The 56,820-nt window shown below is 44.6% G+C and carries 59 protein-coding genes, 1 tRNA gene and 1 pseudogene (2 of these 61 only partly in view); 31 read left to right on the forward strand and 30 right to left on the reverse strand.

The genetic code is table 11. The annotated features are described in order from the left end of the window. From ACFGVR_RS15560 to ACFGVR_RS15635, 16 genes are all read left to right on the forward strand, one after another. On the forward strand, positions 1–315 hold the final stretch of the coding sequence (locus ACFGVR_RS15560) for a glycosyltransferase (RefSeq protein ID WP_448698236.1). Its footprint begins 486 nt before the window's first position; 315 of the gene's 801 nt are visible here — the last part of the coding sequence; its start codon lies off the left edge, out of view; its stop codon occupies positions 313–315. A 1,472-nt stretch (positions 316–1,787) separates the two neighbouring features. Then, positions 1,788–2,273 (forward strand): hypothetical protein, encoded by a 486-nt coding sequence (locus ACFGVR_RS15565; protein WP_448698237.1) that lies wholly within the window; start codon positions 1,788–1,790, stop codon positions 2,271–2,273. Then, entirely contained in the window at positions 2,270–2,563 is a 294-nt protein-coding gene (locus ACFGVR_RS15570; RefSeq protein ID WP_448698238.1) for a DUF4134 domain-containing protein, read from the forward strand. Before ACFGVR_RS15565 ends, ACFGVR_RS15570 begins: the two co-directional genes overlap by 4 nt. Positions 2,564–2,662: 99 nt before the next feature. Beyond that, positions 2,663–3,043 carry a hypothetical protein gene (locus ACFGVR_RS15575; protein WP_448698239.1) on the forward strand — a complete coding sequence of 127 codons (381 nt, stop codon included), beginning with the start codon at positions 2,663–2,665 and terminating at the stop codon, positions 3,041–3,043. A gap of 53 nt (positions 3,044–3,096) precedes the next feature. After that, the gene (locus tag ACFGVR_RS15580; protein WP_448698240.1) at positions 3,097–3,336 is read left to right on the forward strand and encodes a hypothetical protein; all 240 of its coding nucleotides are present in this window, start codon (positions 3,097–3,099) and stop codon (positions 3,334–3,336) included. After that, on the forward strand, positions 3,336–3,992 hold the full coding sequence (locus ACFGVR_RS15585) for a zeta toxin family protein (RefSeq protein ID WP_448698241.1): 657 nt from the start codon (positions 3,336–3,338) through the stop codon (positions 3,990–3,992). The genes ACFGVR_RS15580 and ACFGVR_RS15585 overlap by 1 nt, the downstream gene beginning before the upstream one ends. Before the next feature lie 165 nt (positions 3,993–4,157). Then, positions 4,158–4,469, forward strand: a complete 312-nt coding sequence (locus ACFGVR_RS15590) for a DUF4133 domain-containing protein (protein ID WP_448698242.1) — start codon at positions 4,158–4,160, stop codon at positions 4,467–4,469. Continuing rightward, on the forward strand, positions 4,456–6,903 hold the full coding sequence (locus ACFGVR_RS15595) for a TraG family conjugative transposon ATPase (RefSeq protein WP_448698243.1): 2,448 nt from the start codon (positions 4,456–4,458) through the stop codon (positions 6,901–6,903). Before ACFGVR_RS15590 ends, ACFGVR_RS15595 begins: the two co-directional genes overlap by 14 nt. Further along, a complete protein-coding gene (locus tag ACFGVR_RS15600) occupies positions 6,900–7,175 on the forward strand; it encodes a hypothetical protein (RefSeq protein WP_448698244.1) in 276 nt (91 codons plus the stop codon). Before ACFGVR_RS15595 ends, ACFGVR_RS15600 begins: the two co-directional genes overlap by 4 nt. Then, positions 7,162–7,824, forward strand: a complete 663-nt coding sequence (locus ACFGVR_RS15605; protein ID WP_448698245.1) for a conjugal transfer protein TraI — start codon at positions 7,162–7,164, stop codon at positions 7,822–7,824. The genes ACFGVR_RS15600 and ACFGVR_RS15605 overlap by 14 nt, the downstream gene beginning before the upstream one ends. Next, positions 7,811–8,419: a hypothetical protein gene (locus ACFGVR_RS15610; RefSeq protein ID WP_448698246.1), complete on the forward strand. Its 609-nt coding sequence runs from the start codon at positions 7,811–7,813 to the stop codon at positions 8,417–8,419. Before ACFGVR_RS15605 ends, ACFGVR_RS15610 begins: the two co-directional genes overlap by 14 nt. Then, on the forward strand, positions 8,406–9,029 hold the full coding sequence (locus ACFGVR_RS15615) for a TerB family tellurite resistance protein (RefSeq protein WP_448698247.1): 624 nt from the start codon (positions 8,406–8,408) through the stop codon (positions 9,027–9,029). Before ACFGVR_RS15610 ends, ACFGVR_RS15615 begins: the two co-directional genes overlap by 14 nt. Beyond that, entirely contained in the window at positions 9,026–10,138 is a 1,113-nt protein-coding gene (gene traJ, locus ACFGVR_RS15620) for a conjugative transposon protein TraJ (protein ID WP_448698248.1), read from the forward strand. The genes ACFGVR_RS15615 and traJ overlap by 4 nt, the downstream gene beginning before the upstream one ends. A gap of 3 nt (positions 10,139–10,141) precedes the next feature. Beyond that, positions 10,142–10,756, forward strand: coding sequence for a conjugative transposon protein TraK (gene traK, locus ACFGVR_RS15625; protein ID WP_448698249.1), 615 nt, complete (start codon positions 10,142–10,144; stop codon positions 10,754–10,756). Between the two features lie 132 nt (positions 10,757–10,888). Beyond that, a complete protein-coding gene (gene traM, locus ACFGVR_RS15630; RefSeq protein WP_448698250.1) occupies positions 10,889–11,914 on the forward strand; it encodes a conjugative transposon protein TraM in 1,026 nt (341 codons plus the stop codon). Continuing rightward, the gene (locus tag ACFGVR_RS15635) at positions 11,911–13,011 is read left to right on the forward strand and encodes a hypothetical protein (RefSeq protein WP_448698251.1); all 1,101 of its coding nucleotides are present in this window, start codon (positions 11,911–11,913) and stop codon (positions 13,009–13,011) included. The genes traM and ACFGVR_RS15635 overlap by 4 nt, the downstream gene beginning before the upstream one ends. Positions 13,012–13,020: 9 nt before the next feature. Here the strand turns inward: ACFGVR_RS15635 and ACFGVR_RS15640 are convergent, their stop codons facing one another. Continuing rightward, entirely contained in the window at positions 13,021–14,931 is a 1,911-nt protein-coding gene (locus ACFGVR_RS15640; protein ID WP_448698252.1) for a hypothetical protein, read from the reverse strand. A gap of 44 nt (positions 14,932–14,975) precedes the next feature. Between ACFGVR_RS15640 and ACFGVR_RS15645 the strand changes: the two genes are divergently transcribed. Further along, entirely contained in the window at positions 14,976–16,082 is a 1,107-nt protein-coding gene (locus ACFGVR_RS15645; RefSeq protein WP_448698253.1) for a S1/P1 nuclease, read from the forward strand. On the opposite strand, the gene pepE is transcribed toward ACFGVR_RS15645, so the two are convergent. The 3 genes from pepE to ACFGVR_RS15660 are packed head-to-tail and all read right to left on the reverse strand — an operon-like array spanning position 16,079 to position 17,780. Then, complete coding sequence (gene pepE / locus ACFGVR_RS15650) at positions 16,079–16,774, reverse strand: dipeptidase PepE (protein ID WP_448698254.1); 696 nt, start codon at positions 16,772–16,774, stop codon at positions 16,079–16,081. The genes ACFGVR_RS15645 and pepE overlap by 4 nt on opposite strands. A gap of 10 nt (positions 16,775–16,784) precedes the next feature. After that, complete coding sequence (locus tag ACFGVR_RS15655; RefSeq protein ID WP_448698255.1) at positions 16,785–17,009, reverse strand: hypothetical protein; 225 nt, start codon at positions 17,007–17,009, stop codon at positions 16,785–16,787. A gap of 45 nt (positions 17,010–17,054) precedes the next feature. Continuing rightward, positions 17,055–17,780: an SDR family NAD(P)-dependent oxidoreductase gene (locus tag ACFGVR_RS15660; protein ID WP_448698256.1), complete on the reverse strand. Its 726-nt coding sequence runs from the start codon at positions 17,778–17,780 to the stop codon at positions 17,055–17,057. 58 nt (positions 17,781–17,838) lie between these two features. Between ACFGVR_RS15660 and ACFGVR_RS15665 the strand changes: the two genes are divergently transcribed. Both ACFGVR_RS15665 and ACFGVR_RS15670 read left to right on the forward strand, forming a co-directional pair. Then, on the forward strand, positions 17,839–18,075 hold the full coding sequence (locus ACFGVR_RS15665; RefSeq protein WP_448698257.1) for a hypothetical protein: 237 nt from the start codon (positions 17,839–17,841) through the stop codon (positions 18,073–18,075). Positions 18,076–18,314: 239 nt separating this feature from the next. Next, a complete protein-coding gene (locus ACFGVR_RS15670; protein ID WP_448698258.1) occupies positions 18,315–18,593 on the forward strand; it encodes a hypothetical protein in 279 nt (92 codons plus the stop codon). On the opposite strand, the gene ACFGVR_RS15675 is transcribed toward ACFGVR_RS15670, so the two are convergent. From ACFGVR_RS15675 to ACFGVR_RS15690, 4 genes and pseudogenes are all read right to left on the reverse strand, one after another. Next, entirely contained in the window at positions 18,594–20,000 is a 1,407-nt protein-coding gene (locus tag ACFGVR_RS15675; RefSeq protein ID WP_448698259.1) for an MFS transporter, read from the reverse strand. Position 20,001: 1 nt separating this feature from the next. Further along, on the reverse strand, positions 20,002–20,565 hold the full coding sequence (locus ACFGVR_RS15680) for a TetR/AcrR family transcriptional regulator (protein ID WP_448698260.1): 564 nt from the start codon (positions 20,563–20,565) through the stop codon (positions 20,002–20,004). 59 nt (positions 20,566–20,624) lie between these two features. Beyond that, positions 20,625–22,423 (reverse strand): annotated as a pseudogene (topB, locus tag ACFGVR_RS15685) (DNA topoisomerase III). A gap of 55 nt (positions 22,424–22,478) precedes the next feature. Further along, positions 22,479–23,588, reverse strand: a complete 1,110-nt coding sequence (locus ACFGVR_RS15690; RefSeq protein WP_448698261.1) for a site-specific integrase — start codon at positions 23,586–23,588, stop codon at positions 22,479–22,481. 125 nt (positions 23,589–23,713) lie between these two features. Between ACFGVR_RS15690 and ACFGVR_RS15695 the strand changes: the two genes are divergently transcribed. Both ACFGVR_RS15695 and ACFGVR_RS15700 read left to right on the forward strand, forming a co-directional pair. Further along, positions 23,714–24,271: a metallophosphoesterase gene (locus tag ACFGVR_RS15695; RefSeq protein ID WP_448698262.1), complete on the forward strand. Its 558-nt coding sequence runs from the start codon at positions 23,714–23,716 to the stop codon at positions 24,269–24,271. Beyond that, positions 24,265–24,399, forward strand: a complete 135-nt coding sequence (locus ACFGVR_RS15700; RefSeq protein ID WP_448698263.1) for a hypothetical protein — start codon at positions 24,265–24,267, stop codon at positions 24,397–24,399. Before ACFGVR_RS15695 ends, ACFGVR_RS15700 begins: the two co-directional genes overlap by 7 nt. Here ACFGVR_RS15700 and mobC read toward each other — a convergent pair. The 12 genes from mobC to ACFGVR_RS15760 form a co-directional block, all read right to left on the reverse strand. After that, on the reverse strand, positions 24,396–26,294 hold the full coding sequence (gene mobC, locus ACFGVR_RS15705) for a conjugal transfer protein MobC (protein ID WP_448703040.1): 1,899 nt from the start codon (positions 26,292–26,294) through the stop codon (positions 24,396–24,398). The two genes, ACFGVR_RS15700 and mobC, sit on opposite strands and share 4 nt — an antisense overlap. Before the next feature lie 2 nt (positions 26,295–26,296). After that, positions 26,297–27,550 carry a relaxase/mobilization nuclease domain-containing protein gene (locus tag ACFGVR_RS15710; protein ID WP_448698264.1) on the reverse strand — a complete coding sequence of 418 codons (1,254 nt, stop codon included), beginning with the start codon at positions 27,548–27,550 and terminating at the stop codon, positions 26,297–26,299. Next, positions 27,517–27,927, reverse strand: coding sequence for a plasmid mobilization protein (locus tag ACFGVR_RS15715; protein ID WP_448698265.1), 411 nt, complete (start codon positions 27,925–27,927; stop codon positions 27,517–27,519). The genes ACFGVR_RS15710 and ACFGVR_RS15715 overlap by 34 nt, the downstream gene beginning before the upstream one ends. 155 nt (positions 27,928–28,082) lie before the next feature. After that, positions 28,083–28,349 (reverse strand): hypothetical protein, encoded by a 267-nt coding sequence (locus ACFGVR_RS15720; RefSeq protein WP_448698266.1) that lies wholly within the window; start codon positions 28,347–28,349, stop codon positions 28,083–28,085. A 158-nt stretch (positions 28,350–28,507) separates the two neighbouring features. Then, on the reverse strand, positions 28,508–29,113 hold the full coding sequence (locus tag ACFGVR_RS15725; RefSeq protein ID WP_448698267.1) for an AAA family ATPase: 606 nt from the start codon (positions 29,111–29,113) through the stop codon (positions 28,508–28,510). A gap of 65 nt (positions 29,114–29,178) precedes the next feature. Further along, positions 29,179–29,499: a hypothetical protein gene (locus tag ACFGVR_RS15730; RefSeq protein WP_448698268.1), complete on the reverse strand. Its 321-nt coding sequence runs from the start codon at positions 29,497–29,499 to the stop codon at positions 29,179–29,181. A 3-nt stretch (positions 29,500–29,502) separates the two neighbouring features. Next, on the reverse strand, positions 29,503–29,820 hold the full coding sequence (locus ACFGVR_RS15735; RefSeq protein WP_448698269.1) for a helix-turn-helix domain-containing protein: 318 nt from the start codon (positions 29,818–29,820) through the stop codon (positions 29,503–29,505). A gap of 278 nt (positions 29,821–30,098) precedes the next feature. Continuing rightward, a complete protein-coding gene (locus ACFGVR_RS15740; protein ID WP_448698270.1) occupies positions 30,099–30,263 on the reverse strand; it encodes a hypothetical protein in 165 nt (54 codons plus the stop codon). 11 nt (positions 30,264–30,274) lie between these two features. Continuing rightward, entirely contained in the window at positions 30,275–30,736 is a 462-nt protein-coding gene (locus tag ACFGVR_RS15745) for a DUF6934 family protein (RefSeq protein ID WP_448698271.1), read from the reverse strand. Further along, positions 30,717–31,106 carry an ORF6N domain-containing protein gene (locus ACFGVR_RS15750; RefSeq protein ID WP_448698272.1) on the reverse strand — a complete coding sequence of 130 codons (390 nt, stop codon included), beginning with the start codon at positions 31,104–31,106 and terminating at the stop codon, positions 30,717–30,719. The genes ACFGVR_RS15745 and ACFGVR_RS15750 overlap by 20 nt, the downstream gene beginning before the upstream one ends. Before the next feature lie 3 nt (positions 31,107–31,109). Then, complete coding sequence (locus tag ACFGVR_RS15755; protein ID WP_448698273.1) at positions 31,110–32,390, reverse strand: site-specific integrase; 1,281 nt, start codon at positions 32,388–32,390, stop codon at positions 31,110–31,112. 300 nt (positions 32,391–32,690) lie between these two features. Beyond that, positions 32,691–32,764 (reverse strand) — tRNA-Pro (locus ACFGVR_RS15760). A gap of 552 nt (positions 32,765–33,316) precedes the next feature. Between ACFGVR_RS15760 and ACFGVR_RS15765 the strand changes: the two genes are divergently transcribed. From ACFGVR_RS15765 to ACFGVR_RS15780, 4 genes are read left to right on the forward strand one after another with little or no spacing between them, the layout of a single operon-like run. Next, positions 33,317–35,374, forward strand: coding sequence for a BatA domain-containing protein (locus ACFGVR_RS15765; protein ID WP_448698274.1), 2,058 nt, complete (start codon positions 33,317–33,319; stop codon positions 35,372–35,374). Between the two features lie 34 nt (positions 35,375–35,408). After that, positions 35,409–36,662, forward strand: a complete 1,254-nt coding sequence (locus tag ACFGVR_RS15770) for a dihydroorotase (protein ID WP_448698275.1) — start codon at positions 35,409–35,411, stop codon at positions 36,660–36,662. Between the two features lie 4 nt (positions 36,663–36,666). Continuing rightward, positions 36,667–37,341, forward strand: coding sequence for a hypothetical protein (locus tag ACFGVR_RS15775; RefSeq protein WP_448698276.1), 675 nt, complete (start codon positions 36,667–36,669; stop codon positions 37,339–37,341). Positions 37,342–37,349: 8 nt separating this feature from the next. Continuing rightward, positions 37,350–37,904, forward strand: a complete 555-nt coding sequence (locus ACFGVR_RS15780) for a DUF4199 domain-containing protein (RefSeq protein ID WP_448698277.1) — start codon at positions 37,350–37,352, stop codon at positions 37,902–37,904. Positions 37,905–37,972: 68 nt separating this feature from the next. Here ACFGVR_RS15780 and murA read toward each other — a convergent pair whose 3' ends face one another. Together murA and ACFGVR_RS15790 are read right to left on the reverse strand one after the other, a co-directional pair. Then, positions 37,973–39,280: a UDP-N-acetylglucosamine 1-carboxyvinyltransferase gene (murA, locus tag ACFGVR_RS15785; RefSeq protein WP_448698278.1), complete on the reverse strand. Its 1,308-nt coding sequence runs from the start codon at positions 39,278–39,280 to the stop codon at positions 37,973–37,975. Between the two features lie 125 nt (positions 39,281–39,405). After that, positions 39,406–40,125 (reverse strand): DUF4290 domain-containing protein, encoded by a 720-nt coding sequence (locus tag ACFGVR_RS15790; protein ID WP_448698279.1) that lies wholly within the window; start codon positions 40,123–40,125, stop codon positions 39,406–39,408. Between the two features lie 225 nt (positions 40,126–40,350). On the opposite strand from ACFGVR_RS15790, the gene ACFGVR_RS15795 reads away from it, so the two are divergent. Further along, positions 40,351–41,925, forward strand: a complete 1,575-nt coding sequence (locus ACFGVR_RS15795) for a M1 family metallopeptidase (RefSeq protein ID WP_448698280.1) — start codon at positions 40,351–40,353, stop codon at positions 41,923–41,925. A gap of 34 nt (positions 41,926–41,959) precedes the next feature. Next, positions 41,960–42,616 carry a 3-oxoacid CoA-transferase subunit B gene (locus ACFGVR_RS15800; protein ID WP_448698281.1) on the forward strand — a complete coding sequence of 219 codons (657 nt, stop codon included), beginning with the start codon at positions 41,960–41,962 and terminating at the stop codon, positions 42,614–42,616. Between the two features lie 80 nt (positions 42,617–42,696). On the opposite strand, the gene ACFGVR_RS15805 is transcribed toward ACFGVR_RS15800, so the two are convergent. The 5 genes from ACFGVR_RS15805 to ACFGVR_RS15825 all read right to left on the reverse strand — a co-directional run bounded on the left by ACFGVR_RS15805 (position 42,697) and on the right by ACFGVR_RS15825 (position 47,772). Beyond that, positions 42,697–43,329 (reverse strand): uridine kinase family protein, encoded by a 633-nt coding sequence (locus tag ACFGVR_RS15805; RefSeq protein ID WP_448698282.1) that lies wholly within the window; start codon positions 43,327–43,329, stop codon positions 42,697–42,699. Next, entirely contained in the window at positions 43,322–44,401 is a 1,080-nt protein-coding gene (locus ACFGVR_RS15810) for a LysM peptidoglycan-binding domain-containing protein (RefSeq protein WP_448698283.1), read from the reverse strand. The genes ACFGVR_RS15805 and ACFGVR_RS15810 overlap by 8 nt, the downstream gene beginning before the upstream one ends. A 16-nt stretch (positions 44,402–44,417) precedes the next feature. Continuing rightward, on the reverse strand, positions 44,418–45,179 hold the full coding sequence (locus tag ACFGVR_RS15815) for a DUF4905 domain-containing protein (protein ID WP_448698284.1): 762 nt from the start codon (positions 45,177–45,179) through the stop codon (positions 44,418–44,420). 75 nt (positions 45,180–45,254) lie between these two features. Continuing rightward, positions 45,255–46,745 carry an OmpP1/FadL family transporter gene (locus ACFGVR_RS15820; RefSeq protein ID WP_448698285.1) on the reverse strand — a complete coding sequence of 497 codons (1,491 nt, stop codon included), beginning with the start codon at positions 46,743–46,745 and terminating at the stop codon, positions 45,255–45,257. 163 nt (positions 46,746–46,908) lie between these two features. Further along, positions 46,909–47,772 (reverse strand): hypothetical protein, encoded by an 864-nt coding sequence (locus ACFGVR_RS15825; RefSeq protein WP_448698286.1) that lies wholly within the window; start codon positions 47,770–47,772, stop codon positions 46,909–46,911. 102 nt (positions 47,773–47,874) lie between these two features. Between ACFGVR_RS15825 and proS the strand changes: the two genes are divergently transcribed. The 4 genes from proS (at position 47,875) to ACFGVR_RS15845 (ending at position 52,146) form a co-directional block, all read left to right on the forward strand. After that, the gene (proS, locus tag ACFGVR_RS15830; RefSeq protein WP_448698287.1) at positions 47,875–49,347 is read left to right on the forward strand and encodes a proline--tRNA ligase; all 1,473 of its coding nucleotides are present in this window, start codon (positions 47,875–47,877) and stop codon (positions 49,345–49,347) included. Between the two features lie 100 nt (positions 49,348–49,447). Continuing rightward, the gene (locus ACFGVR_RS15835) at positions 49,448–50,590 is read left to right on the forward strand and encodes a cystathionine gamma-synthase (RefSeq protein WP_448703041.1); all 1,143 of its coding nucleotides are present in this window, start codon (positions 49,448–49,450) and stop codon (positions 50,588–50,590) included. 79 nt (positions 50,591–50,669) lie between these two features. Then, positions 50,670–51,446: a TIGR02757 family protein gene (locus tag ACFGVR_RS15840; RefSeq protein ID WP_448698288.1), complete on the forward strand. Its 777-nt coding sequence runs from the start codon at positions 50,670–50,672 to the stop codon at positions 51,444–51,446. A 301-nt stretch (positions 51,447–51,747) separates the two neighbouring features. Beyond that, on the forward strand, positions 51,748–52,146 hold the full coding sequence (locus ACFGVR_RS15845; RefSeq protein WP_448698289.1) for a hypothetical protein: 399 nt from the start codon (positions 51,748–51,750) through the stop codon (positions 52,144–52,146). Positions 52,147–52,244: 98 nt separating this feature from the next. Here ACFGVR_RS15845 and ACFGVR_RS15850 read toward each other — a convergent pair whose 3' ends face one another. The 3 genes from ACFGVR_RS15850 to ACFGVR_RS15860 form a co-directional block, all read right to left on the reverse strand. Continuing rightward, positions 52,245–52,724, reverse strand: coding sequence for a hypothetical protein (locus ACFGVR_RS15850; protein WP_448698290.1), 480 nt, complete (start codon positions 52,722–52,724; stop codon positions 52,245–52,247). Between the two features lie 204 nt (positions 52,725–52,928). After that, a complete protein-coding gene (locus ACFGVR_RS15855; RefSeq protein WP_448698291.1) occupies positions 52,929–53,804 on the reverse strand; it encodes a PorP/SprF family type IX secretion system membrane protein in 876 nt (291 codons plus the stop codon). Between the two features lie 17 nt (positions 53,805–53,821). Next, positions 53,822–56,820, reverse strand: partial view of a lamin tail domain-containing protein gene (locus ACFGVR_RS15860; RefSeq protein ID WP_448698292.1) — the 3' portion only. 181 nt of this gene lie beyond the right edge of the window; only the last 2,999 of its 3,180 coding nucleotides appear in the window; the start codon falls outside the window, past its right edge; its stop codon occupies positions 53,822–53,824.

Here is a 56,820-nt window from a genome sequence, read left to right on the forward strand (position 1 = left end):
GATAATTGTGAAAGTATCGGAATGCACCGCCCGTTTTCAGGTGTAATAAAGAATTGGTCAAGTTATGTGGATACCAATTGTTATGCTTTTAAACGAAACACCCTTGTTCAGGTCGCGCATTTTTGGTATCACCCCCTTCGTGCAGACCGTTATTTCTTTCATCAGATAGCGCGGAGATTTCCGAACTACAGCTCCTCAAAAAAGTACACGGTAAACTATAGGCTAAAAAAAAATGGACCGGTATCTTCGGATTACATTTTAGAAGGTAATCAATTCATGGTGAACCAATATAATTCACAACTACCCTGGATTTGAACTTTATCGCCAGTTTTTTTTTATAACTAATATCACGGCAAAGTTTATTGATATTTTTATGTGTGCTAAAGAGGATCTTGTGTTTTTAACTCGTCATTCGTCATATCTTAAATTTAAAATTGAGAAATTATTAATTTTTTATGAAACGGTCTTGTTTTATGGTTTTACGATTTTTAATAGTTATTTTTATGAAAACGAAATATCATGGAAAAAGTATGCCCACACTGCAAAAAAATGGTTAAATGTTATAATCTAAAGAACTTTGAAGACGATTTACGAATTCTAAAATATGTTTGGCGATGCGAGAATGGCCATGAATTCGAAACTGATACCGTTGCCAAACAAGTTGCAGGTCCAGTTTTAGGACTTGTAGGTCTTGTTTTTGGGATAACGAGGCACAATTGAGATTAGTACATCTTGCTCCAGCTAAGTGATCGATGCTGCATCAACGTGGCTATCGAAATGGAATTTTATTTCATTTTAAAATATAAAAATACTGAAAGTTCCGTTTAGACCATAGATGGAATGTTTTAAAAGTTAAAGATTGACGCTTGCCATTATTTGTTTTATTTGCAATCCGCTTTAACAAAAGATAATTTGAAAACATAGTATTCGATATAGCCAGTCGGCCGGATATCTAAAACTCGCTAAGCATATTTTTACGGATCACATATAAAACAGGACACCGCGCTTCAGGGTAAGCAATTATTGACCGCTTGTTTTTTGTAAAAGCAATTCAATTTCGTTTTACAAAATGAATGTCATTCGATTGACTTGTTTTGGGAAATGGTTTCAGCGATTCCTTTTCTGATCCTTCAATCCCGCCTTAACAACCGTAGCGCCGATTTTTGTCACCCCTCCAACGATACCTGTTATTCCAACTCCTTGACCACCTGGAACACAACAGGCCGCAATGCCCAATACAACCAACATTAATCCTCGTGCGGCCTGACGCTCGTCACTATGATAATATTCATTATAACTGCTCATATGTTTATATATTTTAGGTTACAAACAATAGACTACAAACTCTATATATACCTACTTTAACCAGTTGACAATTTAAATTAAAAAAAAGCCGGATGTAGCTTTTCTGAATACATTAGTCAGGTATTGATTCACTGATGACAAGGTAAGAAATTCTAAGAAAATATACAAGGGTAACATGATATTAATCAGTCCAAAATTTAAATAAGTATTTAACTTTTGGACATAGCCTGCGTAATTCAGGATGTCGTTGTGATGTGTTAACTATCCGTTTTCACCCGGATAAAATACCTGAATTTATCTTGCGACTTCTCATTTTTGACCCCGAAGCAGCGCGACCCGTTTCGGAGTTCTTTGAAATGGATTTACGATACATATGAATATAGGACAATGCACCGTTCCGGGTTTATTTCACCACTCTGCGCAAGGTGGTGAAGTAAGCTTTGGGTATCACCTCACTTTTGCTTTCAACAAAACGAAAGCATATGTTACATGACATCACCTGGCAGCAATATAGTACTGCCGTCATTTTGATCACCGCCGTTTGGTACGGCTACGTCCTTTTAAAATTCTATAAGCCCAGACCCAAAACACTTGCGGCAACGCCGCCCGTTGCCAATCAAATGATGGTGGTGATGAGCGCAATCAAGCCCGATACCGACACGGGTGTCCACGAAGCGGACGAGTTACATTTTTCAGTCGCGTCACCCGATGACATCAGTGATCAAACTTTACCCAAAGGTCCCGGCGACGAACTGCTGGAGGAAGCCCAAACCCTCATTGCCGCTTATACCGAAAATGACGACAAGAAAAGCTTCCTGTCGTTGCTCAAGATTCTGCTGAATAAGTACGAAGTCTTTGCCGACGAGATCAGCCTGCCTACGGTCATTGACCTCCTCAAACAATTCGCGAAAGCTCGGCTGCCATTTACTCTGAAGGATAACGAATGGCCCTTAACATTTGAAGCATGAAAAAGATTAGATACACCCTATTACTGCTGCTGATCGCCGCAGGCGCATCAGCCCAGGACGGCAACGCCGGCATCAACGAAGCCACGACCCAGGTCAAAAGTTATTTTTCCACCGGCACCAATCTGATGTATGCTATCGGCGCCATTGTGGGCCTGGTCGGTGCGATCAAAGTGTACAAAAAATGGAACGATGGCGAACACGATACGGGCAAAGTTGCCAGTAGTTGGTTCGGCTCCTGCATCTTCCTGGTCGTAGTGGCAACTGTACTCAAATCCTTTTTTGGCGTGTAAACGCTAGTACTAACAAACTTGATAGCGAAACACGCGCAACCGCGCGTGTTTCGCTATTTTATTAACAAAAATTATTCGTGAATTTGAAATAGCAACATCATGAAAATTGAATATTCAAAAGATGCCCAGGCCGATTTTGGTACGGCCCACATCACAGAGATCAAAACTTCCGAATGGCCCGAGATCGAGCGCCGTTTGAACCAAGCTGTTGTGCCAGGTAATACGTTCGACCGCTATGGCGCTACCGAAAGCCTGAGTTCTATTCTTAACGGGTTGATCACCCTGACCACTAGTGAGCAAATGTGGGAAAGATCCCAAGCCATCCCGGATACTAAACGTATCGCGCAATTGAAAGCGCTTTTCGATAAAGTCTGGACGGTCAACAATCAGCCGGCGAATTTTGATTCTGTCGCGCAAATGGAAAAACTGATCGCTAAATACAGTCCGATCTTCCTCATTAAACAAAAAACGCTGGCCTAAGCGAAACTACCCTTATCATTGTTTTTAGTTAAAGAAACGCGTAACTTTACGTAATGAAAAGATCGTCCGTAGTTGAGCGCTTATTGGCCAATATGAAAGGCATGCACGAATTAGGTCGCCAGCGCGCCTTTGAATTAGGCAATCCTTTTTATGCCAGGTTCAGAGAAGATGGCGGCTACTACCGCAAAGAAATGCCGACCGGCGAAAAATACCTTGTCGAAGTGGAGGTCGTGATGGACGAATATGATCATCCTGTCGCTATTAAAGATACGATCATTCGTCAAATCAACTAATGGAACAACCCGAATTTGTAATGGTCGCGGGTTGTAATGCCGCGGGTAAGTCCAGCTTTATCCGGTCAAGAATAGCAGAGCTACCCAGCTTTGAGATCATTATGACGGATGTTTATAAAAGCCGCACCAAAACAGTTTTCCAGGAGGCGTTACAAGCCAGGAAGGACATCATTTTGGAAACTGTTTTCAACGATGCCAGTTTCCGCACGCTGGTAGATGAAGCCCGGCATGCGGGCTATCATACGTCCTTGGTGGTGCTCTTTTTAGACAGCCCGCAGGAATCGATCGACCGGGTGGCTTTTCGCAGTCTTCAACAAAATGGTCTGACGATCAGCGGTAGCAACATCCGGCTTAATTTCAACGAAAGCTTTAAAAATATCGCCACTTATTATTTCTATTTTAACCGAGCTGACTTTATTTATACCGGGATCGCAAACGAAAATCACCACATCATGGGCTTTGACGGCCTCCGGCTGACCGAGTACCAGCAAACCGATCTGCGGTACCCGCAGAAATTCGCACAATTTGGACATCAGCAGGACCGGCTCGATCCGGAAAGCTACCAGCGTATACAGGCTAATCAAGACTATCAGTTGGGATCGGTTCAACAAGAGCAAATGACCAAACCAAAGGTCACCCGTAATTTTAGGCTGTAAAGCATCATATCTTTAGCGTTCTTTACAATCAAGCGCATTCTTCGAATTGCCCTGACGCTTTATTGGAGTTCAATCTAATCTATCACGATCTACCATTTAGGGAATACAACCACACCTGCTGCAACGTGGTGAAATAATCGCCCCCGACCTCCTGACCTTTGGGTCATGAGTAGTTACACGATCAATAAAGGTATTAACCGCCCCATCGAATTTAAGGGACTGAAGGCGCAGTACATCGGTTATCTCGGCGGTGGCCTGGTCACCCTGCTCGTCCTTTTTGCTATCCTGTACCTGATCGGTTGCGCAGTTTACCTCTGCATCCTCATCATTGGTGGCCTGGGCAGCGCTTTATTCTACAAAGTTTTCGGCCTTAGTCACCAATACGGGGAGCATGGCCTGATGAAAAAGAACGCCAAAAGACAAGTACCTACTTACTTAAAATTTAAGTCCAGAAAACTATTTTATGAAAAACGCTGAACAAGTCTTTCCGATTTATAAAGTGGAGCACGATACGCTGTTGTCTGCCCAAGGTGAATTGACCATTGCTTTTGAGGTTATGCTGCCGGAACTGTTTACCTTGTCGAACGACGAATATTTTGCCTTGCATCAAACCTGGGTAAAGGCCGTCAAGTTGTTACCTAAGAACAGTGTGTTTCATAAACAGGATTGGTTCGTCGAAACCAGCTATCGGGCAAAGTTTAGCGAACAGACTTTTTTAAGCCATGCCAGCGAGCGCTTTTTTCATGAGCGGCCTTACCTTGCGCACCGCTGCTACATTTACTTAACGAAGCGGCCCAATAATTTTAAGGTGGTGACCAGCGCTTCCAGCAGTTTATTGCGCAGCCGTATTACACCACCGGAAACCACTTCGGAAGAATTATCCCGCGATTTTTCAGACAATGTTGGCCAGTTCAAACGCATTTTGGAAGATAGCGGCCGGCTGAAAGTCCGTCGTTTGACTGATGACGAACTGGCGGGAACGCTTGTCACACCAGGCTTGTTGGAACAATATTGTTTTTTATTGAATGCGGATGACCAGCCCGTTATCAAAGACATTCACCTTAAAAACGGAATTGCTATCGGTGACAATGATTGCCAGTTATATACCCTGGCGGATGCGGCGCATCTGCCAGCACTTTGCGGCCCGCGCATTACCTATGACGTTTACTCTACCGACAAAACCAAGTTCAGCACCGGCTTTGCCAGCCCGGTAGGCGCACTGCTGAACTGCAATCATATCTATAATCAGTATATCCTGATCGAAGACAGTGCCAGGACCCTTAAAAAACTGGAAGCCAAAAAGCTGCGCCTGCAATCGCTGTCGGCCTACTCCCGCGAAAACGCGATCGGCCGTGAGGCCACCCAGGAGTTTTTGAACGAAGCGGTCAGCCAGCAAAGGCTTCCGGTTAAGGCACATTTCAACATCCTTGCCTGGGGCGATCCTAAAGAGATCAAAAACAAAGTCAGCAGCGCTTTAGCGCAACTTGATGCCCAACCCAAACAGGAGACGGATGGTGCGCCACAGATCTGGTGGGCCGGCCTGCCCGGTAATGCCGGTAACTTTCCGATGAACGACACCTTCGATACGTTTGCTGAACAAGCCTGCTGTTTCTTTAACCTCGAAACGAACTACCGGTCATCTCTTTCTCCGTGCGGCATTCGCCTTGGCGATAGGCTATCTGGCAAGCCCCTGCATGTTGATTTATCGGACGAACCCATGAAGGCTGGTATTACGACTAACCGCAATAAATTCATCTTAGGCCCCTCCGGCAGTGGCAAATCCTTCTTTACTAACCACCTGCTCCGTTCTTATTTCGAGCAAGGCGCCCACATCGTTTTGGTTGATGTCGGCCATTCTTATCATGGCCTATGTGACTTTGTAGGCGGTTATTATTTCACTTACAGTGAAAAGAGCCCGATCTCTTTCAATCCTTTTTACGTCGGTTCAGGCGACACGCTTGATACCGAAAAACGCGAAAGCATCAAAGCCATGATCCTGGCACTTTGGAAAAAAGAAGATGAAGGCGTACAACGAAGCGAATATATCGCCATCAGCGATGCGCTGTTCCACTATTACAATACCAACCCGGATTTTCCTTGCTTTAACAGTTTCTACGATTTTTTATCCGACACTTTCTATGAAACGATGAAAGCAAGCAAAGTGAAGGATGCGCATTTTGATATCGATAACCTGCTGTTCGTTTTGAAACCCTATTACAAGGGTGGCGAATACGATTATTTGCTGAACGCTACAGAAAACCTCGATCTGCTGAATCGCCGCTTTATCGTGTTTGAACTGGATAACATCAAAGACCACCCGATACTCTTTCCGGTGGTGACCCTCATCATCATGGAAACCTTCGTTTCCAAAATGAGAAAGCTCCCGAAGGATGTTCGCAAGATGATTTTGATCGAGGAAGCCTGGAAAGCTATCGCCCGTGAGGGTATGGCTGAATACATCAAATATCTCTTTAAGACCGTACGCAAATATTTTGGCGAGGCGCTGGTGGTGACCCAGGATATCGAAGATATCATTAGTAGCCCCGTTGTTAAGCAGGCCATCATCAATAACAGCGACTGTAAAATCCTGCTCGACCAGCGCAAATACCAGAATGACTTCCCTAAGATCCAGCAATTGTTGGGTATTACCGACAAGGAAACCGCATTGATCCTATCGATGAACCGGGCGAACGACGAACGCTATCAATACAAAGAGGTATTTATCTCCCTCAACGGCCAGCTGTCCAAAGTTTACCGGACCGAGGTGAGCCGCGAAGAATACTGGACCTATACCACTGAGTCTGCCGAAAAAGCCAAAGTCCAGAAATACACCCAGCAATACGGCGACATCCGCAAAGCTATCGCTGCTATCGTGCAGGAAGAAAAACAAACCCCAAATAACGCCGCATGAAAAGGTTCATTCCATTCATTTTGTTCTCGGTGGCTTGTAAGGCCACCAATCACGATGGCAGATATGTCAATCATACCAACAGTACTTATTCGATCACTGACGATACACTCGAAGTCCGCGATACGGTCATTATAGAACATACCGGCTTTCAAAAAATCCGTGATGGTAAAGTAATGCCGAAGGAATTCAAAATCAAACAGCTTTTTGAGTTGCATCCGGTCTTTCAAAATAACCAACTCATCTTAAACAACACCACCTATGAAAAGCTTTAAAATCACATTGGTATTGCTGTTTTTTTGTGGTGTTGCTAACGCGCAATTCGTAGTGGGTACAGTACTGAAAGAAACGGTTGGCCGCATTATCCGGGCGATCGACCTGCAGGTGCAGCAAGCACAGAACAAGACCCTTTGGCTGCAAAACGCGCAGAAAGCCATTGAAAACCAGTTGCACCAACTGCAACTGAACAATATCGCCGGCATCAGCACCCGGCAAAAGGATTTGTTCACTGAATACTATAACGAGCTATCCCAGGTCAAAACCGCTATCTATGATTACGGGCAGGTAACCCATATCATTAGCCGCCAAACCCAACTGGTTTCTCTCTATAAAATCTCTTGGGCCGCTACTCAACAGGACGGGCATTTTAATGCTGGCGAACTCAACCAAATTCAACGTGTGTACAGCGGTATTTTATTGGAGAGCGCAAACAACCTTGACCAGTTGTCCAAGGTCATCAATACCTTCCAAATGCAAATGACAGACGGGCAGCGCATGGAACTGATCGATCACATCCAACACCAGATCGACGGCAATTACAACGACCTCAAAAAATTCACAAACCAGAACATCCGCCTGAGTTTGACCCGCGCCCAGGATCAGAACGATGTACAAACCATCAAAAATCTATATGGCCTGCATTAAATATATCCCGCTACTGCTATTCGCTTTACCAGCGCAAGCACAATTGTTTGGCCAAGCCAACGCGCAAATTAAATATTATGAGCAGCAGCTCGCTGCCTATAATGCCCTGCGCTCCGAGATCAAACAAGGTTATAACGTTTGCAAAAACGGGCTGAATGCTATTGCCAATATCAATACCGAAGAGTTGAATGCCCATACCGCTTATTACACGGCCTTGAAAACGCCGTCGTCAGCCGTCAAAAAAAGTAACCAGGTCAAAGACATTTTAAACTATCAAACCTACATCAACTCGGCTTTTAGTCAATCATTTAATGGCTTAACATCCGACGAAGTTATCTATGAAACTACTGTTAAAAATAAGGTATTGAGCCAATGCAGCAAGGATATAACTGATTTGCAAAACCTGTTAGCGGCAAATGAATTGCAGTTAAGCGATGACGAGCGCCTCAAAATATTGAATGCAATTCATGCTTCGATGCTGGAGAAATACCAGTTCAGCCAAAGCTTCATCAATTCCATCAAAATACTGGTACTCCGTCGCCAGCAGGAAACTAATGATGCACACACCATAACCAATTTATATGCGAACCATTAAGATGACCGTAATATGCTTATTGCTGAGTTTAGGCGCCCGCGCCCAAACGAGCGACATTACGCAGTTAATTCTTGATATTGAGAAATTAACACAACTCAAAGGTATCCTGTCCGATATGAAAACCGGCTATGATATTGTCAATGGTGGTTATAATCAGGTCAAGTCCATACAAAGCGGCAATTTCAGTCTCCATTCCACCTTTCTTAATGGTTTGAATGCGGTTAGCCCATCTGTCGCTAACTATGGTCGTGTCGCGGACATCATCTTGTTACAGGCCAACTTGGTGACCGAGTATAGCCGCTACAAAAAGCAGTTTGCGCAAAGCGGCAGCTTTAATGCCAGCGAACTCAGCTACATGGCCAATGTTTACACGACATTATTACAACAAAGCCTGCAAAATTTGAGCCGCTTAACGGATGTCCTCATGGCTGGCAAGCTACGCATGTCAGATGCCGAAAGACTTAAAGCTATTGACAGAATCCACGAAGACAGCTCAGACCAATATCAATTTCTGCAGCACTTTGACCGGCAAGGCGTCATCCTGTCGCTTCAAAGGACTAAAGATGTGAACGATGTCCAAACACTCAAAAGCTTATACCACTTACCATGAATACATTAATGCAAATTACCGGCCTATCGAGCGATGTCGGCGGCCTGCAGGGCGTGCTGAACGGGGTCTACAATGACATGATGCCGCTATGTAGCAGCCTGATCGGCGTTGGCCGGGGTATCGCAGGTTTCGGCGCGTTGCTCTATATCAGCACCCGTGTCTGGCGGCAGATCGCTGCCGCTGAGCCCATCGACTTTTATCCGCTGATGCGGCCTTTCGCTATTGGCCTGGTCATCCTTTTATTCCCTTCATTTATCGCCTTAATGAACGGGATATTAAATCCAACCGTAACCGCCTCCGGCAGCATGGTCCAAAATTCTGATGCGGCGATCCAAACACTCTTAGCTGCTAAGCAAGCGGCGGTTGAAAAGACGGATGCTTACCAAATGTATGTGGGCACTGACGGGGAAGGCGACCGGGATAAATGGTACAAATATTCACATCCTGATGATCCCAATGATGCCAAAGAAGGTATGTTCAGTTCGGTGGGTAATGACATGAAATTCGCGATGGCGAAAGCCAGTTATAATTTCCGGAATAGTGTCAAGCAATGGATGAGCGAAGTCTTACAAGTATGCTACGAAGCGGCAGCGCTGTGTATCAATACGATCCGTACCTTCTATCTCATCGTCCTGGCTATCCTCGGACCTTTGGTCCTCGGTTTATCCGTTTTCGATGGTTTCCAGTTCACGCTAAACACCTGGATGGCCAAATACGTGAATGTGTTCTTATGGCTGCCCGTAGCCAATATTTTCGGTGCCATCATCGGTAAGGTACAGGAGAATATGCTCAAACTCGATATTCAGCAAGTGCAGTCGGCTGGCGACACATTTTTTTCATCTACCGACACAGCCTATCTGATTTTTTTATTGATCGGCATCATCGGTTATTTCACCGTACCAGCGGTAGCCGGTTATATCATCAACCCCGGCGGTGGTAATGGGCTGCTCAATAAAGTCAGCACCCTTGCCTCAACAGCGGTCATATCTGCCGGTGGCGCATTTAGCGGTGCCTTCACCAGTAGCAGTAACCACCATATCGCTACCGCTGCTCCCGAACCAGCTCATGATTATCAAAAAGAAAAATTCAACGGCAACCCTAAAAGCTAAATTATGTTCAGCCATCTCAAAAACATCGAAACCAGCTTCCAGCACATCAGGCGCTTTAGCTATATCCTGATCGCGGCCTGCACGCTCATCTGCGGCTTCGCCACCTTTAAAAGCTACCAGTTCGCTTCAGCGGCCAATTCACACGTCTACATCTTAGCGGGCGGAAAGGCCCTGGAAGCTTTCGCTGCCGACCGCAAGGATAACATCCCGGTCGAGGCCCGTGACCATATCCGGATGTTCCATCACGATTTCTTCACGCTCGATCCCGATGAAAAGGTCATCGAAGCCAATATCGGCAAGGCGCTCTATCTCGCTGACGAATCTGCGCGTAATCAGTATAACGGCCTAAAAGAAAAAAGTTACTATAACAATTTGATCTCGGGTAACATCAGCCAGCAGATCGAGGTCGATAGCATTCAGCTCGACATGGACCAATACCCGTATTATTTTAAGTGCTGGGCCATCCAGAAACTCGTGCGCTCGACCTCCAATGTGAACAAGCTGCTCATTACGCAGGGTTACCTGCGCAATGTGAGCCGAAGCGATAATAATCCCCACGGGTTCCTTATCGAGCGCTGGGAAACTTTGGCTAACCGCGACACCACCATCAACCAATGAAAAAGCAACACCGCATCCTCGTTCTCTGCGCGTGCATTTATGCCGCACTGCTGACCTGGTCGCTTCCCTGCAATAAAGTTTTTGTTAAACCCGGCCGTATGCCTTTGTTCATCGGCCACAATCTTACAGACCATGGAAAAACAACACAAATTTTATCTCATCCTCCCACTGTTGGTGATACCCTTTCTCACACTGGCATTCTGGGCGCTTGGCGGCGGCCGGACACATCAGCAGCAAACAGCCGCTCGCGGCATCGACACCACGCTGCCACAGGCGCAGTTCGGCAACCAGGAAAAACACGATAAGCTATCGGTTTACCAAGCTGTTCTACGCGACTCGGTGCACGACGGCGTTAGCCCATCCTTTCTGAAGGCTATGGGCCTCAAAAACGCTGACTCCGCCAGGATCACCGCGGTCAATAACAGACCTGATGCCGATCAAAGCGCGGCACGCATCCAGGAAAAACTGGCGGCGATCAACAAGCAATTGGCACAGCCGCCGGTACAAACCACGGCTTACTCAGCCAACGATCCGAATGAACAAAGCATTAAAAAACTGCAAGCGATGAATAAAATGATAAAAAGCAGCCAGCAGCAGGAAGACCCGCAACTAAAGCAGCTCAGTCAAATGCTCACGCAGATCCGGCAGATCCAAAATCCGCAAGCCATTAAAAAAGAAACGAAGCCCGAAGATTCCACACCTTTTAAAGCGATACCCGCCATTGTTGATGGCAAACAAAAAGTGCGGGATGGCGCTGCCGTCAAACTGAAATTAACGGACTCGGTTAAAGTTAAAGACCAATGGATACCCAAAGGCCAGGAAATATTTGGTGTCTGTTCGGTTACCAACCAACGTCTGCTACTGACGATCCAGAATATCAGGCTGGACAAACAAATTATACCGGTGAACCTAACCGTCTTTAGCTTGGACGGCATGCCCGGTATCCCGGCACCCGAAGCGGAGATCGGCGGCGCGGCCGGTGATGGCGCGAACAACGCTATACAAAGTATGCAATTCCTGAGCATGGATGCCAGCCTCGGCGCGCAAGCCGCCGCCGGTGGCATTAACGCGGCCAAAGGCCTTTTTAGCAAAAAGGTCAAAAAGATTAAAGTCAAGCTCAAAGACGAATACCCGGTACTACTTAAGATCAATCAATGATGGAACAGGCCGTAAACTTCTACGAGTTAAAGAACCGGTTGGCCGACCTCGGTTACAATGAGCCGGAAGTCACCGACCAACTCCGGTCGATCGTCTCTCAAGATGAATTCGATTCCGCCCTTGTACATACCCGCAAGGAAGGCGTCAAATTCGAATTCGAACTGTCAAGGAACACCAAAGGCGACTTTGAACTGGGCTTTAACCATGCCTGGCTGGATACCGGCGAAGGTATCGTTTCCCGAATATTTGAGCCCGATATGCCCGTCGATGATGCCATAACGAAACTTTACCAAAAGGTATTCGATGAACCCCACCTGGACGGACTGAATTATAAACTACAAAATCAATATATCATGAACAACGAAAATTTAAGTTACCTGCAAAAGCAATTGCTGAACCTGGGTTTCGGCGAGCAGCTGAACGAAGACCTCGAAAAGAACATCCGGTCGAAAGCGACCGAGTTTACGTTACCCGCCACGCTGGAATACAACCAGCAGAATGTGGACTATAAGTTGCATTTCAAAGCCGGCGGCGAGAATGAGATGTACTTTTTCAATAAGTACGATGCCAAGATCCAAAACAAGGACCCGGAGCATACCTTCTACATCAACCGTGGCTCAGGCATCACGGCTAAAGAGGCCTATAATTTGTTAGAGGGTCGTTCGGTCCACAAACAACTGGAGAACCTGGAAAACGAAAAGTACAATGCCTGGCTCACGCTCGACGGCGGCAAAATGCGCACCTTCAACGACAAATGGAACTATCATCCCGAAAAACCCATCGATATGATGGATATCGTAGGCATCGGTGAACCCGGCGCCAAAGACAAACTGATGAAGTCGCTGGAAAAAGGCAACCGCCACCAGGTAACCGCCATGAAAAACGGCAAGGAGGTCAAGCTTTTTATCGAAGCTAACCCCGCCGAGCACCGCGTGAACCTCACCAACTGGAAAGGGGAGGCCCAGCAATTGGAGCATTATAAAAAGGCCGAGTTCAAACAGGACAAGAAACACGATTCCAAACAAACGCAAAACGTAGATGGCGCGGAGGAGGGCACAAAAAAAAAGCGAACACGGGGCGCTAAAGTGACCGCGTAATAAAAGTTTCTAAGTCCCCGGTTCGCCGGGGACATTATCATCGAGCGACACATCCTCCTTCAATTTTAGTAAAATAAGGATAAAAGTCCTTAAGAAATACAAATAGTCCATTTTCTGACGTTTGGCATCCCTGTCATTTGACCCGTGTAAATATTTGTTCCGGAGGTCCTTTCCATTACTGAATTCTTTTTTATTCAGATAGAAGTTAAAATAGCTAACCTCATCGGACGTAAAAAGATGGTTTGAGATGGTTAACATTCCTTCAGCAATCATACGGTCCATCGTCGCACGCAGTGTCTGATCACAATGCCAGTAGCCAACATGTCCATTTTTCCGAAGTTTCCCGGCGATCAGGATAGCCAGAGTATCCTTCATTTTTAATTCGCCATCCTGGAGTTTCAAATAGCCAGTTTGCAGCAGGTGGTCCACGACAGGCTGTTGGTAATCTTCAAAATCAGTCCTCATTACTCGTTCGGTGAGGAACATGCCAAAGACGTTTCGCCTATTTTCTATGCCTTTTCGCCACGACAGAACGCTGTTCGGATCAAAAAAATAATTTTGCAGCATATGGATGGTCTGGTGGGTAGAGGACACATACTTTTTTCTAACCAAACTCGGAATTTCGCTATAAAATATCGGTGTGGAATCCAGTTGCAACAACTCGTGATCGATCAAACCATCGGCTACAAAGTTTTTGTATTGTTTGAGCAAATACTCCATTTCGGGTGCAAGCAAACGAATTTTGTCGGAAGGGCTTAGTCCCGCGTCCGGCATTTTAAAGGTAAGTTTTTCAATCTTAAAAAAGCCGGTAACGAAATTTTCAATTAACTCTTCGAGGGACCGATGATGATGACTTAAATAAGCCTGCATGATACTGAGCTGGGCCAATGACAACAGGTCTTTACGGCCAAATTCAATGCCTGCGGAATACTTGTTTTTGGATTGCATTAATATTTTTTCGAAGGTATCCATTTCTGCGTCCTTACTGACGAGCGTGATCAGGCCCTCCTGATCCGTATAGTCAAATAAGTCATGGAATACTGTAAACAACGCTGTGTCGGTTTTCAGAGTATCAAGATAAGCACCACCGTAGGAGACCTCCGTATGGGTATTTTGACTCTGCCACTTTGCCGGTATATCTTGGTCTAACGCTAAAGAAACGGACACCGATACCTGAATCGAATTGGCTTCGGTAAAATGTCGATCGCTCAACTTTTTGGCAGTCTGTTTCGCTTTAAGTAATATTTTTGGCGGGAGTTTGAGGTGCTTCGAGTTTTTAATCAGGTCTACATAATTCCAATTAGGTTCTGAAGAGTCCAAATAAGTACTGATGATTGTATGCTTGTCAAGATCAGAAAGGCTTTTTGGAAAATAATAATTAAGAGGCTCTCTAGTAATTTTTTCCTCGTAATGAGCGAGTAATAATTCGGCACTTTCTTCATAGGTGAGGAGAAAGGATTTGAGCTCACCATCGTAATGCTGCACCAATTGTTTCAGTGGTAAAATATACCGGATATGGCGGGGATGGGCGGTCAACAGATCGGTGAATATCGTCCGATCTATTTTTTTATATATCTCAAAATACCGGAACACCAGCCAGAAGTTTCCCCGGTTGTGGAGTTCCAGTTGATTAAGTTCGGTGAAAAAATGATCAGCGGGAAGTGTTAGTAGAAGGTCGCGAAGTGCAGCCATCGCTTGATCGACAATATGGTTGAAAGTAACTTTTTGTTCGGCTGTCCACCGTTCCAGATAAAGGTCGTTTTCAAAGTATTGCCAGATATGATGAAACTCCAATAGTGCATTGAGATTCAAGCTTGAAAAATCGAAAGATTGATCTAGTAGTTTTTCGGCAAGTCCGAGCATATGCGGACCCATTTGATCATGCTTGGAGAAGAAAACTACCCGGTCTAATCTACTCATGAACAAAGTTAAAAGTTTTCGCTTGTATCGCTTATCTTTGGTTCATGAAGTATCGTTTCCTTTCTTTATTTGCGCTTGTATTAGCGATTGTTCTGGTATCCTGGGGCGGTATCGGTCATAAGACCGTTGCGACCATCGCCGAGAACCACCTGACGCCCGAAGCCAAAACATCCATCAAAGCTTTATTAGGCGAACAGAGCATTGCTGACATTGCCTCCTGGGCAGATGAGGTACGCAATACGCCAGAGTACAAATCTACCGGACCGGAGCATTACGTCGACCTGAACCTGGGTTACAGTTTCGCGCAATTCTCCGAAGAGGTGAAAAACCAGAAAGATGATAATGTGTACAAGGCACTGCTGAAATACGAAGCTAAACTAAAAAGTAACACCACGCCAAACGAAGAAAAAACCATCGCCTTAAAATTTATCGTTCATTTTGTTGGTGACCTCCACCAACCCATGCATGTGAGCCGTGCTGAAGACAAAGGTGGTAACAGTATTCAAGTTCAGTTCAATGGCAACGGCAGCAACCTGCACAGCCTATGGGATAGTGGGCTGATTAACCGTGAAGGCAAAACCTTTGACCAGATGGCGAAAGATTACGATAACACTACACCCGCCGACAACAAAAAATGGCAGGCCGAGGACCCGATACAATGGCTCTGGGAAAGCTACCAGGTATCCACCAAAATTTATGCTGATGTTGTAAAAAGCAATAAACTGGATGATGATTATTACAAAGCCAATATCCCTGTGGTGCAGGAACGCATTGAAAAGGGGGGCATCCGCTTAGCAGGCGAACTCAACAAAATCTTTACGCAATATCCTGTAAAGGGTATCGTCATCCCTATCGGCACACCGATGAGCGCCAACGCGCCGAAAGTGATCGACATCAAAGATGCCGGTCAACATATCAACGAATGGGTCTGCATTACCGCGCAGGCTTACAGCTCTCGCAGTATCGGCGAGATGATCCTGGTCAATTTAGGCGCGGCTTATCCTGGACAATTATTGACCATCGTCCTAAAGGAAGGTGCCCAAGATTTGAAGTTAGACGGCAGGAACATCACCGTTAAAGGCAAAGTGATCGCGTACAAAGGCAAACCCGAGATCGAGGTGACCGATCCGCAACAGATCAGTGTGCACTAAAAGACCAATGCGGTGCCTGGCGGTATTTCGTAAGCGGGTTTGTTCGGCTCAAATATCCGAGTATCATAACGGCCCTCGACGGTGATCTTTTCGCCGAGTACCCTGATCCAGTTACCTTCCCTCAAACCGATGACCGGTTCCGGATTTTGCGTATGGAACTCCCGGATACGCGTTTCCCGCGTTTCGCCATTGTGCCTCGACGTCGGATCAGGGTCGAGGTAATGCGGGTTCAAATTAAATGGTACCAGACCCAAGGTTTTAAAACTTGGCGGATAAACGATCGGCATATCGTTGGTCGTTTGCATACTGATACCAGCGATATTACTACCGGCACTGGTACCCAAATAAGGAGCCCCTTTTTCTACTGCCGCTTTTAAGTTATCCATTAGGTCAAGTTCATGTAGCTGCTTGACCAACAAAAAGGTATTGCCGCCGCCCGTAAAAAAGCCTTTGGCACCGCGGATAGCTGCTTCGGGATCGGCAGAGGTGTGCAACCCCGTTAATTTAATATTCAATGCCGCAAAAGCTTCAGCGGCTTTGGCCGTGTACTCGTCATGCGAAATACCGCCAGGACAGGCATAAGGAATAAACAGAACTTCTTTGTCAAAAAGCGAGGTTATTTCTGAACTCAAGTAAGCCAGGTAACTTTCACCAAATAAAGACGAAGTACTCGCCAGCAGGATATTTTTCATCAAGCAAATATTAATTCAGATGGATATAAGCCGCTAATGGCAGCAGCGAAATAAAGGCCCGGCAGCGCACGATCTTATTAGTTCCGCTATCATAGAAAACCTCCGCGAAAAAATTTGGGTGACTATACAAAGCGACCCTCAACTCGTTTTCAAAACGCACCTCGACGAAGTTGCCCTGCATAGCAAATGCAGCGCGTTCCTCATCGTTCAGAAGATTAAATTCATAAAGCGTCATCGCAACTAAGATAAACAATTACAGGAAGCAGATTGTACTCATCGGCTATTTTGGAACATGTGGCAGCGACACGCCCGTCAGCCGGGCACAATGCGCCATCAGGTCATCCTGTAACTGAACATCGTCCGCCGCGCGATGATGCCTTGCGATCTGCTGGTGATGAAAATATTGCCCGCTGACAAGTGCATCAGGCTCATCACCGGTCGCTAACCAAACCTGCGTCTGATAACCTTTTTCCAGGTCGTCCGGCGCACCTGCGCAGCCCATCTTGGTCGGTACCCAACCCGGATCGACCGCATTGGCATAAACCTCCGGCCATTTCTGCGCCAACGCTTTGGCCAGCATCAGTACATGCAGTTTGGTATCCGAATACGAAGGGCCGTTCGTCCATTCCGGCCTGCCTGACAGGTGCATCCCCGAACTCAAATAAATGAGGCGCTTCGGTTTATTCATCAATGCTGTTAAAATATAAGGAGCCAACGTATTGATATAAAGCAATTGCTGGGTATTGGCCCGGTACACCCCGGCATTATGAATGACCGCGTCGAAAGTGTCCAAAGCGTTCGCTTTATCCGCCAGCGCCTTAACCTCTGCTAAATCCGATAGATCGGCAATCAGCACATCAGACGCACCGGGAACCTGCTTCAATGCCTCCCTGCCACGCTGTAAATTCCGGGCATGCAGGACGACCTCGTGCCCGTTTTTGACTAACGCTCTTGCTGCCAGCTGCCCCAGCCCGTCAGCCGAACCCGTAATAAAAATCTTTGCCATTATTGTTCAAACAATTTCAAGGATTTTTGTTTGTCCGTGTATATTTGAAGCTGCAAAAATGAACGAGCCATTCAACTTACCCATCACTTATCAAGGCGCAGACCTTGAGTTCAAAGCCCGCTTCGAACGCTATGGTTATACCCATCGCATTGCCGTCCTCATCGGCGAAACGACCGTTATTTTTGAACCGGATGAAGAAAGCGGTTACCGGGCTCTGGGTAATGAACCAGCGGAGGCCGGTTTATTGCGCAGCATTGCCGAAACATTGGCCGCGCTGATTGATCCCGCCGCATGAAATGCCGGCGCTGAGCTTCTTGACTTTCAGTCAACACAATTTTTTCGCGATCTGCCGCAAACCTTGATGCGCGGCGATGAAACCACTAAACCTGTCAACTATGATGGCCGCTCAACGGCACCTGCGGAAACAGCGATACACAAGGGGCGGAATTTTTATTAAATGTTATCATTGTGTTAAGCCCTTGCGGATGACCTTTCTTTTGGTTAACTTAACCATTCACCTTAAAGATATCGCTTATGAGAACGGAAAAAACTTCGGCTTTATTGGTACGTATCGTGGCTCAACTGCGCCCCAGGGACTTGGTGCTAAGCGAACACCGTAGTGCTTTGCGGGAACGCATCGAAACGCTGCGACATGAAAAAGGCTGGGATAATTTGCAGTTCGGCCGCTCGATGAGGATGGAACTGAACGAACTGCGCCACTGGTTATCGGGCGCCCGTGAACTTACCATCGAATCACTGACTGAAATTTGCGATATGTTCTATATTTCGATTGGTGACCTGGTGCATGAATAATTATTCAGCTGCGATCGCATGTCCGTCCATTGTTTTGTTATTGGGCAGTAAGTAGAGCATCAACAATACTAGTACGATGCAAATCAATATCGCGCCAATACCTGCGGTGTATGCTTGTTGCCAGCCCTGGCGCGAAAAGTAAAAAAAGATACCGCCGATGATGCTCACGCCCAAAGCAGAAGCGGTTTGCTGGAAAGTCGAATAGACGCCGGCCGCTGCACCCGCGTATTCAGATGGGACACTTTTGAGCGCGATGTTCAATAACGAAGGCAACACAAAGCCATTACCCAAACCCCAGGCGCCCATCAGCGCAATAATAACACGGGTATCTACCCCCGGTTTTAGAAACTGGATCTGCAACAGGAACGTCAGGCCCATGAACAAAGCCCCGGCCTGTAAAACCCGTTTGCCAAAACGCAGGATCAGTTTGGAAGCTGCGATGGAGGAAGCGGTAAACAGGATACCCGGCACAACAAAGTATAAGCCGCAATGCAGTGCCGAAACGCCAAGTCCATTTTGCAGATATACCGCGCTCAATAACAAATAAGAGGTGTGCAGCATGAAATGGAACAAGGCCGCAATGATCCCGATATTAAAATCTTTGATCCTGAACAAGCGGACATCGACCAAAGGGTTTTGACCTGCGGTTAATTTCCGTCGCTGATCACGGATAAAATAAGCAAAGGTGCCCAATGAACCGAGCAGTAAAGCGAAACTCCACAAGGGCCAGCCATGCTCACGCCCCTCGATCAAAGGATAGATCAAACAAAACAAGGCCACAGTCAGAATAAAAATACCGGAATAGTCGAACTTAATCCTATGGTTAGTCGGAGTTTCGCTCACATAGTGATGCGTTGCCCAAAGCGCGGCGATACCGATCGGTAGATTGATCAGGAAAATCAGCCGCCAGCCCTCGATCGCCCAATGGGTATCCGAAAGATACCCACCCAAAACCTGCCCGGTCACCGAAGCGATGCCCAACGTGATGCCGAACATGCCAATGGCTTTAGCCCGTTCTTTCGGGTCGGTGAACAGTACCTGGATAAAAGCGATGGTCTGCGGAACCATGAACGAAGCGCTCAATCCCTGAAAGAAACGGGTAATGTTCAATTGCAAAGGTGTTATCGACAATCCGCACAGACAGGAAGCCACCGTAAAAGCCAACATTCCCCAAAAGAACACTCTTTTTCTGCCGAATTGGTCACCTGCGCGGCCACCCGTGATCAGGAAAGCCGCATAACCCAATAAATAGCCTGCGATCACCAGTTGCACTTCGGCGTCTGTGGCATGGACACCTTTTTTGATCGCCGGGATGGCCACATTAATGATGAATACATCGATCACCGAAAGCAGGGGAGCGGATAAAACGATGGCCAGTTCCAGCCATTTATTGGCAGTAGTTTTCATGTCAGATGAGTTTTTGGATAATGCTTTTGGCAGTTTGCAGATCGATGCCTTGTTTGAAAATGGATGCGGCGACCACGCCGCCTTCGATCAATAGATAGATGGTCTCGGAGAGGTCATCATCAGCTAAGACCTGCTTGTGACCGGAAGCCGCAACCAATTGGGCGATGAATTTTTTAAGGCGGTCTTTAGCGGTTTGTATCTCCGCCAGGATACGCGGATCGCTCATCCCGGCATCATCGTTGGCGCGGACAAAGGGGCAACCGCCAAATTCCCGGATGCGCTGGCGTTCGCCATGGTGGTCAAAAATAGCCAGTAACTTTTGTTTCGGGTCGGTCGTTTTAGCGATATCCGTCTGCAGACGCTCGAACCACTGCCGGTGAAAACGCTCCAGGTAGGCCACCATCAGGTCGGTCTTGGACTGGAAATGTTTATAGAGCGAAGCTTTGGCAATATCTGCTTCTTCGATAATTTGATTGATACCCGTGCTGTTGTAACCCTGCGTATAAAACAAACGCTCGGCGGTGTCGAGTATTTGTTCAATGACTGCTTGTCCCCGTTGTTTCATGGTACAAACATAATTCAATAAATAGACAGATTTGTCTATTTATTGTCTTTTTCCGAAATCTAGGATAAAGACGCGGCTTTCATGCCTTTGCCGGACTGAAGAAGTTCTTGCGTGATACTGCGGGTATAGGTTTTAATCTCTTCCTGGAAATCACTAACCGAAGCACCTGTACGAATTTCCTCCAGGCGCTTTTCCCAACTACCGGTAAGTTCAGCCTGTGCGATACGCTGATTTTTGACGATCCGTAAACGGATAAACCGGTTTCCGTCGGTACCAGATTTTTCTTTTCCCGCAGGATGTATTTCCGGGTCAACAAAGTTTCAATAATGGCCGCGCGGGTAGCCGGCGTACCCAAACCACTTTCTTTCATCGCTTCCCGCATTTCCTCATCCTCGATCTCTTTGCCGGCAGTTTCCAGCGCTTTTAATAAACTCGCCTCATTATAAAGCGGCTTTGGTTTGGTTTGCTTTTCAAGCACAGCTTTGTTCAGGATTGGCAGATCTTCGCCCTTGGTTACTTTCGGCAGCGTTGCATTTTCCTCGTCCTTCTTTTCTTCGTCCTTATCATTAAAAACGGCACGCCAGCCAGCTGTTTGGATCACCGTACCACTTGCGGTGAGCTTCGAACCGGATATCACGGTAATTTTAGTGATCTCTTTGATACAATCCTGATGGAAAGCCTCCAGCATACGTCCGGCAACCATATCATAGACCGCTTGTTGATCTGGTGTCAATTGGTACGGTGCTACACCGGTCGTTAATACGGCATGGTGATCCGTTACTTTTTTAGCGTTAACGCTGCGTTTGCTCAATTTGGCGTCAGCGAGTAGGGTCGCCTGTTTGCCAAATAACTGATGGTCGGTCAGTTTAGCAATGAGGCCGGGTACCGTCGCAAATACATCATCGCCAATATACCGGCTGCCGGTACGGGGGTAGGTGACCAGTTTGCTTTCATACAAATTCTGTAATAACCCAAGCGTTTGGTCAGCGGTAAAGCCTTTGCGTTTATTGGCTTCCTGCTGTAAACTGCTCAAGTCGTGTAACAACGGCGGTGGTTCTTTGCGGGGCTTGGCTTCAACAGCAGCGATGTTGCCTGTAGCTTCAACAGCGTCCAATATCGCCTGCGCTTCCTCCCTGGTTTTATAACTCTTTTCAAAAATAGCCCTAAACGCCTGCTCGTCTTTGGCTGGCTGAATGGCCACCTGGTAATACAATTCCGGCACGAAATTCTTATTGTCGAGGTAACGCGCGCAGATCATTGCCAGCGTCGGGGTTTGCACCCGGCCCAAAGACAAGACACCCTTATTGCCCGAAGCCAAACTTAAAGCTTGCGTGGCATTCATGCCCACCAGCCAGTCTGATTGGGAACGGCAATGCGCTGAATTAAAAAGTGTATCATAATCGCTGCCCGGTTTCAAATTGCGGAAACCATCTTTGATTGCCTCATCGGTTTGTGAAGATATCCATAGCCTTTTGAAGGGCTTTTTGCACTTGAGGTAATAATAGATATAACGGAAGATCAGCTCACCTTCGCGCCCGGCATCCGTCGCTACAATGATCTCGGTCGCCCCATCAAAAAGCTTTTTAATAGTATCCAATTGCTTTTTCGCGCCGGGATCGTCCTTGCCGTCTTTCTTGCGAATAGATAATTTGAATTTGGGTGGCAACATCGGCAGGTTTTGTACGCTCCAGCCATGATAGCCATACTCCTGCGGCGCGGCCAATTGCAAGAGGTGGCCGAAAGCCCAGGTAAAAGTATAACCTTTACCCTCTAAATAACCGTCGTGCTTGGTGGTAGCTCCAAATACTTTGGCGATTTCTCTTCCTACGGATGGTTTTTCGGCGATGATAACTTTCATAACGTGGGGTCAAAAGTAGGTAAATGGGACCGGTGGGGCAACCGTTGTGGAAAGATCAGAAATCGATTACGATACGGGTGGTCGTTTCCCGTTTCTTCTGGTCAAGCAACCTGGTGTAACGTTGCGTGGTCTTCACATGCCGGTGACCTAACATTTTGGAAACGGTATAAATATCGGTGCCATTATTGAGCTGTAAAGTGGCATAAGAATGCCGCAAACAGCAAAAAGTGATGTGTTTATAGATGCCGGCTTGCGCGGTCCAGTCAAAAAGGAAATTGCGTATTTGATCATAGGACAGTCGTTTAAAGACACATTCATCAGGTTGACCCGGTTGTTCCAGCAGTTCGTAAGCCTGATTAGATATCGGCATATGCTGGGTTTTGAGGGTTTTCAATTGACTGAATTGCAGGTAATATTCGTTCCTGGTGCCCCGCACTTCTCTCCAGGTCAATGCTTTGACATCGCAGAAACGCAGGCCGGTCAGTATCCCAAAGAGCGTTACACGTTTGCACAATTTATTTTCAGTTGGCGTAGCCAGTAACTGCCGAATATCCGCCATGGTCAGGAACTCGACCAAAGCTTCGCGTTCTTTCAAGCCGGGACTTAGTGCGTAGAGATCGTCTGGGATGAGTTTCTCGCGCCAGGCTTGCTTCAGCGCGTTCCGGAACTTATTGAAATAGCTGAGCGCACTGTTGTGCCCGATGCCCACACGCTTTTCCCTCAGTTTCGGCCCGCTTCGTAAATAAGCCTTGAAGTCCTCGCAAAGCGATAAATTGATGTCAATAAACCGGAGGTCGCCGCCCGCGAACTTCTCGAAATACCGCACACTGCTGTCCCAATTGTGAAAATTCATTCCGCGCTGGCGATTGGCCAGCTTCCGGAAATAAGCATTGAAACTCTGCAGGCGTTGGTGATCCGGTGTAAAACCGAGCAACTGTGATTGCAAGTCGAGCTGACGTCGGGCCCGAACATTCTCGGCCAACTGCCAGGTTTCTTTGTTGTGCAGTTTCTCCGCATCGCTTTTGGGCTTATCATAGACGTAAAGCTTCAATATTTCTTTGCGGCTTTTCTTACCGGTCTTTGGATTAGTGAGCGGCGGGTAATAATCGAAATAGAGCCGGGTGCGGTTATTGCGCAGCGGGCGTTTTCTCAGGCTGACTTTCACCGGGCAATAATAAAAATCCCGGGCAAAAAAACTTCACCACTTGTTGACATTTGTTTATCCGTTTCTAAACGTTTATACCCGTTTAGTGTGGGATTTTCTAAAATATTTTCGCACAGATTTGCGGCATGAAACACATCATCATAGGCGATCTGCACAGCAGGGACAGTTGGAGAGGGATCTATATCAGGCATTATGATAAAGTAGTCTTTTTAGGTGATTACGTAGATAGTTTTGATTTGTCAGATTTTGCCATCCTGGAAAACCTTAAGAGGGTTATTGATTTAAAGAAGCGCTATCCTGAAAAGGTCGTTTTGTTGTTGGGCAACCATGACGTACAGTATATGCACTATCCGCATTACCAATGCTCCGGGTTTCGGCAGAGCATGCAAACCGATTTGACCAGGTTATTTAATAGTAATCGCTCTTTATTTCAAATGGCGTATCAGCAAGGCCGGTATATTTTTACCCATGCCGGGATCACAAACGCTTGGTACCACGAATTTTTACGGTTGCCATTATTGGAGCAACTCCGGGAACCGGAGGACACGATTGCCGACCTGATCAATAAAGTAGAAGAAAGTACGCAGCGTTATTTATTATCGCGACCAGTATTTATCGTGGCGGCTATGGCAACGGCGGTTTTTTATGGGCCGACCGCAGGGAAACAGCCACGGATATGTTGACTGGTTATGACCAGGTAGTTGGTCATACGCAAGTGCCGGAAATCGAAAAGGTGGCATTTACCGGGAGATCAATAACCTATATTGATGTGCTGGCTACTCAAACACGGTTCTACGAATTAGTGATTTAAGCTCGTTCTTTGAAATTTTCAACAAGCTGGGTAATGTCAGCTTTAATGTGCAGGTAGTTGATCGTCGTTTCGTTTGGACTAAGCTGACGCGCAGGGGGTATGTCCTGATAGCCGAGTTCCTCGGTAGCAATGGCTTCATGATCGTTTTGGATCTGGCAGTGAAAGGTTTTGAGGTCGATGCGGTTGGTCGGGTCGTCGGCGACCATGCCCACAAATTCACCGGAGGACAGCCCTGATATCTTAGATGCTGGTATGGCATAATCCAATTGGGTAGAACGGCTGATGGAGGTGTCGCTGCTGCTGATCGAGATACTTTCTTTGACCTGGTTGATCTTGCCAAAACGCTCGGCGAGCTGCTTGGCAGTATCACCGGTGACCTGCCCGCAGATAATATTGCCGACGATATTTATGATGACCTCGGCTTGCTCACGTCCATAGTCTTTTTTCAATTGACTATGGTCCTGGACCGCCAGCGTCACGGCAACCTTGTTAGAACGGGCGGTCGCGATCAAATTGTCGATGCCATTAAAATAAATGGTCGGGAACTCATCGAAGATCAGGCTGCACTTTTGCTGGTTCTTGCGGTTGACCAGCTTGTTAATGCGGTTGACATACAAGGACAGTACCGCACCATACACCTGCGATTTTTGCGGGTTATTGGCTAAACACACAATCTTGGGGTCATCCGGATTATTAATATCCAGTGAAAAGTCGTTACCGCTCAAAACATAATAAAGCTGCGGTGAGGAGAGCCGAGCCAAACTGATCTTGGCGCTGGCGATCTGACCTTCCAGCTGTTCATAAGCCTCGTTTTTCCAGGCCGAGATAAAGGGGTTGATCAGCACTTCAATTTCCGGTTCACTAATGAGTACGGCGAACAGGTCTTTGTAATCGACCAGCGATAGTTCGATCACATGCGGCAGCGTGCAATACCTGCCGCCGTGATACTTCTTTAAAAACCAAATTAAAGCCGTGACGAAATTGATGGGCGATTCGATGAAAAAGTCACCTTGTTTACGTATCCATTCCCGGTTCAAACCGAGCATAATAGTACGGGCAGCCTCCATTGCGTCGGTAATATCGGTCATGGTTTCAGGCTCCAAGGGATTGCTGCGGTGCATAATGTTTTCAAAATTGATCACACAGAATTTGCGTCCGCCACGTTCTAAGAGCGCGTTATAAGCGATCTTGCTGAGGTCGTCGTATTTAAAATCATAAATAAGCATACTGAACCCCTTAGCGATATGTTGTGTAATAAGGTGGCGGATCACGAAATAAGATTTACCTGCGCCGGGACTGCCACCGACCAAAGTGCCGCGAAAAGGATTGATGATGTTGATCCAGCTATCGCGCTCTTTGCCTTTCAACTGATATTTGGCAGGCAAATTAATCGAATACTCGTTTTCTAATAGTCTTTCTTCTTGCGGAAAGGTCTCGTTTTCTTTATTGAAGATATCCTGCGCCAGTTTAATACGTAACAAGCGCCCAAACAAACTGATGCCCGTCATTAATAACAAAAACCCGATAAGGCTTGCCGCCATATAAACGATCGCAATGCTGGTTATCCAGCAACTGCCCACATACAGCAGTGAACCGGTAACCGCGTAAGCCACCGCCGTTTTGGCTTCCAGTTTTTCGTTTTTTTTGCCTTTCGTACCCGCCAGTGAAACCAAGAGCAAAGCCAGCGCCGCGCCTTTCGCCGTCCATATCGTCTTAAAAACAGGCAGCCTGGAAACTGGCAACAGTAAGTGGTCAGCCAGTTTCGCCGTTAAATGCCATTCAATAAATTGGGAATAACAGCTCAAATAAAAATGGATGAGTAGGATGGCGATGCTGAGTAGTCGTGTAAAGTCGATGATCTTTCTGAGGGCCTGTTCGTTTTCTCCGGTTTGCATCATTATAGGTTTTGTCCTTTGCGTTTCTGTTGCTGGCGCTTGATCTGATTGAGCGCACCCATATCTTCCCGGTCAGGTTGGAATAAAATATCCAGCAGTTCGGATGAATGATCGTTGTCGTTGTTTTCCGAATAAGTTGATCGTGACGGTGTTTCCTTGGCCGCTGATTTAGAAGTATTTGCCGGATCGAGGCCAGTAACGGTTTGTGTTGGTGACTGATTAAAAAACTCGTTGAGCGGATTGGCGCTGAATTGTTTGTCGAGGTCCCTGCCATTAAAAACAACTTTGTTTTCCTGATCGATGAACGTGGTGCCATAGATACGTCCCTCATCGGTGTAGCGGAAAAGCGCCGCGATGTTTTGGTCACGCAAGGCTTTTTCAAAAGAGGGGCGATCCTTGGCCTTTTGCAGGGCTTTGGCAATTTTAGTTTTGAGGGCGTCTTTGAGCGGCTTACGCAATTGCTCATTGAGCCTGAATTTCTCCTTCAGTGTTTTCAGCGTTGGCTTACCATAAATGCTGCTGGCTTTGATCGGTACGCCCAATTTATTGCCCTGCGAATCAACGATCCAATAAACCAAACCTTCGTGCATATTAATACGCGAGTCTCTGAAACCCCGGTCTGCCTGAACATTAAACTGTAGTAAAATAGCGTTCAGTTCCGGGATGCTGGTGAATTTATAATTTCGGACGACCTGGCCCACTACGTTGGTTATCGCTCGTTTGGTTTCCGCTTTACCATAGTCGATCGTTTTCAGATCGGCTTTCAGGTCAGGCTTTTGCTTTTCCTGTTCTTCAGCTTTGACCAGGCCATATTTGATCTCGATGGCCTTTCGGGCTTTCTCAGACTCGTTTTGTCCGAGGTAATGCAAACTAATACGATAACCGTTGCTTTTGATATTGGTGGTGACAAGGTGGATGTGCGGATGCCCGGCATCAAAATGGCGATAGACTAAGTAAGGCTGGGTTTCAAAGCCGATGCCTTGGATATAGTCCTCGGCAATGTTGCTCAGCTTTTCATCGTTGAGATTTTCCCCATTGGCAAAATTGAGCGAAACGTGCACGGTATTTGTTTTTGTCCGCTCGTTACGTTCAGCCAGGTCTGTCAGCCGGTGGAGCTTGTCATAAAAGTTCATGTCTTTGATGTCTTTGGGGTAACGGGCAGCCGCGATCAGTTTGGCCTTGGCTTGCTTGACCTTGTTCTCATTGTAGTTCAGCGCGCCGATCAGGCTTTTGCCGCTTTTGATTTTTGCGACCATATGTCTGCGAATTGGTTCATCCGGTCTTTAATAGTGTTGATCGCCGGCTCGACTTTGCCATTGATGGCGCTAAGCAAATTACCCCATAGCCGGGCATCCGCACTGCCATGTGCCGCATTGATCTGGTGCACGGCCTGGTTCAAATTATTCCCAATAGCATTCAGCTCGCGCCTGAGTAACACCAATTCTTCCAGCACCTCATCCATGGCTTTATCCCGGTAATTGACCGTTACGGGTTTCTCCAGCAAGACACTGCGCATATACTCGCTTAGCTTTCGGAAGCGTGTCTTTTTGAACTTACTATTTAGCGTTTCGTACTCGTCCGGTTTGAGCCGGATATGGCACCAACTGGTTCTTTTATCTTCTATTGCGCCCATGTTGTTCGTTTTAAAATCCGACTTCGGAGGATTTTTACCTGGACCGCGGCCGATTCCGGAGGCCGGGGCAAGATTCGATTGTGACACAATCGTACATCTTGCTGACTGCTGTTAAGCGGGCGGTCTGATCCTGATGTCAGTATTTAATTGGCATTTTAGGGTTTTTTGATCGACTTCGCCTTTTGGCTGAGATAAAGTTCAAGTGCCTGGATATTGATGTCTTTTAGTGACTGGTCATATTCTACACCAAAGGCTTTGATGCGCTTTAAAAGCGCTTTGGGTATCCAGTTATTAAACTGTACTTCGGCAACCTTAACAACGCTTTCAATCTTTATCGGCGTTACCTCCTGAATGGGTGTTTTAGGCCGTTCCTGTTTGAGTTTCTTGGCCAGGCCACCCAGCTTATCTTGATATTTATCCATAACTTCATTTTTATAGATTTATAGCATTCTACAATAGGGATCGTGCTTTTATAGAAATATAGATTTATAGCATTCTAACATTTTAGATTGCTATGATTATAGCTACCTAACATCCTACAATTGCAGTACTTTATAATTATAGAATGGTAGATAAATGTCTATGCACTGATCAATTCCACAATTTCTTCGGCAAGCATCGTGACCTCATCCTTTGCTTTTTGGTCGCCGCTTTGCAGCACTCCCAAAGTCATGGAAGAACGGGCAATACTCACCCGGTCATGGATTATAGTTTTTAATAATGGCACTTCTAAAGTTTCTAAAAGCCCGCGCACATCATTGGTAATACCCGAACGCGGCTTAACCATATTTAACACAACCCCTGCACGGATACCCGGTGCGTTGGCCATTGCTTCGTTGATTAAAGCGATGGTAGAGCGTATGGCCATGACATCAAAAAAGCCGGCTTTGGTCGGCACCAAAATAAAATCAGAACGCAAAAATAGTTCGGGTAACCTGTTAGACAGGTATGGTGGGGTATCGATTATTATCAGGTCGTAAGCCAGTTTTTGAATATCGATTAGCTGATCAGCACCAATGATGGCCAGATCTGAGAAATCATCACGACTATGGTATAAACTCCCCTGCAAATCAGTGTCAACCAATGCTACGGATAATTGATCCTGGAAACAAAGCGCCAGATTCATTGCTAATGTACTTTTTCCTACGCCGCCTTTTTGGTGGGCTATTGTGATGATCTTTGCCATAGTTATAGATTTATAGAAATTTAGCGTTGTAGATGTTTGTAATTATAGATTACAGGCCAAGTGGCTTAAAAGTCGCCGGCGGATAACCCGTTGGTACGCAATCGTTTTTCCAGTTTAAGTTCCTGCTGGTAATTAAACAACCAGTCGCTGGCTAAAAGCTTCCAGTTACGGTAGGGCGTGCCTTTCGGGCTGCTCCAATTGGCCTGATCATAAAAATTGAAGAATAAACCCGCCTGATTGGGAAACCCTTTCTGATCAAAATAAATCTCCACGACCATTTTTTCAGGCGGCATTTCGTAACCGAAACCTTTTGTTGAGGGAAGTAGCTTAACCGCCTGCGCCCTGATCTTCGCTTTGAAGCGTTTTGCTTTACGTTTAAATTCCATAGGTTAAGCGCTTTTATTGGTTGACATCATAAAGGTGATATCTTCATAATCGTAATAAATGGAGCCGCCTATTTTGGTAAAGGGGAGTACGCCGCTATCCCTTAATGATTGCAGGAAGCCGTGGGAAATGCCGAGCAACTTTTTGACTTCGGCTGATTTAAGCCACTTTTTACCGGGTGCGCCGCTGACGCATTCTTTGATAATGCGTTTAAATTCCTGAAGCATATCTTCTTTTAACTCTACAAGGTCGCCTTGAGTAGCGATCTGGTCCCTGGTAGGCACCATTCCGGACGTTCTTGTCCTTTGTTGTGTTGTATCCATATCTTTCTGATTTAACGGGCTTCAAAATTCGTTATCACAGAAATCGGAAAAAGACAACTTTTGAATAGGTGGAAGGCTTTTTGTATACTAATAGACTCCGATAAACTCAAAAAGACCGGAAACAAAAAAATCCGAATCACTGATTCGGATTTTGATCACGCTGGCAAATTACCAGACAGTGTCTCGTAATTTTGGATGCCGCATTTTGCGACCTCAAAAACTCTATTAAATAAAAAAGGCTGAAAAAATTCCAGCCTCTAATATGATATTAAGTGCGCTTACTTTTTTAAGTGTTCAGGAAATACCACCTTGCTGATAAATGCTTTTGCATCTTCCGCTTTTTTAACAAAAAAAGGATCATTAGCATGGCTCTTTAAACCCTTTACTACAGTGGCCCGACCATTATAGCTGACATTATTAGCTGCTTTTTTAGTTTCTGACATAATAGTTCCTTTTATTTATAATCAAATATACGATTTTTTCGTTTTACCAAGAACGCATCATAGTTGACATTTGTCTCAAATGTATGTAATAATTCACCCGTAAATCCATATACATCGAAGTCTGACCTGATCTCCGTTATCAATTTATTGATTCCGATTTGATATAATCTTGTTCTTACGGGTGTACTGCCTTTAGCCAATATAAAATCATCCCCATAATGATCGCAGAAATCAATTACTGTGCGGGCGACCGTTGCAAGAACAATATCGCGGTCTTCATTATTGCTCGTCACCGCGTCATTAATATCACCTGTTATCTCGTTCTGGTCTCCAAATGCGAGATTATAAATAACCGGCTCCTCTTGTATTTTTTGGAACCTGACTATCTTTTTTATTATCCCTTTCGGTCCAACGCTATAAAATTCGTATTCCTGGAAATCGGTGGTCTTATACTTATAGTGTGGTAGGTTCATCTTTATCAATGATTTTTTTATAAGACAATAGTGATTCGATAATCAGCATACTCATTTGTGCAGCACGTGGCCCCCTTAGCACACTGGATAACATGAACAAACCGCTGTTAGTGAAAGCCAGCGGCGGGAGCGGTTTTGAAACCGACAAGCCAGGAGATATTTGTTCAGCAATATCTTGCCATTCATCAAGGGTTAGCCAAAACAGGAAGTCCGGCGGGAAGCGTTTTGAATGCTTGCTTACCGTTCGCTGTAATGTGGCAATATTTACTTCGTATAAGGCGGCGGCATCAAAGTCAAGTACAACGGCCTGGCCGCGGACTTTGCACACTTTGCCACTCAATAATTCTAATAATTTTGTTGGTGTTGACATGGACTAAGAGAGGTTGTTTTTTTCAATTGATTTGCGTTTGGCAGCTCTTACTGCTACTGGCTTAGGTGCCAGCTTATCCCGAAGTACGATCATATCATCGCTTACCTTGCGTTCGATAACTTTTGCATAAATCTGCGTAGTACGAATGGTCGTATGGCCAAGCATCTTACTTACTGTTTCAATAGGGACGCCATTTGAGAGCGTTACAACTGTCGCAAAAGTATGGCGGGCAACATGGTAGGTCAGGGTTTTGGTAATGTCGCACATATCGGCTACTTCCTTTAAATAGCTATTCAGTTTTTGGTTAGATATGTGCGGCAATAAGGTACCATCTGCTACGGCCTTCGGATGTATTTTATACTTTTCGATGATCCGCGCTGCCTGGGGGAGTAATGGCACGTTAACAGGTATCCTTGTTTTTTCACGGGTGGTCTTGATCCATTGGTTATTATCAATACCATACACCAAATTATCAGGGGTTAACGCCATAACATCTATATAAGCCAAACCGGTATAACAACTTAGCACAAATAGATCGCGCACATAAGCGATACGCTCAATGGTCAGTTTTTTGTTTTCCAGCCTGGTCAGTTCTGCGGTCGTAAGGTAGCCTCGTTCGGTTTTATTGAATTTTAATTGGAACATGGTAAAAGGGTCTTTATCCAGCCATGCCATTTTAACCGCAAGGCGGATGATCTTATGGAAACGTTCCAAATGTTTCATCAGGCCGTTATTTTCCAGCTTCTTTTGGTGATCGTCGGGTTGGCGCCTTCTCAGAAAGTGCTCCAGTTTAGTGATAAAACTATAATCCAATTCGGAGAGGTAAATGTCGGAGCGCCTGTATTGAAACTGCACAAATTCCTTCAAATAACCTGCGGTTGTGTAATAGTTCTTCATCGTGCCGGGGGCCAGCACATCTTTCATGTTGGTGTTGTGATAGGCTACAATGGTATGCAGGGTATGTTCGGAATCTTTGACACCGGCAAAAAGATTCTTCAAAACTTCGGCCGTGGCAATTTTTTTTTGTAATTGCAGGTCGTGATAATGGCCGGCCATCATGCCGCGAAGCTGCTCCAGGTGCGTATTTAGTTTACGCAATTCATCATTTTTGGGCCTCGCTAATCCTTTGGCTTCACTCCAGTCGGCTAAGGCTACTTGCCGTTTTAGCGCGATTTCCGAGCGACTTTTGTTCACGACTATTCGCATGTAAATAGCTGCCAATCCATTTTTTCCTCGGTTTTCCCTTAATACAAAGTGAATTCCGAACGTGTTACTTGTTCTCATCTTTTCCAGATTTTAGATTAATAAAAAATTGTTTTGAACTGTTTTGGCCAAAACTGTTCACCGGAAAGAGCAAAAAGTGATCTGAATGAGTTCATTCGGGCCTATTTTTGAATGGTGCAATTAATTGTACACCAGTCAGTTAGACCCTTTCTGGTGAACAAATCTAAAAAACGGATTTTGTTCACCTTTTTACTCACATAAAACGAGGAATAGTATGTACTGAAAAGGATTTGAATAAAACAAAAAACCCTGTAAATGAGACATTTACAGGGTCAAGGATTGTTAAAAATCCGACTTTCGTCGGGATGGCAGGATTCGAACCTGCGGCCTCCACATCCCAAATGTGGCGCGATACCGGGCTACGCTACATCCCGTTTGGGGTTGCAAATGTAGGATATTTAAATGTTTTTGCAATAAAAAAATGAAAAAAGTCTGCCAAAAATGGCATTTAACAATTGTTCTGAGAAAATGGCATTGATTTACAGTGACTTATTTTATCGCAAAAAAGCGAGAAAAAGGAATAAACGGATTTGAAATGACGGTAAAGATCAATGTTTTATTTAGCCCCAGGTTTTTTATTTAGCCTGTTCCACTCATCCAGGTTGATCAGCGGGCCGGTTACCACATTATTGCATCCGGGGGTGGGGCACAAAACCGAAAACATGTTCTTTAACTGCGTTACAACAGGCCGGGTGTTACATTTAATACAGTTTTCGCAATATACATTGGGTTGAATAGGAAAGAGCGGCATATATAGTAGAAGGTGTAATTAACGGTTGCTATTAGGCTCAACCGTTGGTGTATGTTAAAATATACACAAATAAAAACATTTGAATTGTTTTACAAAAGAGCTAAATGATATTTAACCGTAATGATTTAGTTGCAATCCTGTTTTTGTAACTAAAATATCTATATTTGATTAGCCTATGCAATTTGTATATCCTGCATTCATTTTTGGGCTGCTGTCGCTGGCTATACCCTTTATTATACACCTGTTTCATTTCAGGCGATATCAAAAGGTGTATTTTTCCAATGTTCAGTTCCTCAAAAACATTCAGCAAAAGCAGTCATCACGTAAAAATCTTAAACGGCGGCTTATCCTGGCATCGCGCATGCTGGCGCTGGCATTTTTGGTTTTTGCTTTTTCCAAGCCCTACATTCCATCGCAACAGAGCCCAAACCTGAATAAACAGCACACGGTGAGCATTTTTATCGATAACTCGTACTCTATGCAAACCATTAACCGCGAAGGCAGCTTGCTTGATGAGGCCCGCCGCCGTGCTAAAGAAATAGCCGCAGGTTATAGTCTTAATGACAGGTTTCAATTGCTTACACAGGATTTTGAGGGCCGTCATCAGCGCCTGCTTAACCGGGATGAGTTTATGGATGAGGTTGATAAGATCAGGATCAGTGCGCAAAGCCGCAAGCTGGAAAAGATCATAGAGCGGCAGCAAAGCTTGCTAAACGCCCAGGCCAATACGCTAAAGGATGTTTATGTATTATCCGATTTTCAAAAAAACATGTTTACCACTAACCCGGTAAAAACAGATAGCAGTATGCGCGTTAACCTGGTAAAGCTAAAAGCAACCTCCTTACCCAATGTAACTGTTGATTCGGTTTGGTTACTAAGTGCCGTACATCGCCCCGGTGAAAGCGAAAAGATGGTGGTCCGCCTGCATAATTATGCTGATGAAAAGGCCGAAAAGATACCGCTTAAATTATTGGTTAACGGGCAGCAAAAGGCCCTTGGCAGCTTTACCATTGATGCGCGCGGCGTGCAAAACGATACTTTGAATTTTTCGGGCCTGCAGGCAGGCTGGCAAAATGCAGAAATACAACTGCAGGACAACCCGGTAAATTTTGACAACCAGTTTTATGTTACCTTTAAAGTGCAGCAGCAGATGCCTTTGCTGCTGATAGATGGCGGCCAGCCCAACAAGTATATAGACGCAGTTTTTGGTGCGGATGGCTTTTTTAAACCCACCCGGGTGCAAAATGGCAATGTAGATTATGCCGGGTTGCCCGATTACTCGTTTGTGGTGCTAACCGATGTAAAGGTTATTTCTACGGGTCTGGCACAACAGCTTAAAGTGTACGTGGCCAAAGGTGGCACACTGGCGGTTTTTCCGGCTGATGGCGCCGACCTGGCAAGTTACCAGGCCATGTTACAGCCAATGGGCGCTAACGCACCGGAGGCTTTGGTTGCCGAAAAAACTAAGGTAGCCGCGTTAAATATCCAAAGTAAGCTATTTAAAAATACTTTCGAACAATTGCCTCAAAACCCTGATCTGCCGCAGGTGAGTAAGTATTACCGTTTCGGCACAAAGGCATCAGGCGCTACCGAAAACCTGTTGGAGCTACCGGGCCATGAGCCATTTTTTGTGGATTACACCAGTGGCAAAGGCAAAATATACCTGTCGGCGGTGCCTTTGGCCGATGATTACAGTAATTTGCCGCATCATGCGGTATTGGTTCCGTTAATGTTCCGCATGGCGTTGTTAAGTGGGCGCGATCAGCCCTTGTTCTACACCATTGGTGAAGATGAAAACGTGGAAACCCTTCCCATCCAAACATCGGATAAGCAACTGGTAAAACTTGTGAAGGGCCAGCAAACCATTTTGCCCGATGTAAGGCAGCAGGAGGGAGGCACGGTGCTTTATTTTTCAGATCAGGTGCACGAGCCCGGTAATTACCAGTTAAAAAATCAGGATACTGTAGTTGCAGCCCTGGCCTTTAATAACAATCGCAGCGAGAGCGATTTAACTTACCTGGATGATGAGGCTCTTAAAAAGCAATTGCCGGGTGGGCATGGCACTATTTTACAGGCAGGCCCGCAATCGTTAAAAGATACCGTGGCGAAAGCAAATATGGGCTTAGAATTATGGAAACTTTGTATAATTTTGAGCCTGATTTGCCTGGCAGCCGAAATATTGCTCATCAGGTTTTATCAACCGGATAAACCCGATGTTACTGTACCGGCCTGATTCTATATTTACTCAAAGCATAAAGCACCGATAAATGAATTTGCTCATCAAATCTGCCACCATTACCGATCCAAATTCAACCCATCACCAAAAAGTTGCCGACATTTTAATTGAAAATGGCATTGTTAAAACTATAGCTGCCGGCATACAGTCGGACGCCGAAGTATTTGATGCTACAGGCAAATATGTTTCTCCCGGTTTTTTCGATCTCAATTGTAATATTGGCGAACTGGGACTTGAAACTAAGGAAGATATGCAAACAGGTACCAAAGCCGCTGCGGCAGGAGGTTTTACGGGGCTGGCTTTAATGCCCAATACACACCCGCCGGTACACTCAAAATCCGAAGTTGAATTTATACTTAACAAGGCCAAAGGCAACCTGGTTGATATTTATCCGTTAGGCACCATATCGCATAAAAGTGAAGGTAAGGACCTGGCCGAGATGTTTGATATGCACCAGAGCGGCGCAAAGGCTTTTACCGATGGCAAATACCCGGTACAGGATGCCGGTCTGATGGAACGGGCTTTGTTATATGCGCAGGGTTTTGACGGATTGGTATTTTCATACCCCGAAGACAAAGCCATCGCCGGTAAGGCAAAAGTGCACGAAGGCGAGATCAGTACCCTTTTGGGGATGAAAGGTATCCCGGCACTGGCCGAAGAACTGATGATAGCCCGCGACCTGTACCTGGCCGAATATACGGGCTCAAAGATCCATTTCAGCACCGTATCAACCCGTCAAGCTGTTAACCTGGTACGCCAGGCTAAACAAAAAGGCTTAAAAGTTACCTGCGATGTTGCCGCGCATCATTTGGTGCTTACGCACGATTCCTTATTGGGTTTTGATTCGCAATACAAGGTAAAACCACCACTACGTACGCAGGATGACGTGGATGCTTTAATTGAAGGCTTGAATGATGGCACCATTGATGCCATTGTATCACAACACACGCCACACGAGGTTGAGTTTAAGGCAGTAGAATTTGAAGTGGCCGAGTTTGGTATCATTGGTTTGCAAACTGCTTTTTCGCTTGCGCTGAAGGCAGGACTGTCTGTAGAAACTATTGTTGAAAAATTGGCGATTGCCCCACGCAATATATTAGGCGTTGAAATGCGTGCCATAGCCGAAGGAAAAGCCGCCAACCTGGTGGTGTTTGATGTAAACCGGCAATGGGAGTTTACTAAACAAAACAACCTTTCAAAATCATACAATTCGCCATTTATCAATGAGCAGTTAACCGGTAAGGTACTGCTTGCTTACAATAATAACCAGGTATTTAAACCATAAGATCATGATGGATAACAGGATACAATTAGTCATTCAAAATGCGATCGGCGTATTTTTACAGGGCAAGGGCCTTAATGACAAAGCAATAACCAGTGAGCTGGTACAAGTATTCTCGGCCGATGAGGATTACCTGGATAAGGTTGACCTGCTTGACGCGGTGTTTGACGAAAACCCGCAGATGGAAGAGCTGCGTGAAGTGTTTTTCGACCTGTTGCTCATGAATTTTTTTAGTGCCGATGTGATCAAGCTGGAAGAGGATTATCTGGACTCGCCTGAATGGGAGCAAATTGAAGAAGATACTCTTGACCGCGGAACAGAGCTTTTAAACGTACTGCTTTACATTAACGAATGCCACGACGAAGATATAGAACCCGAACTGGAAGACTTTTTAAAAGAGTTTTTATTGGTTGATGAAGATGAGTTTCAGGACGAATACCGCATTTACGAAGATGTGATAGAAAACCAGATCCTGATGGAAAGCTCGATCGAAGAAATTGCCGCCGCAGCTGCAAAGGTTGACGAAGAGTCGGAACTGAAAGAACTGTTTTACCCGGTAATGTGCTTTTTTTATGATATTGAGGTATCGGCCGATACTAAAAAAATAATTGCTCAAAATGCTGTGAATAAAGACTTTGATATGGCAATATTGAGTATATTAGAAACATTTAATCAATCATAAAAAACATTATGGAAATCAAATCGGTAGCTAATCCCACAAAAGTTGCAACTAAGTGGGCCCTGATCAGTCTTTTGTGTTCTATTGTTATTACTTATGCAATTCAGTTTGCTAACGTCGACCTGAACAACCCTGTTAAATATATAGGATATATCCCTTTTTTAGCTGGTTTGTTTTTAACGCAAAAAGAGTTTCGCGATGAACTTGGCGGATACATGACCTTTAATGAAGGCTTTTCTGCCGGTTTTAGATATGCTGTTTTTAATGGTCTGTTATTGGCTGTATTTACATATTTATACTGTGCAGTATTAAGTCCTGATGTTTTTGCAAAATCAATGGAAGCAGCCAGAGCAGGAATGGTTGCCAAGGGCTTGTCTGATGATCAAATTGAAAAATCAATGAGTATCGGATTAAAATACGGCCCGATATTCGCAGCTTTTGCCGTGGCAATAGTTTACGCTATATTGGGAGCTATTGTAAGCTTAATTGGTGCATCTATATTTAAAAAAGTAAAATCGCCGGCGCAAATTGCCGATGAACTGGATAGCACAGATGCTGCTGTATAATATTTAGTGTTAAAATAAAAAAGGGTCGTATGATTTTCATACGACCCTTTTTGTGTTATTAGCCAGCCCTACTCAACCCGTTTAATATCGGCTCCCAAAGCCTTTAAACGTTCATCAATATGCTGGTAACCACGTTCAATCTGCTCAATGTTGTAAATGGTTGATGTACCTTGTGCCGATAGGGCGGCTATCAATAATGATACCCCCGCGCGTATATCAGGCGAGGTCATCTTGATACCCCTTAACTGCATTTGTTTATCCAAACCGATAACCGTTGCACGGTGCGGGTCGCAAAGGATAATTTGAGCGCCCATGTCAATCAGCTTATCTACAAAGAACAAACGGCTCTCAAACATTTTCTGGTGTATCAGTACCGAACCTTTAGCCTGCGTGGCAATAACCAGTACAATGCTCAACAGGTCGGGAGTGAAGCCCGGCCATGGCGCATCGGCAATGGTCATGATGGAACCATCAATAAATGTTTCTATCTCGTAATGCTTTTGTGCAGGTACGTAAATATCATCGCCGCGGCGTTCCAGTTTAATGCCCAAACGCTTAAAAACGTCGGGGATCATACCAAGCTCGTCGTATTTCACATCTTTGATCGTGATCTCCGATTCTGTCATCGCCGCAAGGCCGATAAACGACCCGATCTCGATCATATCCGGCAACATGCGGTGATCGGTACCACCCAGTTTGGTTACACCTTCAATAGTTAACAGGTTGCTGCCAATACCGCTTATTTTTGCACCCATGCGGTTGAGCATTTTGCAAAGCTGCTGCAAATAAGGCTCGCAGGCCGCATTATAAATAGTGGTTGTGCCTTTGGCCAATACGGCAGCCATTACCACGTTGGCGGTGCCTGTTACCGATGCTTCGTCAAGTAAAATATAAGTGCCTTTTAAGTTAGAGGCATCTACATTAAAAAAACCGTTTTCGGGATTATAATCAAATCGTGCACCTAATTTTTCAAACCCTAAAAAGTGAGTATCCAAACGTCTGCGGCCAATTTTATCGCCACCTGGTTTAGGGATGGCGGCTTTGCCAAAACGTGCCAGCAAAGGCCCTACGATCATGATCGACCCGCGTAAGCTGCCACCTTTTGCTTTAAATACCGGACTTTGAAAAAAGTCGAGATCAATATGTTTGGCTTCAAAAGTATAGGTATCGGGTGCCGTTCTTTCAACAGCAACACCCATATCTCCCAAAAGCTCTATCAGCTTATTAACATCAACAATATCGGGTATGTTACTGATGGTAACTTTTTCGTCGGTTAACAAAACTGCCGAAATTACCTGTAAGGCTTCGTTTTTTGCACCTTGCGGCGTTATTTCGCCCTTTAATGGCTTGCCGCCTTTAATTTCAAATGCACCCATTTGGTTAGATTATAGATGTGAGATATTAGATTTGAGATTAGTTATACAATGATAATTATAATTTGACGACTTGAAATAATGCCCATGTCTCAAATCTCATACCTAACATCTCAAATCTAAAAAAATTAATATTTACGTCCGCCGCCGCCAGCATTGCGGTTGCGGTTATTTTGGTTGTTGTTTTGGCGTGGATTATTGTTGCTGCGTCCGCCGCCACCGCCGCCACGGTTGTTTTGATTGTTATTACGTCCGCCACGGTTATTTTCGGCTTTGTGATTAGTGGTACGGTATTCAACCTTATTCAGGTTAACGTTTTCGTCAAGTTTCAGTTCACCGCCCGAAAGTTCAAACAAATGGTTTAAAATAGTTTCATCGGCAACCGAGTCTTTGTTCCATTGCACATAAGCCATCTTCATAAAATTGGCAATGGCTTGTACCATATGGTTGCGGCGCTCAGGCTCCTGTATGCTTTTAGCTTTGTTGATCATCAGCTCAATGGTTTTGCCATAGTGCTTGTATTTTATACGCTGGTGCGGATATTTTAAAGGCTCAGGTTTTAAATGGATAGCCTCCGGACTTGGTGGCGGGTAAGGCGAGTCAACGTCTATCTCAAAGTTCGAAATAATGTGCAGGTGATCCCAAAGCTTGTGCTTAAAATCGGCAACATCGCGTAAGTGGGGGTTTAAAAAGCCCATCAGGTCAATTACCACCGCGGCGTAGCGGTTGCGTTCTTCTTTTGTGGGTAAAGCAACAATATACTTTACCATATTTTGTACGTTCCGGCCGTACTCAGACAGCAGCAATTTACTGCGCGTCGAATTATAGTCAAATGGTTGTGGTGTCATTAATAAAAATTAAATGTTTGTGTATAAGGCTACTTAGTATTTTGTTCCCTTGAGCGGGAAGGCTGAGATACTCAGGCGTAAGCCTTATTTAAAATGATGTTTCTGCTTAGTTGCAGTGCTACAAAGTTAAACAACAAATAGTTACGATCAAAACTGATTGTACAAAATATTAAATGTGCCTGTGGCTGTTTTTTTAATATCTTTAAATGATTAAAATTAACTGTTATGCGTATTGGCTTACCGTTTTGTGTTTTATTGATGTTGGGCAAAGGGGCAATGGCACAATTGCCCGAGGCTGTTGCCGATGTAAGGCATTACGAATTTAAGCTCCAATTAAACGACGAAAACAATATAATAAAAGGCAATGCTACGATTGATGTACGCTATTTAAATAACAGCGATAGTTTTAGCCTTAACCTTGTAAAGGTTAATAAAACGGGCAAAGGCATGCTGGTATCTGCGGTAAGCGAAAAGGGTAAAACCGTTAGCTTTAAACAGGATAGCGATAACGTAGTGATCTATGCATCCGCCAAACGTTCCGAAAATCATAGTTATACCATTACTTATTCGGGTATACCTGCCGATGGGCTCATCATATCAAACAATATGTTTGGCCATCGCACCTTTTTTGGCGATAACTGGCCAAATAGAGCACATAACTGGCTACCTTGTGTTGATCACCCGGCCGATAAAGCCACGGTTGATTTTATAGTTACTGCGCCCGCTCATTACCAGGTGATAGCTAACGGTTTAAAAGTGAGCGAAACGCAATTACCAAATCATTTAATGCTTACCCATTACAAAGAAAGTGCACCGGTATCAACCAAGGTAATGGTTATCGGCGTTGCCGAATTTGCTATCGACCATCCCGGCGATGTAGGAAACACGCATGTTTACACCTATGTTTTTAATGAGAACAAAGCAGCCGGTTTTCGCGATTATGCCGTGGCGCCGCAAATACTGCAATACTATGTCAATAACATCGGCCCCTTCTCGTACGAAAAGCTGGCCAACGTACAATCAAAAACCATATTTGGCGGTATGGAAAATGCCAGCGCCATATTTTACTTTGAGCGATCGGTAGGGGATAAGGGTATCGAATCGTTAATGGCGCACGAGATTGCCCACCAATGGTTTGGCGATGCTGCATCCGAAAAAAATTGGGCGCACCTTTGGTTAAGCGAGGGCTTTGCTACCTACTTTACCAACCTTTACCTTGAACATAAATACGGTGTTGATACACTGAAAAAATCGCTGCAACAGCAACGTCGCAAAGTAACCGCATTTGCCAAACGGCGGTTTACTCCCGTTGTAGATACAGCCGTTACCGGCAATTATGTCCAATTGCTCAACGCCAACAGTTACGAAAAGGGCGGATGGGTATTGCATATGCTGCGCCGTAAATTAGGCGATGTTGTTTTCTGGCAATCCATCAGGGCATATTACGCGGTGTATCGCGATAAAAATGCCAATACTGATGACCTGAGGCATGTTTTTGAAATACACTCCGGCCTTAATCTGCAAACGTTTTTTAACCAATGGCTGCGTACACCGGGCCACCCTAAACTAAAAGTAAACTATGTGTACGATGATGCAGCTAAGATGCTGAATGTGCACGTTGAGCAAACGCAGGATTACGTGTTTGAGTTTCCGTTAGAGCTTTCAGTACCGGGTGTGGCCAAAATATTCAGTTTTAACATCAAAGAAAAAACGAAAGATATACAGATCCCGTTATCAGAAAAACCTGCAACGTTAAACATCGACCCTGATGTTAATTTACTGTTTGAGCAGGTAAACTAAAACTTGCTACATTTGATTAAGATTTTATAAACCGATGCTTGATAAAAACAGTATTGCCAAACGCATTGCCCGCGAAGTAAAGGATGGCTATTATGTAAACCTGGGTATAGGAATACCTACGCTGGTGGCCAATTACATCCCGAAAGATATTGATGTGGTGCTGCAGTCTGAAAACGGATTGTTGGGCATGGGGCCCTTCCCGGTAGAAGGTGAGGAAGACCCCGATACCATTAACGCGGGTAAGCAAACCGTTACTACGTTGCCCGGCTCGGCTATATTTGATTCGGCTATGAGCTTTGGTATGATACGCGCCAAAAAAGTTAACCTCACTATTTTAGGTGCCATGGAGGTATCCGAAAACGGAGATATCGCCAACTGGAAAATACCCGGTAAAATGGTAAAAGGCATGGGTGGCGCTATGGATCTGGTGGCATCAGCCGAAAATATCATCGTAGCGATGCAGCATGTTAACAAAGCGGGCGAAAGTAAATTGCTCCCAAATTGTACCCTGCCTTTAACAGGCATCAACTGCGTAAAAAAAATAGTAACCGAACTGGCTGTGCTTGATGTTTTGCCTGGCGGTGGATTTAAGCTTTTAGAACGTGCCCCCGGCGTTAGCATTGACGAAATTAAAGCCGCCACAGCAGGAAAGCTGATTATTGAAGGCGAAATACCGGAGATGGTTGTTTAGTTATTTGGGGTATTAGTTTATTGAGTTATTATGTGATTGCACTACGCCTATAACATATTAACCCAATAACCAGTAACTCACTAACCTAACAACCCCTTCAACTCCTGGCTAATCTCCTCCGTTACCGCGATGATATCTTCGGCAACGTGGCTGTTGTTGGTAATTACCTTATCACACTCGCCCATATAGGGTAGCAAAAACTCTTTATAAGCAGGCACCACATGGTTTATCCATTTGTACATCACATCATCCTGCGAGTAGCCACGCTCAATCAGGTCACGTTTAAGGCGTCGCTGTAAAGCAACCTCTTCGTCGGCATCAATAAATATCTTCATGTCCAACAGCCCCGCAATATCCCTAAAGTGAAGAATGAACAGGCCTTCTACAATGATAATAGGAGCAGGTTTAATTTCGAGCATTTTAGGCACAGCGTTGGGGTTACCAAAGCAGTACTCTTTTTTTGTGAACGATTGCCCGGCTATCAGTTTATTAATATCCTGTATAAAATGCTCCCGATCGATGGTATGCGGCAGATCGAAGTTGTAAAGCTTGTTTTCTTCGGGTGTCATGTTATCAGCCACAGGGATATAATAATCATCCTGCGATACCAGGCACACTTCTTCGGGTTTAAAATGATTTAAAAAACAGTTTAAAAAAAAAGTTTTGCCCGACCCGCTGCCGCCGGCTATGCCAATTATATAAGGTTTACTCATTCGGGATACCGTAGCTTATAGATACATGGAAACGTTTATCTAAGGCACCAAGCGCTTCGGCTACGTTTTTGGTCATAACCACTATCACATCTTTGGTGTTTTCGTTTTCGGTAAAGCGGCCCACTACTTTGGCAAAAGTAGTACGATTGGTCATGGGGTTAACGATCCTGATCACTGTACCAACCGGAGCCGTGCGGTGCAGTATCAGTTTTTTGTTCGGATCAATACTTTCGTTTTCCATCCAAACGGCAATTCCGCTTTCATTTTTTTCGCTTAAACCATAACGGTCGCCCACTATTTTATGGCCGTTAAAGTCAACCGTATCATTTGGCGAAACTTTGGTACTATCGCGTTTGGCAACAGGCGAGGCAGGTAAATCAGGCTGTTCCACAAAAGTATCTTCGGTTTTAACCGGGGTTTTTATTGCTGATTTAGTTATTGCAGGTTTGGTTACCACAGGTTTTTCTGCCGGCTTTTCAACGGGCTGGGTGACCGGCGCTTTCTCAACAGTTTTAGCAATAGGTTTTTCTATTGGTTTCTCAACCTGCTTTTCGGGCTGTTGCTGTTTTACAACAGGATGCTCTTCGGGTGCGCTTTCTGTTGGCGGATTGGTTGACTTTACCATCAGTATCTGGCCGGGAACAAGCGTGTTGGATTTTAAACCGTTGGTTATGATCAGTTCGTCAACAGTGCTCCCAAATTTTTTAGCTATTCCAAAAAGCGTTTCACCCTGCGAAACTTTGTATTGCATGGTTGCAACCTTTGCACCGGGTTTAGCTTGTGTATTTTGATGCGCTACAGCTTTTTCGGCAAAAGGCAATTCGGTAGGTACTTTAATAATTTCACCTATCTGCATTTTGGCATCTTTATTCATGGCCATAATGGCATTTGCCGATACATTGTATCTGCGGCCTATTGAGTAAAAATTGTCTTTTGGATCGAGCTTATGTAGAATTACTTTTTTGCCATTTTGGTTTTCAACACCTACCGAATCAAATAGGGGATTAGCAAAAACCGTTGCTGTTAGCGATGACAATACAATGGTGAATAACAGGGATCTTAACTTCATCATTTTTGTTTAGCAGCCGCTATAAATTTAAAATTTTTAACTCCCGGCTGTTTTTTATGTAAATTAATTGGTTTTGATACAGTATAAACGCTTCGGGTTGTAGTTTTTGTATTTTGTCAGTTAATATATCCTCGTAAATAATATCTCCGTTAAGGGCCACAAATAAATGTTGTTTTAACAGGCCATGTTTTGAGGTGTGCAAAGATACAATTCTAAAACTATTGTGTTCCATGTAATGGCAATTACCGGCTAACTCACCGTCAAAAAAAATGTTAAAATCTGGCGGTATGCTATTTAAAATTCGCGGTAATATAAGGTGTTGAGTTATTTCTGTATCAATAGACGCGTTAAATGGCCGTACCGTTGCACCGGTTTGCGCATCTAACAGATAAAGCAGGGGAGGCTGTACCCGGGTGTTATACGCAACGGGACCGTTAATGTTGAGCTGACTAATGGCATAATTATAATTGCTCCAAAGTTCTGAGCCCGAAACACCATCAAAAGCAAAAATGCCTTTATGTACAGGGCTCTGCGCCGATTCAAAACCGTGTAAAAACAAAATGCCGTTAAATGCACCCTCGAGGCCTGTTAACCATTTTTCGGGCAGATACAGGTTTTTAAAATTAAGCTTGCCTGTATTTAAATTAACCGATGCGAAGGATACTTCACGTTTTTCGGCGCTGCGTATTTCAGCAAAAAGTAAACCGGTCTTTTCATCAATAACAAACTTCCATATCTGTCCGTCAAACTGCTCATCAATAAAAGGTTGTATTTGCATCATAAAAATTGATATGGCTATAAACGTAAAAAAACCTGCCGAGATGCGGCAGGTTCAATGCTTTTATAAAGTTTGATATTAAAACTTGAAGCCAAAAGTTAAAAATACATTGTTGTAAGTTTTATCAAGGTTTGCCTGTGGTGTATTGTTAGCCAAGACGTATGGATACACTGTTTGTGATCCTTTTACATTAGTGTAGGTAGCATCAACATAAAACTTTTCAAACCGTACACCTAAACCACCACTGATGGTTTTAGTACTTTCAAAGCCTTTTTGTGGATTGCCCTGAATGTTATAACCACCGCGGATAAATAGTTGATCGAGCTTTAACTCGCCACCCGCATGTATATTACCGGTTGACTGGTATGATGCTTTAATATCACGATTATCGCCGGTAGCATCATAGCCGTCGGTGCTGCTTAGCTTAACAGATGAGTAGTCAACAAATTCTGCATCGGCAGTAATAAAACCATAGTTCCCAAAAAATACCGCCATACCACCGCTAACTTTTAAAGGTGTGTGAAAATTATAGGTAAACGGATAGTCGGCAGGGCCGCCAGGGCTCGGGCTGCCTACGTTATAGGCTGTGGTTAAACCTTCCGAATAATCATCCTGTACAGTATACCAGGTAGGAGTGGTAAAAGTAGCGCCTATCCTTACGGCATCGGCCGGTTTATAAATAAAACCTATGCGGGCGTTAAAGCCATCGCCGGTGGTAAATTGGTTTTGATTGTAAGCAGATGTGTAGGTAACATTAACAGGGTTATTGCTGGCATCCAGTATAGAGGCTGCACCGCTTTCCGTAAAGGTATTGTTTACATTATAACGCAGGCTGGTTATACCTATACCTAAACCCAAGTATAATTTATTACTGTAATTGGCCCCCATTGATAAGCTAAACTCGTTTTCTCCACCTTCACGTGTCATATTGCTGGTTTGAGTAACGCCAGGTTTAGCGTTACCGCGATAAGTGGCTCCTAAGCTTGGGTTTGACGGATTAATATAATATTGATCGATCAGTGCGTGATCATAGGCCCAGTCTTGTAAAGTATTGTCAGAATTGGTTAAACCATAGCCATTGGCAAGGCTTGCGTAGTAATCGGTTATGGAGTTAGTGTTGTTTTTACCGCCATAATTTACATTGGCATAAAAATCGTTTTTACGGTTGTACGATGCGCCAAAGTTAAGGCTTAACCATCCCTGTGTTTTATCAGAACCACGCGGAGTGTTTAACCTTGAGTAAAATACTGCCGAAGCATTATTAAAATTTGGGGTTGATGTAGTGCTGCCGTTTGCTGTACCTAAGTAAGTTGATTTAACGTTCGATGAGTTAAACTCAGGTGTAAACGCTGCTTCGGAGTGGGTAAAAAAACCTATACCTGCCGGGTTACCGCTGATAGAACTTAAATCGCCACCTACGGCGGTTTGGGCATTACCTATGGCTTTTATACGCGATGTTGAACCGGTTTGCCCGGTTGAAAACAGAACGGCATCCTGTGAATATTGAGCAAAACTATTTTGGGCGAGGACTACTATAGCCACCGCGGTTAGTAAGTATTTAACTTTCATTAAAGTGGAAATGTTTGATTTAGAATGTGTATTTGTAAAGAAACTAATTATATAGATGATTGGTGCTTTTTAATTAACCTGTGTGCAATGTTGTAATTACGCTTTTTTTAAACTTTTATTGCACACAGGTTAATCACTCAGTTTCTTTTTTTATGGAGTTTAATCACGGTCTCACCGGTCTTGAACCTCCGCCACCGCTATTGCTGCTGCCTGATGACGAGTTACTGCTACCCGAGGATGGCTGGTAAGATGGTTGTGATTGAGTTTGAGGCTGAGGTTGAAATGTTTGTCTGGTTTGCTGAATAGTTGGCTGGTTATTGCCCGGGTAAGGGTTAACGCTGGTTGTACGTGGCTGGCGGGTAGTAGCCGGTGGGGTATAACCACCCCCCCTGCGCTCCGGATAAGCCGTATTTGCTAAGCCAGAACCGCGGTACGGCCTTGCTCCGTAGTTACCTACAGTGTTATAGTAAGAGTAAACACCTCCGTATGGCGAACCATAATAACCTCCGTAAGCTAACCCTCCGTATCCGTATCCGTAACCAGAACCATATCCGTAACCCGAACCATATCCGTAACCATAGTAGTTGTAATATGGATTATAAGCATAACTGTAAGGCGAATAGTAGCCACCACCATAATATCCCGACCCGATACCGTAGCCCAGGCTAAGGCTTAGACCGCTGTAGTAAGGGTTAATACCCACAAAATATGGGCTTACACTGCCATAATACAAGTTATCGTAGTACGATAAAGCAAACGGCGAATTATAAAAACGGTTTAACCTTGCCGAGTAGCTATCGTAGGTGTAATAATCATCACCGTCATCGGTTACCGTTGTGGTGTAATTATCATGGCGATAATTGGTACTTTGCGCATAAACCGGCTGATCGCCCGCTTTGGCGTTACTATTGTAAACATCATCGTAGCTATCGCCCTTAGCCGAAGCTAATTTATTTTGAGTAGAACAGGAACTCAGTGCCACTATAGCACCTATAAGGAATAGTCCTTTTGTAAAGTTCAGTTTCATGGGGGTATATGATTAAAAAGTAAAAGTTTAAATAAAGTATAAATTTATAAATTTGGCGGCAATAATAAACATAATTTAACAGTCAAAATTTTATAGCACTCTATGAGCAAAGGAATCATTAGTAAAGACGAGGATTATTCGCAATGGTTTAATGATTTAGTTGTCAAAGCAGACCTGGCAGAGCATTCGGCAGTAAGAGGCTGTATGGTAATCAAACCGTACGGATACTCTATATGGGAGAAGATGCAGGCAGTACTTGATCAAATGTTTAAAGATACAGGGCACAGTAACGCTTACTTCCCTCTTTTTATACCCAAATCGTTCTTCTCAAAAGAGGCCAGCCACGTTGATGGGTTTGCTAAAGAGTGTGCGGTTGTAACGCATTACCGTTTAAAAAACGATGGTAATGGCAATATTATTGTGGACGAGGATGCGAAATTGGAAGAGGAGCTAATTGTACGTCCAACATCCGAAACAATTATCTGGAATACTTACAAAGGTTGGATACAATCGTACCGCGATCTGCCGCTCCTTATCAACCAGTGGGCCAACGTTGTACGCTGGGAAATGCGTACCCGTTTATTTTTACGTACCACCGAATTTTTATGGCAGGAAGGGCACACTGCCCACGCAACCGCCGAAGAGGCTATTGCCGAAACTGAGCAAATGCTTAACGTTTACGCGGATTTTGCCGAAAATTGGCTGGCCCTACCCGTTGTAAAAGGCCGTAAAACAGCTAACGAACGTTTTGCAGGCGCTTTGGATACCTATTGTATAGAGGCTTTGATGCAGGATGGTAAAGCACTGCAGGCAGGTACGTCACACTTTTTAGGGCAGAATTTTGCCAAGGCTTTTGATGTGAAATTTGCCAATAAAGAAGGTAAGCTTGACCATGTTTGGGCAACATCATGGGGGGTATCAACCCGTTTAATGGGTGCGCTTGTAATGGCCCATTCTGACGATGCAGGCCTGGTGCTGCCGCCAAAACTGGCACCTATACAGGTGGTTATTGTACCTATTTTTAAAAGCGACGAAGAGCTTGCGCAGATATCAGCTGTGGTTGCAGAGTTAACCAAGGGGTTGAAAGCGAAAAATATCCGCGTAAAATATGACGATAGGGATACACAACGCCCCGGCTTTAAATTTGCCGAGTACGAATTAAAGGGCATACCTTTGCGTGTTGCTATTGGTGGTCGCGATTTAACCAACGGTACAGCCGAGCTGGCACGCCGCGATACCAAAACAAAGGAAACCGTACAGCAGGAAGGTTTGGTTGAGCAGATTGAAAAACTATTGGTTGATATACAGGATAACATCTACCAAAAGGCGTTAAACTTCCGTACAGAAAATACCCGCAAGGCCGACAGTTACCATGAGTTTAAAAAGATGCTCGACGAAACCCCAGGCTTTATATCAGCACATTGGGATGGAACGCCAGAGACCGAGCAGCGCATAAAAGAAGAAACCAAAGCTACCATACGTTGTATACCTTTGGATAATCCGCAGGAAGATGGCGTTTGTATGGTGACGGGTAAGCCAAGTACGCAGAGGGTTTTATTTGCTCGAGCATATTAGTCCCCATTCCCTTTAGAGGGAATGGTAATTCCTTTCCCTAAAGGAATAGATTTTTTTAATTGCTCCCCCTTTAGGGGGCTGGGGGGCTCAACATCATGCTATCATGAAATTCGGAACTAAAGCAATACACGCAGGGCAGGAGCCCGACCCAACTACCGGTGCCGTAATGACACCTATATATCAAACATCAACCTACTGGCAAAAAACGCCGGGCGATAACAAAGGTTATGAGTACTCGCGCGGTACCAACCCAACCCGTAAGGCTTTGGAAGATTGCCTGGCTGCACTGGAGAATGCTAAGCACGGTCTGGCTTTTTCGAGCGGCTTAGGTGCAACCGACTCGGTGATGAAACTATTGGCTCCAGGCGATGAGGTAATTACCGGCGACGACCTTTACGGCGGTTCATACCGTATGTTTACCAAGATATTTGCTAACTACGGTATCAAGTTCCACTTTATCGATATCTCGAAACCCGAGAATATCGAACCGTATATCAATGATAAAACCAAACTGATCTGGCTGGAAACACCAACTAACCCGACGATGAAGATCATTGATATTGCCGGAGTAGCCAAGATCGCGAAAGCGCATAAAGTAATGCTTTGCGTTGATAATACCTTTGCTTCGCCATACCTGCAAAACCCGATAGATCTGGGTGCCGACCTGGTAATGCATTCGGCTACCAAATACCTGGGTGGCCATAGCGATGTGGTGATGGGTGCATTAATGATGAATGATGATGAGTTGTATAAAAAGCTTTGGTTCTTTTACAATGCAACAGGGGCAACCCCTGGCCCCATGGATAGCTTTTTGGTATTACGTGGTATTAAAACACTGCACCTACGCATGAAAGCACATTGCGATAATGGGCGTAAAGTAGCTGAGTATTTAAAAACACATCCTAAAATAGATAAACTTTACTGGCCGGGTTTTGAAGATCATCCTAATCACGATATCGCAAAAAAACAAATGCGCGATTTTGGCGGGATGATCTCATTCACTGTAAAGGGAGCAACCCTTGAAGATACTTTCAAACTGGCCGGCTCATTCAAAGTATTCACCCTTGCCGAATCATTAGGCGGCGTAGAATCGCTGATCAACCATCCCGTGAGTATGACACATGGCAGCATCCCGAAAGAGCTTCGTGACAAAGCAGGCGTTGTAGACAGTTTGCTACGTTTAAGCGTAGGGGTAGAGGATATTGACGATCTGCTGGAAGACTTGAAACAAGCATTAGGTTAGGATCAAAGAATAAGGAACAAGGAGTAAAGATTCAATAGTAATCTTTGTTCTTTACTCCTTGCTCTTTAATCAATCAACTATGATCGAAAATCTAAAAGCCTTCCTCGATTCAAAAGTTTCGCAATACAACCGCTCGGATTTTATAAAAAACGACCCTATCGTTATCCCGCATATGTTCAGCAAAAAGCAGGATATCGAGATCATGGGCTTTTGGGCGGCTACTTTGGCCTGGGGGCAGCGGGTTACCATCATCAATAAATGCAGGGAGCTGATCGGCCTGATGGATGGCGCTCCGTATGATTTTATTATGAACCATGAAGAACCCGACCTGAAAAAGCTGCTAAAGTTTAAGCATCGCACTTTTAATGATATCGACACGCTGTATTTTATCAGCTTCTTCCGCTATCATTACGAACGTCACAGATCGCTGGAGGCGGCTTTTTTGCCGTTACCCGGAACACATAACACACAACTCACAACCGAAAACTCCCTCAATCACTTTCGCCGTTACTTTTTCTCATTACCCGATTATCCGCACCGCACCCGTAAGCATGTATCATCGCCCGAGCAAAAATCAACCTGCAAGCGTTTAAATATGTTTTTGCGATGGATGGTGCGTAAGGATAATGCCGGTGTTGATTTTGGTATCTGGAGCCATATTAAGCCTGCCGATCTGATTATGCCATGCGACCTGCATGTCGACCGTGTGGCACGCAAACTTAATCTCATCAGCCGCAAACAAACCGACTGGCAAACCGCCGTCGAACTGACTCAGCAACTCCGTAAATTCGATCCAGCTGACCCGGTAAAATATGATTTTGCATTATTTGGATTAGGGATAGAAGAGAAGTTTTAAAGTTACTATAGTAGTGCAACTCCAATTATTTGCATAAGTGACTTAAAATCTATCCATATTTTGTTATAAAAAATAACAGTCTGTTTTAGTATATAAACTATTCATGTCATGTAGGTTAATATTTATTAACAGACAGGTAATTTTTAACAATTTTTCTTTTTGGATATCATCTTATGGCAATACTGGTGTCACTTTGGATATCAGGGCCAGAATTTGGCATAGCCCTTGTTAATATTTTGAAAGTCAGTGCTCTTAAAGCTATTGGAGCGCTATAATACATTACAAAATAAATTTAACTAACATGGACCATTATAGAGAAATAAGAAACAACTTAGCCTGGCATAATGAGGGCAAGTTTGAGGTTGAACTGGTTAACGGGATAATAACTAAACTTAATTTTTGTGAACCAGGTAAGGGCCCGCACGATACAGGTCAATGTCTTACCTCAACTAATTTTAAATTTTTGCAAGCAGTATATTCGAGTCTTGGCGACTTGTTTGCATTTATTGAAGACGAGAACAAGCGCCTGGGGTACAGTTACTCACGCCCCACCGAAATCCAGCATACTTATTCGGAAGATACAGAAGACGCTTATCCTGCAAGCGCCGAAACCAAATTAAGGCCATTGATCAATTATAATCATCAGCCCGATGTTAATGAACCTATAATTGAAGAAAATAAACTGCGGGATATTGGATAAATATTGACATTTTTAGCAGAGCTAAATCTGCCGTAATCGTAAAAATAAAACAGCCCCATATCAATAAGATAATGAGGCTAAAAGATTAATATGTTTATTTAAAACCTGATCAAAGTGCTGGTGTCAACTTCCTTATCAGCACTATAAGTTGTGCCATTTGAGGTGTAGGTAACGCCGCTAACATTGGTAGACGTGATCAATAAGGTATTATTATCTTTAAAAGATATTGTACTATCAGATGAACTATTGCCCGAACTTAAATGTAATACCGTATTGGAAGTGGTAAGGCTATAATTTAAGGTACCTATCAGTGTTGACGAGGATCCATTTACTGTATACAAATTAAAGGCACCGCTTGATGTAAACTCGTAATAGCCGGCTACGGTGGTTGGCGCCGGGAAGTTTTCGCGGTAAACTTCTTTTCCGTTGGTATAATAAACACTTAGGCCAACACCATCTTTCCATTTGCCTACGATTTTTGTGGGATTATCGGCATTTGGGTCGGGCGCCGGGTTGTTGCTTTTCTTGCATCCCGCAAAAACAAGCACCATAAAAATAATTGGTAACAGTTTTTTCATGTCAAGGTTTTTTTATGATAGAGTAAATATACAAATAATATCAATAAGTATTTACTTCAACTTAAAAATTATAACGATTCAAACATTTAAATAAAATAAACGATAATTGCGCCCGCGGACATTTTCGGCGAACAAAAAAGTTATATAAGCAAAGCAGCCCGCGTATCACTGATACGCGGGCTGCTGTATTAAGGTTTGCCTGGTTTACAAATTTAGTTTCAAGCCTAATTCAACATCGCCACTGGCATTGTAGTTAATAGTAGCAGTGTTGGTAGTGTAGAATGCTAATATGGCGAATGAAGCTTTGTTGAGGCCAAAACCAAACGTAGCGGTATTATTGCTGTGGTATAAACCTTGTATGTTAAATATATTGTTGTTAAACCCAACATTTAACCCCGCGTCAAGAATACCAGGAGCACCTTTTATCCCCCTAAAAATAGCTTTTGGTTCAAAGGTAATGTCTTTCGGATCGCCAAGTTTGTAGCTTGCCGAAGCAAAGTAAAGTGATTTATCAACAGTGTTATTATCTTTAAATACCGAGTGTAAATTAGGCAGCACACCTTGTATGGTTAAGCTGTTACTGGTGTACGATATACCAAAATCGCCATCAAGATAATTTTGTTTGTTGTTAAAGTTAGCTACGGTTTGGTCGCTTGCATCACCTACAATGTTATTGGTTTGTAAGTGTTGGTTTAACAACCCGGCCGACAGACCAAAATTAAGTTTTTGATTATTGGCGCCAATTGGCAAATGGTAAGCATAAGTTACCACGGCCCGGGTGGTTCTAATCAATCCCGAAAAATCATTATAAAGATTTAAACCGAGACCAACCTTGTTCATCTGGTATTCTACAGTTCCTGATTGTGTTGAAGGCGAGCCATCAACGCCAATGGCTTGTTTGCGGTAATCCAAATTGATATTTAAACCTGAGTTTAAGCCAGCCATAGCCGGGTTAAACAGATATTGGTTTGAATAATATTGCGAAGCCAGCGGATTTAATTGCGCCTTAACATTTGTTGCACAAACAACAAATGCTAATGCAAACGCTGTAACTACGGAGTGTTTGTATTTTAATTTCATGTGGTGTTTTGTGAAGTTTAGTCTCTTATTATATTAACGTAGCCAGTGTATTTAGGAGCGCCGGTGCCAAGGTCAATTACATAGTAATAAGTGCCTTGTGTTAATGGCTGCCCATTGTAGGTGCCGCCCCAATCATTAAGGTAATTTGTAGCGGTAAATACTACTTTTCCGGCTTTGTCAACCACTTTAACCGAACTGGTTGGATAATAATCAATATTCTTAATTATCCAGGTATCGTTTTTACCATCACCATTTGGTGTGATAATATTATTGGTTACCAGCGGATAAAAAGTGTTTACGGTAAGAGTTATAGTTTGTGTAACCGGACAGCTTGATGCATTTGATGCAACTAACGTGTAAGTAGCTGTAGATTTTGGCCTTACAATAAGCGTTGAAGTATTGTTTGCGCCTATAATATCGCCGGCTGCAGCACCAAGTGATGAACTCCATGTATATGTAGTGGCCCCCGGAGTAGCAGTTAACTGTGCAGTTACGCCTTTTGTAATTGTAGTGCCGGCATTGCTTACAATATTAACATTAGGCAAGCTGTTTACGGTGATATTAAAGCTACGGGTGTAAGTATCCACACCACCGTTGGCCGTACCGCCATTGTCTTTAACGGTTACAGTAACTACTGCTGTGCCACTTGCGTTTGGCGCGATGGTGTAATTGATTTGGCCGGTTGTGCCTCCGGATATCGTAAATACACCTAATTGTGAAAACAAGGCCGGATTAGTAGAAGTTACTGATAATATAACCGTTTGTGTAGCCTCCGCGCCCGGCGTAACACCGGTTAATGCTATTGTTTGCTGTGCCGAAGTATAGCAAACTGTAACATCATTGATAGCATTAAGCGTTGGCGGCGTATTAATTGGTACCGTACCTGTTCCGTTTAAAGTAACAGTTTGTGATGTTGCGTTGGTAGCCGATACTGTTGCAGTACCATTTGAAGCCCCAACAGTTGTTGGACTAAATTGCACATATACTGTTTGTGCAGTTGCCATTTGTGCCTGGGTAAAGGTTAAGCTCGTGCCATAAGTACCGGTTGATGTTGCCGATATAGCGTATGGAGCAGCAACCGTAACCGAAACACCTGTTGATGGGATGTTAGTGCCCGATACCGAGAAGCTTTGAGATGCAGAAGTACTGCCGTTAGCCTGGCTAAATGTTAATGTTGCCGGCGTAACTGCTAAAGTTGGCGCTGCAGCTGTAGTACCCGAACCATTTAAGGTAACAGATTGAGTAGCACTGCCGCTGGTAATAGCTATCGTGCCATTAGCCGCGCCGGCTACAGTTGGTGTAAATTGTACATATACAGTTTGGCCTGTTGTAACCTGTGCCTGGGTATATGTTAGTGTAGTGCCATAAGTACCGCCTGATGTTGCCGAAATAGCATAAGGAGCAGCAACTGAGAGAGATGCACCTGCAGTTAAATTAACACCCGATAATGAAAACGACTGTGCCGCAGATGTTCCACCAACAGCCTGGCTAAAGGTTAATGTGGAGGGAGTTGCAGTTAAAGTTGGCCCGGTTACTACCGCCGGTTCAAGCGGAGATGCCGAGTTTTGCGGGTTCATCAATGTAGGCACAAAAAAGTCGTTGCCGTTATTATCGGTATCGTAGCCGTTTCCTTTTAGATCTTCGGTGCCACCGGCTGCCATAGTAGTGGCGGTTGATGTAGCTGAAGCTTTACGTTCGATGGTTGAAGTGGTAGTTAAAGGAGGAGCAGCGGCTGAACCTTCATAGTATGCTGCCGTTGTTCCGTAACCAACCAGATCAACAATGGTAGAATTTGGTAAAGTGGGTTGTGATCCTATAATGGTTGCAATATTAAGTAATGCAACCTTACCGGCTACCGAAGACATATTAAAGTTGTTGGTAGTACCTGTTGTAACCAGATCAGCCGTTGGTAAGGTAAGTGATCCGGTAGCTGCTGTGCCTTGTTCCTGTATTAAGAAATAACCATGGGACTTTATAATAGATCCGGCAGGAAATACCGTTAACCCCGACCAGGCGCCTGTGCCTGTAGCCGAGTTATATTGTGCCGACCAGTTACTCATATCCACATCAGCACTGGTTGGATTGTATAACTCGATCCAATCGTACGAATAAGAGTTTCCGTTACCACCGTAAATTTCGCTGATAACTACGTGGTTGGCTCCTGTTGATGCAGCCGTACCTGTGCCATTTAAAGTAACCGTTTGCGAAGTTGCACCGGCGGTAACTGTTGCAGTACCATTAGCCGCACCGGCTACGGTTGGAGTAAATTGTACATATACGTTTTGTGCTGACGCCAGTTGTGCCTGGGTAAATGTTAATGTGGTACCATAAGTACCGCCTGATGTTGCTGAAATAGCATAGGGAGCAGCAACTGAAACAGAAGCTCCGGCCGAAGGTATATTAGTACCCGATACACTAAAACTTTGCGCAGCCGAAGTGCCGCCTACAGTCTGGCTAAAGGTTAATGTTGTTGGCGCAAGTACTAAAGTTGGAGTTGCAGATGCTGCCGGCTCCAGTGGGGAAGCCGAGTTTTGCGGATTCATAACTGTAGGCACAAAAAAGTCGTTACCGTTATTATCGCTATCCCAGCCGTTTCCTTTTAGATCTTCGGAACCACCGGCTGCCATAGTAGTGGCGGTTGATGCAGCCGAAACTTTACGTTCGATGGTTGAAGTGGTAGTTAAAGGAGGAGCAGCGGCTGTACCTTCATAGTATGCTGCTGTTGTTCCGTAACCAACCAGATCCACAATGGTAGAATTTGGTAAAGTGGGTTGTGATCCTATAATGGTTGCAATATTAAGTAATGCAACCTTACCGGCTACCGATGACATATTAAAGTTGTTGGTAGTACCGGTTGTAACCAGATCAGCTGTTGGTAAGGTAAGCGATCCGGTAGCTGCCGTACCCTGTTCCTGTATTAAGAAATAACCATGGGACTTTATAATAGATCCGGCAGGAAATACGGTTAACCCTGACCAGGCGCCTGTGCCTGTAGCCGAGTTATATTGTGCCGACC

The sequence above is a fragment of the Mucilaginibacter aureus genome, assembly GCF_053514885.1.

Excerpts from the sequence above, each read along its gene's own strand:
- ACFGVR_RS15680 (WP_448698260.1), bottom strand. The coding sequence starts at position 20,565 with ATGAAACAACGGGGACAAGCAGTCATTGAACAAATACTCGACACCGCC.
- ACFGVR_RS15695 (WP_448698262.1), top strand. The coding sequence starts at position 23,714 with ATGAAACACATCATCATAGGCGATCTGCACAGCAGGGACAGTTGGAGA.
- murA (WP_448698278.1), bottom strand. The coding sequence starts at position 39,280 with ATGGGTGCATTTGAAATTAAAGGCGGCAAGCCATTAAAGGGCGAAATA.
- ACFGVR_RS15805 (WP_448698282.1), bottom strand. The coding sequence starts at position 43,329 with ATGAGTAAACCTTATATAATTGGCATAGCCGGCGGCAGCGGGTCGGGC.
- ACFGVR_RS15585 (WP_448698241.1), top strand. The coding sequence starts at position 3,336 with ATGGAACAACCCGAATTTGTAATGGTCGCGGGTTGTAATGCCGCGGGT.
- ACFGVR_RS15745 (WP_448698271.1), bottom strand. The coding sequence starts at position 30,736 with ATGAACCTACCACACTATAAGTATAAGACCACCGATTTCCAGGAATAC.
- ACFGVR_RS15790 (WP_448698279.1), bottom strand. The coding sequence starts at position 40,125 with ATGACACCACAACCATTTGACTATAATTCGACGCGCAGTAAATTGCTG.
- ACFGVR_RS15610 (WP_448698246.1), top strand. The coding sequence starts at position 7,811 with ATGGCCTGCATTAAATATATCCCGCTACTGCTATTCGCTTTACCAGCG.
- proS (WP_448698287.1), top strand. The coding sequence starts at position 47,875 with ATGAGCAAAGGAATCATTAGTAAAGACGAGGATTATTCGCAATGGTTT.
- ACFGVR_RS15855 (WP_448698291.1), bottom strand. The coding sequence starts at position 53,804 with ATGAAATTAAAATACAAACACTCCGTAGTTACAGCGTTTGCATTAGCA.
- ACFGVR_RS15825 (WP_448698286.1), bottom strand. The coding sequence starts at position 47,772 with ATGAAACTGAACTTTACAAAAGGACTATTCCTTATAGGTGCTATAGTG.
- ACFGVR_RS15820 (WP_448698285.1), bottom strand. The coding sequence starts at position 46,745 with ATGAAAGTTAAATACTTACTAACCGCGGTGGCTATAGTAGTCCTCGCC.
- ACFGVR_RS15600 (WP_448698244.1), top strand. The coding sequence starts at position 6,900 with ATGAAAAGGTTCATTCCATTCATTTTGTTCTCGGTGGCTTGTAAGGCC.
- ACFGVR_RS15730 (WP_448698268.1), bottom strand. The coding sequence starts at position 29,499 with ATGGAATTTAAACGTAAAGCAAAACGCTTCAAAGCGAAGATCAGGGCG.
- ACFGVR_RS15780 (WP_448698277.1), top strand. The coding sequence starts at position 37,350 with ATGGAAATCAAATCGGTAGCTAATCCCACAAAAGTTGCAACTAAGTGG.
- ACFGVR_RS15665 (WP_448698257.1), top strand. The coding sequence starts at position 17,839 with ATGAACGAGCCATTCAACTTACCCATCACTTATCAAGGCGCAGACCTT.
- ACFGVR_RS15655 (WP_448698255.1), bottom strand. The coding sequence starts at position 17,009 with ATGACGCTTTATGAATTTAATCTTCTGAACGATGAGGAACGCGCTGCA.
- ACFGVR_RS15770 (WP_448698275.1), top strand. The coding sequence starts at position 35,409 with ATGAATTTGCTCATCAAATCTGCCACCATTACCGATCCAAATTCAACC.
- ACFGVR_RS15795 (WP_448698280.1), top strand. The coding sequence starts at position 40,351 with ATGCGTATTGGCTTACCGTTTTGTGTTTTATTGATGTTGGGCAAAGGG.
- ACFGVR_RS15615 (WP_448698247.1), top strand. The coding sequence starts at position 8,406 with ATGCGAACCATTAAGATGACCGTAATATGCTTATTGCTGAGTTTAGGC.
- pepE (WP_448698254.1), bottom strand. The coding sequence starts at position 16,774 with ATGAAAAATATCCTGCTGGCGAGTACTTCGTCTTTATTTGGTGAAAGT.
- traM (WP_448698250.1), top strand. The coding sequence starts at position 10,889 with ATGGAAAAACAACACAAATTTTATCTCATCCTCCCACTGTTGGTGATA.
- ACFGVR_RS15810 (WP_448698283.1), bottom strand. The coding sequence starts at position 44,401 with ATGATGAAGTTAAGATCCCTGTTATTCACCATTGTATTGTCATCGCTA.
- ACFGVR_RS15755 (WP_448698273.1), bottom strand. The coding sequence starts at position 32,390 with ATGAGAACAAGTAACACGTTCGGAATTCACTTTGTATTAAGGGAAAAC.
- ACFGVR_RS15720 (WP_448698266.1), bottom strand. The coding sequence starts at position 28,349 with ATGGATAAATATCAAGATAAGCTGGGTGGCCTGGCCAAGAAACTCAAA.
- ACFGVR_RS15845 (WP_448698289.1), top strand. The coding sequence starts at position 51,748 with ATGGACCATTATAGAGAAATAAGAAACAACTTAGCCTGGCATAATGAG.
- mobC (WP_448703040.1), bottom strand. The coding sequence starts at position 26,294 with ATGCAAACCGGAGAAAACGAACAGGCCCTCAGAAAGATCATCGACTTT.
- ACFGVR_RS15710 (WP_448698264.1), bottom strand. The coding sequence starts at position 27,550 with ATGGTCGCAAAAATCAAAAGCGGCAAAAGCCTGATCGGCGCGCTGAAC.
- traJ (WP_448698248.1), top strand. The coding sequence starts at position 9,026 with ATGAATACATTAATGCAAATTACCGGCCTATCGAGCGATGTCGGCGGC.
- ACFGVR_RS15850 (WP_448698290.1), bottom strand. The coding sequence starts at position 52,724 with ATGAAAAAACTGTTACCAATTATTTTTATGGTGCTTGTTTTTGCGGGA.
- ACFGVR_RS15645 (WP_448698253.1), top strand. The coding sequence starts at position 14,976 with ATGAAGTATCGTTTCCTTTCTTTATTTGCGCTTGTATTAGCGATTGTT.
- ACFGVR_RS15580 (WP_448698240.1), top strand. The coding sequence starts at position 3,097 with ATGAAAAGATCGTCCGTAGTTGAGCGCTTATTGGCCAATATGAAAGGC.
- ACFGVR_RS15595 (WP_448698243.1), top strand. The coding sequence starts at position 4,456 with ATGAAAAACGCTGAACAAGTCTTTCCGATTTATAAAGTGGAGCACGAT.
- ACFGVR_RS15735 (WP_448698269.1), bottom strand. The coding sequence starts at position 29,820 with ATGGATACAACACAACAAAGGACAAGAACGTCCGGAATGGTGCCTACC.
- ACFGVR_RS15675 (WP_448698259.1), bottom strand. The coding sequence starts at position 20,000 with ATGAAAACTACTGCCAATAAATGGCTGGAACTGGCCATCGTTTTATCC.
- ACFGVR_RS15590 (WP_448698242.1), top strand. The coding sequence starts at position 4,158 with ATGAGTAGTTACACGATCAATAAAGGTATTAACCGCCCCATCGAATTT.
- ACFGVR_RS15575 (WP_448698239.1), top strand. The coding sequence starts at position 2,663 with ATGAAAATTGAATATTCAAAAGATGCCCAGGCCGATTTTGGTACGGCC.
- ACFGVR_RS15640 (WP_448698252.1), bottom strand. The coding sequence starts at position 14,931 with ATGAGTAGATTAGACCGGGTAGTTTTCTTCTCCAAGCATGATCAAATG.
- ACFGVR_RS15670 (WP_448698258.1), top strand. The coding sequence starts at position 18,315 with ATGAGAACGGAAAAAACTTCGGCTTTATTGGTACGTATCGTGGCTCAA.
- ACFGVR_RS15715 (WP_448698265.1), bottom strand. The coding sequence starts at position 27,927 with ATGGGCGCAATAGAAGATAAAAGAACCAGTTGGTGCCATATCCGGCTC.
- ACFGVR_RS15565 (WP_448698237.1), top strand. The coding sequence starts at position 1,788 with ATGTTACATGACATCACCTGGCAGCAATATAGTACTGCCGTCATTTTG.
- ACFGVR_RS15635 (WP_448698251.1), top strand. The coding sequence starts at position 11,911 with ATGATGGAACAGGCCGTAAACTTCTACGAGTTAAAGAACCGGTTGGCC.
- ACFGVR_RS15800 (WP_448698281.1), top strand. The coding sequence starts at position 41,960 with ATGCTTGATAAAAACAGTATTGCCAAACGCATTGCCCGCGAAGTAAAG.
- ACFGVR_RS15765 (WP_448698274.1), top strand. The coding sequence starts at position 33,317 with ATGCAATTTGTATATCCTGCATTCATTTTTGGGCTGCTGTCGCTGGCT.
- ACFGVR_RS15725 (WP_448698267.1), bottom strand. The coding sequence starts at position 29,113 with ATGGCAAAGATCATCACAATAGCCCACCAAAAAGGCGGCGTAGGAAAA.
- ACFGVR_RS15815 (WP_448698284.1), bottom strand. The coding sequence starts at position 45,179 with ATGATGCAAATACAACCTTTTATTGATGAGCAGTTTGACGGACAGATA.
- ACFGVR_RS15700 (WP_448698263.1), top strand. The coding sequence starts at position 24,265 with ATGTTGACTGGTTATGACCAGGTAGTTGGTCATACGCAAGTGCCGGAA.
- ACFGVR_RS15570 (WP_448698238.1), top strand. The coding sequence starts at position 2,270 with ATGAAAAAGATTAGATACACCCTATTACTGCTGCTGATCGCCGCAGGC.
- ACFGVR_RS15775 (WP_448698276.1), top strand. The coding sequence starts at position 36,667 with ATGATGGATAACAGGATACAATTAGTCATTCAAAATGCGATCGGCGTA.
- ACFGVR_RS15750 (WP_448698272.1), bottom strand. The coding sequence starts at position 31,106 with ATGTCAACACCAACAAAATTATTAGAATTATTGAGTGGCAAAGTGTGC.
- ACFGVR_RS15740 (WP_448698270.1), bottom strand. The coding sequence starts at position 30,263 with ATGTCAGAAACTAAAAAAGCAGCTAATAATGTCAGCTATAATGGTCGG.
- ACFGVR_RS15840 (WP_448698288.1), top strand. The coding sequence starts at position 50,670 with ATGATCGAAAATCTAAAAGCCTTCCTCGATTCAAAAGTTTCGCAATAC.
- traK (WP_448698249.1), top strand. The coding sequence starts at position 10,142 with ATGTTCAGCCATCTCAAAAACATCGAAACCAGCTTCCAGCACATCAGG.
- ACFGVR_RS15605 (WP_448698245.1), top strand. The coding sequence starts at position 7,162 with ATGAAAAGCTTTAAAATCACATTGGTATTGCTGTTTTTTTGTGGTGTT.
- ACFGVR_RS15660 (WP_448698256.1), bottom strand. The coding sequence starts at position 17,780 with ATGGCAAAGATTTTTATTACGGGTTCGGCTGACGGGCTGGGGCAGCTG.